The following is a 57671-nucleotide window of genomic DNA, read 5'->3' on the forward strand; positions in this document are numbered from 1 at the left end:
GGTACGAATCAAGGTTACTGGCTTGTCCCAGTCGGGTTCGCCACAAGCGCTCGGGCTACGTACCGGCGCCGCCGAACCGCTCACTGAGGCGGAATACGATGCCAGGCAGGTGCCGGTGATCATCCCGAGGGATTTCCTGGACAGTCTGCAAAGAAAGAGTCTGACCAACATCGTCACGGTCGAAGTCAGCTTTGATGACGGGGCGAATTACACACAGTTTCCGTCTATTAATTTCATCGTACTGGATGGTCTTTTTTTATAGGCCGGCAGGCTGGCGCAGGACGCAACAGCCACTGGCATGACCCCACACATACACGGACGTAACCCCATGGCCAATAACACGCTGAACCACCTGACTGAGTGGATGAAAGACCTCGACAATAATGTGATGTGGGGTTGGGACTCCATCGCTGCAATGGCCCGAGGCAAGGTGAATAACCTGTTGCTTCAGGAGTATGTCGCGCGTTTTTCGTCGGATACCTATCTAAAGCCTGTGAGCGGAGAGGTGAGACTGAGCGAAGGGTTTAAAGAATGCATTCACAATTTTATTCTGGATGCGCCCAGGCTGGCCTTCTCGAACGATAACCTCGGTCAGTCTCATGCGACATTGACCTGTTCGATCCTGGGCGGAACCCAATTGACGATGAAGAATAACGTCGATAATTGGGAAGCCTACAGGGTCATCCATATCGATGCGCTGCAAGGTCCGAAGCTGACACTGGATCTCGCGCTGGAAAGGGTCCCGGGCAATATCGAGAGCGATGGCCGGCTGCGGCTCGACCTCAAGGACAGTGACAATTTCATTCTTACCTTCGCGGCTGACAGGACTGACCGCGCACTCGGCGGAGCTTTTTTCAAAGCCTTGTTCAATGCGTTGCCGGACGAGGAGCGCATATGGACGCTTGGCGTGATCAAGCGTGGCACGAATAATCTGATGCACCCACAGTCTTTCAAACTGCGCACCCAGACCAATCCCGCTTCACCTCTCGACCCGCATGCCGCCAACTACGGCGACGGGGCCGTGTTGGTGTTCATTCGTCTGGAAGGCAGTCAGGAAGGCGGCGACATCCCGGTAGAGTACCAATACCTGATACCGGATGATGTCGGGAAAGATTACTCGGCCACCGTGTTGTTCAGTGCGGAGCGTACGTTCAAGGCGGCACTGTTCATAGGTGAAGTGACCAAGACCATTGCTTCGGTTATTGAAGGCGTGGTGTTCAAACCTGTTCATGATGGCTCCGGCCGACTGGTCAAGGCGACGGCCACGTCGGGGAGACTGAAGACGTCCGAGTCGAGCAGCCAGGATGTCCAGGTTCAAATCGATGGCGTGTCAGTCCTGGCAAATGTTTACAAAACCGAGACCTGGCTTGATGCGTTGGGGAGCACGCCTTTGTCTGTGGAGCTCATTGCCGATGGCACGGTGGCATTGACCTGGAAGTCCAAAGCAACCCCCGGCGTTGTGCTTACGTTGCCAGGCCATGGGGCGCTGCTGGTCATGAGCAAGGTCGTCACGGTCGATGTACGGTGCATTTATACCTTCGCCGAAGAAAACAACGACTTGGTTTTGATCCCCAGCCTCACGATAAACACCATCATCGATGGCCTGACTTTCGTGGAGATCCCTCCACCAGCAAACAGCTTTTCATTACTGTTTTTAATAGAGGCGGTAAAAAGCAATTTTGAGAAGTTGAACAAGGACCCGTTCGAGTCCGACATCAAAGCCGCACTGGCACGCAAACTCGCTACTCGTGTGCCGATCAGTTCGTTCATCCGGGACAGTATCGATCTCAATTTCAACGAAGCCATTGTGCCTGATGTACTGCGTGGGCCCAGAGACATAGCCGCCTTCGGCCGCATCAACAGCTCCGGGGCAGACTTTGTCGTCAGCCCGGCGGAGCATCTGATGGTGGTCGACAGTTCCACCACCTTCTCCATTCAACCGCCGGGTGCGAATGTGACCTGGAGTGTCGAACGTCTGCAGGGCGATGCGCAGAACTTCGGTGCCATCAATGGCACCGGCCGATATTACGCGCCAGAAGCCTCTTTGACCGAGCTTGCGTTCACGCGTGTTCGGGTGACGGCCACTGACATGAACTCCAACTATCAGAGTTCGGCGCTGGTCACGATCGTGACCAACCCGATCACCGTCAATCCGTTGATTCAGGTGTGTGACGCCGGGCAGATTGTGGAGCTTGAGGCAGGTTCGCTCGGCACAGAAGAAATGCACTGGTCGCTCAAGGATCCGGTTCCCGGCGAAAGCGGTGTTCTGGAGGGCAGTGCACTGGCTGATGGTGATCACCGTTACGTCGCGGCGCACAAGGTGCCCGGCAAAACCTATGTTCTGGATCAGATAGTCGTGACCGGCGGGCAGGCGAGTGTTTCGTCGTGGGTATTGGTAAAGCATCAGACCCCATTGATAACGGTGAAAGTCGTAAAAACCGTGGAGGTTTCTGAAGTTCTGGAGGTTGCGAAGGTCGACAAGCCCGTGGACGTTGTGACCATTCGTGCCGATCAGGTTCAACTGCAAGCGTTTGCCAATGCCGTTGCGCTGCCTGGCGTCAAATGGAGAGTAGGCGCCGGGAGCGGGAGCATCAGTGACGGCTTGTACACCCCCGACATATCGTCGACTGACCGGTTTGTGCTTATTTTTGCCGAGGCCGATCATCCAGTCTTTGACGTCATGGAGGGGCATATCATATTGCCGCTACCGGTGGGCGGGTTTGCCCCGGAGCTGGAATTGATGAAGGGCAAAGAAGTACCGGCGTCCTGACCGAATGCGCATCGGTCTTTGTATATCAACATCACAGGAGGTGATGTCATGGCTGGTTATTCAGCGGAAAGTCTGCTGGCATGGATGAAAAATACCACGCGTCTCAGAGGCTGGGACGCGATCATTGCTCTGGATGGCGACAAGGTCAACGAGCTCCTCGACCAGGTTTACCAACAGAGTCTGGCCCAGGGAATGTCGCGTCCGGTGCCGGACGGAAGTATCACGATTCCCGATACACATGATTGCCATATTTTCTCGGGCTGCGTTCTCGGGCCACCAGGCTTGTCGTTCAAGCACAGCGTTCTGGAGCATTCGCTGCTGGCCTGGCGCATTTCAGTTATCGCCGGTTTGCATACCGTGATAGAGAACGCTCAAGGGCAGCACAATATTCACAGAATCGCAGCCTACGACCCACTGAACGCGCCAGGCCTGGATTTCGATCTGGAACTGAGCAGTCAAAGCGCGGATCTGGTGGTGGACCTTGGTCTGGCTGAAAACCTTTCACTGGATTTTCCGGGCGGTTCTACCGAACGAGAGAAGATCGGCGACTTTTTTCAGGATTGGTTCAGCAACCCGGAAAATCATGAGCAGCAGTTCAGGCTGGGTATTTTCAACGAGCAGAGCAACGAATTGCTCAATGTACGTAGAATCGATGTGCGATCACAGCTTGAAAGCCCCGATGCTGTATCGGTCCATAAAAAAGGCGCGTTGCTGCTGTTTGCGACCATGGAATACGGCGTGACGGGCGGGATTCCGGGTGGCGACTCCGACTTCCGTTACCTGATTCCCAACGATGCTCAGCAGTCGTACTCGGCGACCGCTGTGTTTTCCTCTCACGCACTGCACCGTGCTGCCTTTGGCCATGCGGTGATACAAATGCTGCAAGCGCCTGACTTCAGTTTCAGCGTTCCGGACGATAAACCGCTGCAGCGGATGGTCGCTCAGGCCGGCACGTTTGCAGTTCCGGCTGGAGAATATCGCAGCGCGGAATTCGTCTTTGAATCGGAACCGTTCAGCGTTCAGGCCTTCAACGCCCAGCATCCCCTGACCATTGACTTCGAGTACGCCCAGACCACGCAGACCTGGGAATTTCCCTGCACGCTGGGCTTTCGCTACAGAGCGCTGGACAGCGATGAATGGCAATCGCACAACGCTACCTTCAACATCAGCCTCAGGCATGAGTTTCATCTGACCGAAGGTGGGTCGGATGGTCAGGCAGTGGAAGGGCATCTTTATACACCTTACCTGTTCGACCATGAAGTCAGCGCCGCTCCAGGAACACTGAACAACCTGAGTTCCGGGGAGCTGGAGCAGGTCAATGGTTTCGTGGCCTACACCGTCAAGCACGCGTTGCTGCAAGGGTTGAGCAAAACCCTGGATGCAACGGGCGCCGAGCGTTTTCTGGGCGGCTGGTTATTGCCTGACGAGCAAGTGTTGCAACCTGTACTCAAGCGCCTGCCTTATGACCAGGTCGTGTTCGGACGCATCGATCCCGGTGCGTCGACGTTCAGTATCGCCGGGCACCAGGCATTGATCGCTACGGGAGAAGCGCTGCAATTGACCACCCAGCCTGCGCGGTCGGGCATCGTCTGGACCCTGGAAGATCCATCGGATGACGGTACTGAAGGTTTGGGAGAAATCGATAAGCAGGGTCGGTATACGGCGCCCGCAGCGCTGCCCGCAAAGCAGGGTTTTCAGCGTGTACTGATCAAGGCGATGGACCCGGTGTCGGGGCATTACAGTACCGCTGTGGTGACGGTGCTCACCAGCAGCGTCAGCGTCAGCCCGTTGATTCAGGTGTGTAATCACGGTCAGCGGGTAGCGCTTACAGCACGCAGTTCGCGTGCAACCAGCCTGAAATGGACGGTGGTCGATCCGGTAGCCGGAGAAAGCGGGACGCTTGAGGACGGCGTTGATGCATCGCATGAGAAGTTTTACGTCGCCGGTGCAGGGGGGGCAGGGAATACCTATGTCCTTGACACAATAACGGTCAGCGACGATCAGCACACCCAATCGATTCAGGTACTGGTCGTTCGCCACCCTCCGATGCTGTTCATAACGCTTGCCAGCGTCAATGATCAGCGTGCCGAGCTGAAAGTCGTCGTCAATGGCCGTGACCTTCCAGTCACCTGGAGTATTGACGGGCCGGGCTCTATAGACGCCACGGGTGTGTACAGCAGTGATGCCAAAGCACCCGAACGCTACGTTGTCGTGTTTGCAGAATTTGAAGACGAGGTTTTTGGCACAATGGCCGGGCACTTGATTCTGCCGCTGCCATTGAGTGGTTCCTCCGGTGTGTTGCAGGCACTGACCGGGACAGCGGGGGGCACGGCGGCTAACGCAATGCCCCGTTCATTGAGCGGTATTGTGCAGCGAGCGGGTGCAGGTACCTTGACCCAAGGCTGGGGAGCCGTCGCGGCAGTCAGTCGCAGCGAGCTCAACCGGCATATAGAGCAACAATACATCGAGCGCTATCAGGATCTGGCCTTCTTGCCGTTGTTCACCGGCGACATCGTGGTGGATGAGCGACAAGGCGACACTGTTCGTCTGAAACAGGTCGAGCTGGGCGTGCCGGTCCTGTCGTTTCTGCCTGACTCGCCGGGCTCCAGCAGTGTCCTCGTCACGATGAACATCGTGTCTGGCCGTTACAGCGGCTTGCATCAGCCGGAGGGGAGTGTAACTACCGTGTCCGGCAGCTTCATCATCAGCGAGCCCATGGGCTTCAGGCTGGCGATGACTGTCGAGCTCTTCGTGGATGAGGAGGGGCATGTGCTGCTCGATCTGGCCGGCGGGGCTGGCGTTGCCTGTAGTCTGGGGGGCGTCAATGAGGCGATCAACCAGCGACTGGCGGATTTCTTTGCTGAGGCGTTCAAGGACATTGCGCTTCATCGCCGGGTTTTCTCAGTGCTGCAGGCACAGCTCAATCGCTACCATGTTCAGACTCCAGGCAGCTTGCGGCTTGTTACCCGCGCCGCGCCGCGTTCAAGCGATGCGCGCATGGACACGACCGGTGATGGCGCGCTTGTGCTGTTCATGCACGCGCAGGATAGCGACGCCGAAGGCGTGTTTCCGCCGACAGATGATTTCGTTTATCCGATACCTGATGATCGTGGGGCAGACGGTCAGTCAACCTACGGCACGGTGCTGATGCTCTCGCAGGAGACTCAGTCGATGATCGAGCGTGAAGGCCTGCAGGTGGCGGACAGCCTGAAGTTCACCGGTGGATGCGTATTCGAACCACTTGAGCAGCACCGCCCGGATGACCTGCTGTTGTTTGGCGGCCTTCGGTCGAAACAGGCCAGTATCACACCCCTGTTCTCGACCCTGACGGCCGGGCAGACCCAGCGTTTTGTCCTGTGCAACCCGCAAGGCGAAGAAATACCGGCCACCAGCTGGAGTGCATTAAGCATTCAAAGCCACCTGGCTGCCGGAAGCGGCAGCATCTCTTCCAGCGGCGTCTACACGGCGGCGGGTATTGAGGCGATCGGCCATGACGCGCTGCGCGTGGTAATCACAGCCACGTATGAAGAGTCAGGCGCTGTCGTCAAGGTCTCGGCGCTGGTGGGTGTGGTATCACGCAGCATGGAGTTGGCGCCACGTGTAACGGTAGTGCCAGGGGGGGCTGCGCTGCAAACGGTCTCGCTGGCGGCTTCGACGCTTGACGGCAGCCCGGTGAGCTGGGCGTTGCTGGGCTCCGAGCTTGGCAGGTTGAGTGAGGCCGGCAAGGGCGCGCTTTTCAGTCCGGATGCCAGGTCCGGGAAAAGAGCGCTGGCCGTGCAACAGATAGAAGCGTCGGGCAATGACCTTGGCATCGCAACGGTGCTTGTTGCCAACGGGCAGCAAATGCTGCGTGTCGAGCCGGCTTTCGTACCCAGAGCACGGCCAAAGGTAGCGGTGCAGCTACAGGATGACCGCGCACTGCTGCCCGGGCTTGAGCGACGCTGGAAGGTGGTGGGGGGGCCAGGCACTGTTGATCGGCAGGGGCTTTTCATGCCTCCCGATCAGACGCTTGTCGCCAGTAGCGTGGTGAGCTGTGAAGTGGTGAACAACGGGGTGGTTCTGGCGTGCGGCTATAGCGTCATCGAATTATCCGAGGTCATCGATGAAGGCAGTTGGACCGAAATGTCGATGTTTACCATCACGGTCCCTGGCTCGTCATCGCCTGACAATACCAAAGGTAATCTGTACCCCAACGGTTATCAGCAAATCAGGCTGCAGGTCAAGACCCAGGTGATGCCGGACAACGAAATCGAGTACGAGCTGAGTCCCACTGAAAGGGCCTCCATGCGTCTGGTAGACGATGAAACCGGCCAAAATATCGAGTCAGTACTCCCCCCTCTCGACGGCATGTCCGAGGGCGATAAGCAGGCGTGGCGCGTGCGCAGTCAACATAACCGTTTCGAGCTGTCCGGGACCGGCATCTCCGCTGCTGAATCGGGCCTGGATGCGCAACGGCCAGTCGTGCAGGACTTCTACCTGCACAGTCGGGCGGAAACGGGTTTTGTCGGCGTCTTCCACGCGACCTTCCGGGCCGACGCTACCGGCTTTTGGTGGACCTCTGTGCGGTATGAAGATGTGAACAGCACGGTTGAAATAACGCCGCGACGCTTGCCAACGTTCGATTCCCGCAATTACACCTTCCTTCCTCGGCGTGCTCATGGGGATGGCGGAGATCCTCCGGTTGAGCCGCCGGTGGAGGGGCCTCCGGACTTCGGTGAGGATGTGCATTTCGATTACCAGTTCGAGACTACTGATTACTGGACGCTGGCTGCCATTAACCCCGATACCCAGCAATGGGTGAGTTTCCAGACGCTGAAGTTTCTGCCCTCCGAGCCTGACAGTGATGTGATCAATACGTCGATCATTCTTTGGGAGAGCCAGCAGGAAAACGAAGTCATGTTCAGCTGGACGGGATTTATCTTCGACGACCCGGCGGTTCCCGGTGATGTAAGCAAAGTGCACTTCGACGACGCGCTTCAGGACGTGATGGGCGATATTAAGTCGTTGGACATTGACGTCAAGATGTCCGTATTCGAGGCCGGCAAACTGGTCATCAGCCTGCACCGCCTCCGGGGCCTTCAATACATCCCGGAAGGTGACCCCGCACGCGATAAATTGACGGGTGAACTGGTAGTTCTGTTGGTCGATAAGCAAGGCAATGCCCATAAACGGCGAATCGGTTTTCTGGCCGACGGCGCCGGTAGGCGCAACCGTCTCATGCATACCTTCTATTCGGAAACGCTGCCCGAATGAGGCATTGATGCAACACACTGACAGGGAGTCATTATCATGAATGCGTTAAGTAAAACCTTGGCCTGCATGGCGCTTACGGGTTTGACAGGCTGTACGCTCGTCCCGTCCCACAGCCCCGTGCCAAAGCCCCAGGCACAGGCGGTTCGACTGATCATGCTCGCAGCAAACGCTGATGGCGGAGGCAAGAACTGCACCTTTACCGCCCAGGACGACACGGTTTATCTCAACAAGGGCGATCATTCGTGCACGAACGATGAGATGAGTTTTATCAAGCTGGATAATGTGCGCTCAGCCATGAAGATTTACCTGGAATCCAGAGACTGTAATGATTCGGGAGGCTGGGTATTTGGGCTCGAGACGTATATCGACCCCTTGACAACAAAATGGATATCCATCGACCAGCTCAGAAGCAAACCGGTCGGCACCATCGTCAGTCGCGGCGTTGTTGTGATCAAAGCGTATGACGGTGATGAAAATATAAAAGGCAAGTTGTCCTGCGTCCGTGTCGATGTATCGAGTTAGTCGTTAGTACAACTGAACTTGTCAGGCCTGCTTAACCGTCGCCCCCGTGGGCGGCGGTTATCTTAATACATAACGTTCGAGGTTCATGGAACATGACAGCATCGACTTCCGTACACTCCAACGCGTTCAACTTTCTCAGTTATGTACAGAGCGGCGTTGACCCCCGCACCGGGCAATACACGGTGGCGATCACCTTGCCCGACGTCAAGACCAACGGATTGCGTGGCCCGGGCATGCCGCTGGCACTCAGTTATAACCCTCTCAACCGCCTGGACAGCGGCTTTGGTCTTGGCTGGAACCTGCCATTGTCGCAGTACGATCCTGGTAACCAGATCGTATCGCTGAGCAGCGGCGAGACATTCAAGGTCGATAGTACCGGCAACGGCCAGATGCTGATGTCGGAAAAGAAAATCGACAGCTTCCACTTGTACAAGGAGGACGATAACCACTACCGGGTGATGCACAAGTCCGGTCTGGTTGAGCAGCTTGAAATGCGCGGCAGCGGCACCAACAGAGTCGCGCTGCCGGTGCGCGTATTTGCCCCTGAAGGCCACAGTGTCACGCTGGGTTATGCCTCTTTCGGCGTGCATCAAATGCTCAGCGAAATCAAGGATGACTCGGGTCAGGTCCTGCTCGGCATCAGCCGCGACGCAACGTCGGTGAAGCTGCGCATGACCACTGGCGAGGGCCCGGATGCGACCTTCGTGATGGTGCTGGCCGGATCGAATCACCATGTCAACCGTATCGAATTGCCGACCGACAATGCTGCTTCCTGGCGTTTTGCATACAGCACGATCCGTGAGCATTTATGCATCACGTCGGTGGAAACACCCGTTGGCGGTCGGGAAGAGGTCTTTTATACCGACAGCGGCCATCAGTTTCCTGCGAGGGCGGCACGTCCCGCTCTGCCCAGAGTCACGCGCCATCGCACGACGCCCGGCCTGGGTCAGGCGCAAATGGATGTTTATTACACTTACCAGGACAGCGCCGGGCGCGAGCGCAACTTTCTGGGCGCAGGGCTGGATATCGCCTGGGAAGACAATGGTCTGGACAATCTGTATCGATACCTCGGGGCGGAGCCGTACGAGTATTCGTCGACCGAGACATGGCGTGTCCAGGTCGCGGGCAAGGCTGATGCCGAGCGCAGCATCGAACGGACCTTCAACCAGTTTCACCTGCTCACTCGAGAAACCACGCGCAAGAACCTCACCGTCAAGCAGGTGGACACTCGTTACTACATCGAGCCGGGACAACCCTTTTTGACTCAGCCAGCCTACTGCCAGTTACCCAAAGAGGTGCAGACCACTTGGCGGCTGTCGTCAGACGGCAGTGTGCCGCGCAGCGAGACTGTCAGCAGCACGTATGACAAGCACGGTAATCTGCTCACTCAGACTCAGGCCAACGGTGTGGTCGAGGTCAGTGAGTGGTATCCGGCCGCCGGTGAGGACGGATGCCCGCCAGACCCCGAAGGCTTCGTCCGCTGGATGAAAAGCAGCAAGGTCATCCCGGCCTTGTCCAGCTACGGCAAGGCACCGGTCCTTGTCACCCGCTATCGCTACCTGGCGTTGCCTGCGGTGGATGGCGGCCAGCGACAGGAATGGCTTGCACCGCAAAGCGAGACCTTATTGACGCAGGCCCCTGAGCAGGAACAGCAACGCACGACCTATGAATACTTCGATGAGCCGAGCAACGCAGCCCTGCACGGTCGGCTCAAACTGCAGCAAGTGATCATGGGCGGGAAGGTGACCAGCACAGCGTATGCCTACAGCATCTGCAAGCGCTCCTTCGAGACCCCGGCCCAAGGCTCGCCTGATGGCTTCGCTGAGCGCTTCGTTAAGGGTTCCCCTGAGAGCAACCGTTACGCCGCGATGGTGCTGCAAACCGTACAGACCGTGACCGGCTTCGATGGCGCGAAGAAGGTCATCACGCTGGAGGATTCTCTGCTCAACGGCGAACCCTTGCTCAATCGCGATGACAACAATGTGGAAATTCGCTACGTCTACGACAGCCTGCGTCGTGTACTGAGTGAAACCGTGGCACCAAATGATGAAACCTACAGGGCGACCAGAAGTTACGAGTATCAGCTATGTGCCAAGGCGACTGATCGGGCCATGCAGACGCTCATCGACGTCAAGGGGGTAAAAACCTGCAGTCATTTCGATGGCCTCAACCGAGTCGTCTATGAGGAGCGGGATGACGCAGATAACCCTGCGCGCGCCGGCAAGCCTCGCCAGACCTACGCGGCTGTTTACGATGCGTGGGGGCTCATGGTCAGTGAAACCGAGTTCGACTGGCTGGGCCAGCAGGATCTGGCGCTCAAGAGCGTCTTCGAATACGACGATTGGGGCGAACAGCGCTGCGTCACCGGCCCGGATAACGTCAAGACGTTCGAAGAGACCGACCCCATTGGTACGGCGCAATCGCAGGGCCCGATTCAGCGTAGCTGGATCGAAGGCAACGGTGGCGGGAAGAGCGAGTTCGCCGAGACCTGGATGAACCTGTTCGAACAGCCGACCCGCAGCGAGCGAAAGGATCAGGCTGAAAACTCGGTCAGCCTGAGCCAGTACCATTACGACGGCCTTGGCCGCCGTGTCGAGGAAATTGTCGGGGAGGCAAACGGCGGGCGGCGCACCACCTCTGTTTACGACGTCTTCGATCGGGTGATCGAGTCCACATTACCAAGCCGGGCCATCGTGCGTCGCAGCTATGCAAGCTACAGCAGCGAAGACTTGCCCGTCAGTATCGGCATCGAGCACAACGGCAAAAGCATTGTGCTGGGAGAGCAGGAGTTCGATGGGCTGGATCGTCTGGTCAGTTCTGTCACCGGTGGGCGTAAACGTACGCTTGTTTACGACCCCGGTCTGCTGCAACCCAAAACGGTAACCCTGCCCAGCAAGCGGAAAATCGACTATGAATACAAGCCCCAGGTCGGCGATGAGCCGTGGCGCAGGGTGCAGTCCGAAGCTGTGCCTGAACCTGAAACCACTCGCGAAGTCGATCCGCTGAAAGAGTCGGGGCCGGCCCGGATTGCGGAGCCGGGTGTGGCTGCCGATTACACTTACGATGAGCAGAATGCTCGTCTGATTCATTCCTCGGAGCAGGGCGAGACACTGGATCGCACGTATTACAGTACCGGATCGCTGAAAAGCGAGAAGCGTACCTCGGCAGGCAAAACCTACGACATGTTCTACAGCTACAGCCGACAGGGTCTGCTGCTGTCTTACACCGACGTACTGGGACAGGAGCAGGTCAATCGCTATGACAACTGCGGTCGTCTTTACGAAACCTCGCTGGGTGAGGTCTATTCAACGTTCGACTACGACACTGTCTTTGGTCGCCTCGCAAAAATCACCACCACCGACAAAGCCGACAGCAGCCGCGAAAGAACCGTCGCGATCAGCCTTGAATATGATGACCTGGGTCGGGAAGTAAAGCGTACGTTTGACCTCGACGGTGTCGAGCAACAGATGGTTCAGGTCTATGACGATGTGGATGACATGGTCCAGCGTACCCTGAGCCAGGGCACGGAAATACTCCGTGACGAAGCCTACCGCTACGATACATCCGGTCGCCTGATTCAATACCAATGCACGGGAACTCAACGGCCGGTGGACCCCTATGGCAGGACCCTGCTCGCGCAGAATTTCATTTTCGATGGCGCGAACAACCTGACGGTTGTCACGACCCGCTTCGATGGCGGTACCAACAATGCCCGGTATTTTTACGAAGGTGACGATCCCGTGCAGTTGAGCCGGGTAACGAACAGCAATGATCAATATTACCCGGCTGAAATCAAACTTCGCTATGACCTGGACGGCAATCTGGACATAGACGAAGCCGGGCGCACGCTCAAATACGATCCCCTCGGCCGCCTGATCGAAGTAGGCACGCCGTCAGCCGGCATTCACTACCAGTATGACCCCCAGGACCAACTGACCGGGGAGACCCGTGGCGGCGACAGGCACCTGCGCTTCTATCGCGACGGAGAGCTGGCCAATCAACTCGGTAGCCATGCCCAGAGCACCTTCATGCGTGGCGACGACTACCTGCTGGCCGAACAGCAGATCGATCGGACGGTGCTGCTTGCCACCAACGACAGTGACAGCGTGCTCGGTGAAGTCGATGCCAACGGGATCAATCGGAGGTGGTATACGGCTTACGGCCACGCTAGCGGCGAAGATCCACCGCACGGCAGACTGGGGTTCAACGGCGAACTGAGCGAGGCGGATACCGGCTGGCAAATGCTGGGTAATGGCTATCGGGCCTACAGCCCGGTGTTGATGCGCTTCAACAGTCCCGATAGCTGGAGTCCGTTTGGCGAGGGAGGGGTGAATGGGTATGCGTATGTTGAGGGCGATCCGGTGAACAGGGTGGATCCGTCGGGGCATAGTCCTTGGGGGGCGTTGATCAGGCTTCTTACGGCGCCTCTCAGTTCGACGGCCAAGAATATCCCCAAAAGCCTCCTCAAGACCAGATACAGTGAGTCAGCCCGATTAAGTAGAGTGACGGCTAAGGATGTCGTAAATATTGACAAGCACGTGGCGAGACAGGCGGTAAAATCGGATGTCGCGTTCAAGGAACTGAAAAGTGTTCAGACGAAACTTGATCTTGCAGTTTCCAAAGGGCTTGATACTTCAAGGCTCGCCAAAGAATACAAAAAAGCACAAGCAAACTATCAACCGTTTCAGGACCTGTACGAGGCTTCAACGTTTGCCAAAACTAATGTCGGGCAACGAGCGATCACTCCATATGCAAGAGATGTGTTCAAGCGCTCGGCGAAAGAGTTTGATATTGATGAGGCTGTCGCTGCTCAACAACAAAGGATAGCGCTGGGTAACAAACGGGCGAAGCCCAGTGACATAAGACTCCCCGAGGGTGAAAGACATTACTTGGGTTCGAATCCTGATTACTAACCTGGTGCTTTAGCATAACCGGTCAACGACCTACCTCCCGTTGCCCGGTTTAAACCAGACGCTTGAAGTACGTTTGTATATCACTCCACCAAAATAACCCCCTGCCTGATCGCCATCACCAATGCCGCCTTCAATGACGTCACCCCGAACTTGCGGCGGATATTGCTGGTATGAAAGTGCACGGTCGCTTCCGAGCAGCCTTGTATTCGGGATATCTCCCAGGCGGATTTGCCGAGCGCCACCCATTCCAGGACTTGTCGTTCCTTGACAGTCAACTGGACAGTGGCGGGTGTTGCTTGGGAAGGCGGCGTGGTGCCGGGTGGTTTTCCATTGTCGCGAAGCATGGTGAAGTCCTTTCCCTGAAGATCGCCGCACCACGATACCCCTGCATCCCCTAACGCGAACCTGACATAAATGACAGCGCCGCAGGGCCGTGAAGGCCTTGCGCCGTCAAGGCTGTAGCGCTTTTTTACAGCTTCTTTACGCCCCGGCCAGCCTGTCGATCTCGCGCCTTTACACCCTGCCTGCGGACAATCACCTCACGCGGCCTGCGCCGTACCGGTGTTGCCTGATGGGGGAAATTTCAATGAGCGTTATGGATGGTATCTCTCTGCTGATGGGAGTCGGGCTGTTCATCTATCTGCTGGTGGCGCTGTTGCGCGCCGACCAGAGTCAGGAGTGATCATGCACAGTTACGATTATCTGTTGATCCTGGCCTTTCTGGTCCTGCTGCTGGCCCCCGCGCCGTGGCTGGGACGTTTCTATTACCGGGTCATGGAAGGCGAGCGCACCTGGCTGAGCCCGGTGCTGGGGCCGGTCGAGCGCGCCTGCTACCGGATTTCCGGCGTCGACCCGAAAACCGAACAGTCCTGGAAGCAATACGCCTGGGCGTTGATGGCGTTCAACCTGGCGGGCTTTGTCGTGCTGTTCGCCATCCTCATGCTGCAAGGCATGCTGCCGCTCAACCCGCAGCAATTGCCGGGCATGGAGTGGTCGCTGGCCTTCAACACGGCGATGAGCTTTATCACCAACACCAACTGGCAGGCCTACAGCGGCGAAGCGTCGCTCAGCTACCTGAGCCAGATGGTCGGCCTGACCGTGCAGAACTTCGTCAGCGCCGCGACCGGCCTGGCAGTGCTGGTCGCGCTGTGTCGCGGTATCAGCCGTCGCTCGTCGCAGAGCCTGGGTAACTTCTGGGCCGACATGACCCGCGCCACGCTCTACGGCCTGTTGCCGATCAGTATCGTGCTGGCGGTGTTTCTGGTCTGGCAGGGCGTGCCACAGAACTTTGGCCACTACATCGACGCACTGACCCTGCAAGGCGCTGACCAGAGCCTGCCGATGGGCCCTGCGGCCAGTCAGATATCGATCAAGCAACTGGGCACCAATGGCGGCGGTTTCTTCGGCGTCAACTCGGCGCATCCGTTCGAGAACCCGACGGCGTGGAGCAACCTGTTCGAACTGGTGTCGATCCTGCTGATCCCGGCTGCGCTGGTGTTCACCTTTGGTCACTACGTCAAGGACATGCGCCAGAGCCGCGCGATTCTCGGCTGCATGCTGGCGCTGCTGTTGATCGGCGGCGCGGTCTCGCTGTGGGCCGAGTACCAGCCCAACCCGGCACTGAACATCGCCGGTGTCGAACAGACCGCACCGCTGGAAGGCAAGGAAACCCGATTCGGCACCACCGGTACGGTGCTGTGGTCAGTCGCTACCACTGCGGCCTCCAACGGCTCGGTCAATGGCATGCATGACAGTCTTAACCCGCTGACCGGCATGGTCGCGCTGGTCAACATGATGGTTGGCGAAGTGATCTTCGGCGGCGTCGGTGTCGGCCTCAACGGCATGCTGCTCAACGTACTGATCGCTGTGTTCCTCGCAGGTCTGATGATTGGCCGTACCCCGGAATACCTGGGCAAGAAGCTGCAAGCGCAGGAAGTCCGACTGCTGGTTGCCACCTTGCTGGTGATGCCGGTGGGCGTGCTGGTGCTGGGCGCGATTGCTGCCAGCCTGCCAGGCCCGGCCGGTGCGATCAGCAACCCTGGCGCACACGGCTTCAGTCAGTTGCTGTACGCCTATACCTCGGCCACGGCCAACAACGGCTCGGCGTTCGGCGGTTTCAGTGCCAACACCGTGTTCCACAACCTGATGCTCAGCCTGGCGATTTTCATCGGCCGCTTCGGTTACATCCTGCCGGTGCTGGCCCTGGCCGGTAGCCTGGCCATGAAGAAGACCGCGCCGCAGGGCCAGAACAGCTTCCCGACCCACGGCTTGCTGTTCGTCACCCTGCTGACCGTCACGATTCTGCTGGTGGGTGGCTTGACCTTCCTGCCGACCCTGGCACTGGGGCCGATTGCCGAACACCTGAGCCTGGGTTTCTGAGGAACCGATCATGAACTTACCTATTAATCCCGCAAAAAATGCTGCTGCGAAATCTACTGAATCGCAGGCCGCCGAATCGGCAAAAACCGGAATCGCGGCCCTGTGGCGTCCGGCGCTGGTGCAGGCGTTCGTCAAGCTCGACCCGCGTCAGCTCAAGCGTTCACCAGTCATGCTGGTGGTGGAACTGACCGCCATTCTGACCACCGTGCTGTGCGTGATCCCCAACCCGCAGGTGCCGACTTCGGTCTGCGTGCAGATCGCTCTGTGGCTGTGGTTCACCGTGTTGTTCGCCAACTTCGCCGAAGCGCTGGCCGAAGGCCGTGGCAAGGCGCGCGCCGACAGCCTCAAGGCGGGCAGCGAAGGGCTCAAGGCTCGTATCAGGGACGACAACGGCAGCCTGCGCATCATCAATGCCAGCGAGTTGCGCAAGGGCGACGTGGTGCGGGTCGAGATCGGCGAAATGATTCCCGGTGACGGCGAAGTCATCGAGGGCATCGCGGCCGTCAACGAGGCCGCGATTACCGGCGAATCTGCGCCAGTGATCCGCGAATCCGGTGGTGACCGCTCGGCCGTGACCGGCAATACCCGGCTGGTGTCCGACTGGCTGCTGATACGCATCAGCGCCAACCCCGGCGAATCGACGCTGGACCGCATGATCGCGCTGGTCGAAGGCGCCAAACGGCAGAAGACCCCCAACGAAGTCGCGTTGGATATTCTGCTGATCGGCCTGACCCTGATCTTCCTGTTGGTGGTCATCACCTTGCAGCCGTTCGCCCACTTCGCCGGTGGCAGCCTGCCGCTGGTATTTCTCGTGGCGCTGCTGGTCACGCTGATTCCCACCACCATTGGTGGTTTGCTGTCGGCCATCGGCATTGCCGGTATGGACCGCCTGGTGCGCCTCAATGTGATTGCCAAGTCCGGTCGCGCCGTGGAAGCCGCGGGCGATGTGCATGTGCTGCTGCTGGACAAGACCGGCACCATCACCTTCGGCAACCGTCGCTGCGCTGCTGTCTACGCTGCACCGGGTGTGACGCCCAAGGAGCTGGGCGAGGGTGCTTTGCTGGCCTCGCTGGCCGACGATACGGCAGAAGGCAAATCCATCGTCGAGTTTCTGCGCAACCTGCACCCGATGAACGAGCCGACCCTGAGCTCGGTGACGGCCGTGCCGTTCAGCGCTGACACACGTCTGTCCGGCGTTGATTATCAGGGCCACGTGTATCGCAAGGGCGCGGTGGATTCGCTGCTGGCTTTCATCAACATGCAGCGCAGCGAGCTGCCGCCTGTACTGGCCCGTGAGGTCGACAAGATTGCCAAGACCGGTGGCACACCGCTGCTGGTCTGCGCCAACGGTCGGTTGTTGGGCGCGATCCATCTCAAGGATGTGGTCAAGCCAGGTATTCGCGAACGCTTCGAAGAGCTGCGCAAACTGGGTATCCGTACCGTGATGGTCACCGGCGACAACCCGCTGACTGCCGCAGCGATTGCTGCCGAGGCCGGTGTCGACGACGTGCTGGCCGAAGCCACGCCGGAGAAAAAACTGGAGCGCATTCGCCAGGAGCAGGGCGAAGGGCGTCTGGTGGCGATGTGTGGCGACGGTGCCAACGATGCACCTGCACTGGCGCAGGCCGACGTCGGCATGGCGATGAATGACGGCACCCAGGCGGCGCGCGAAGCGGCCAACATGGTTGACCTCGACAGCGACCCGACCAAGTTGCTGGACGTGGTGCAGATCGGCAAGGAACTGCTGGTTACACGCGGTGCGCTGACCACCTTTTCGATTGCCAACGACGTGGCCAAGTACTTCGCGGTACTGCCCGCACTGTTTGCCTCGATCTACCCGCAACTGGGCGTGCTCAACGTCATGAAACTGGCCAGCCCGCAGAGCGCGATTGTCTCGGCCATCGTTTTCAACGCGCTGATCATCGTCGTACTGATTCCGCTGGCCCTGCGTGGCGTGCGTGTGCAGGCGGCCAGCGCCGCTCACTTGCTGCGTCGCAACCTGCTGATCTATGGCCTGGGCGGCATCGTTGTGCCGTTTCTCGGCATCAAGCTGATCGACATGCTGCTGGTCGCACTCGGCCTTGTTTGAAGCCTGTGCTGCATGCCGGTCGGCGTGCAGCCTCACCTGATTGAGGATGTGCAGATGTCCAATGTATTGCGTCCGGCCTTGAGCCTGATCGTGTTGATGAGCCTGATCACCGGCGTGGCCTATCCACTGGTGGTCACCGGGGTTGCGCAAGTGGCGTTTCCGGCGCAGGCCAACGGCAGCCTGGTGTATGACGCGTCGGGCAAGGTGCGCGGCTCGACGCTGATCGCCCAGTCGTTCACCGGCGATGAGTGGTTCCAGTCGCGTCCTTCGGCGGGCGCATTCGCGACCGTGGCCAGCGGCGCGAGTAACTTTGCCCCGAGCAATCCGGCGCTGGCGACTCGCGTGAAAGAGGACGCTGCGAAACTGGCCAACGCTTCTCAGGAACCGATACCAATGGCCTTGCTGACCACCTCCGGCAGCGGACTGGACCCGCACCTCTCGCCTGAAGCGGTTGCCTGGCAGGCCGGTCGTGTTGCAGCGGCGCGCCAGTTGCCGTTGGACAAGGTTCAGGCGCTGATCGACGCCAATACCCAGCGTCCGCTGATCGGCCCACCCGTGGTCAACGTATTGGCCTTGAATATGAGCCTGAATCAGTTACCGTCTGCACCGCGCAACGCGCAGTTGTAACAAAGTACGCCTTGTACGCAGCAGATTCACTAAGCTGTAGCTGATCAGAAAGAGGGTGGTAACCAACGTGAGTGATTCCGGTCGAGCTGACGCACTGCTGGCCCAGTTGCCCCGCGAGGGGCGCGGGCGGCTGAAGGTGTTTCTGGGTGCCGCGCCAGGCGTCGGCAAGACCTACGCGATGCTCCAGGCGGCTCACGCGCAGCTGCGCCAAGGCGTGAAGGTGCTGGCGGGTGTGGTCGAAACCCACGGCCGCGCAGAAACCGAGGCGCTGCTCAACGGTCTGCCGCAACAGCCCTTGCTGCGCACTGAGTATCGCGGCATGACCCTCGAAGAAATGGACCTCGACGCGCTGCTCAAGGCTGCGCCGAGCCTGGTACTGGTCGACGAACTGGCGCACACCAACGCGCCCGGCAGTCGCCACGCGAAACGCTGGCAGGATATTCAGGAACTGCTGGCGGCCGGCATCGATGTGTACACCACCGTCAACGTCCAGCACCTGGAAAGCCTGAATGACCAGGTGCGCGGCATCACCGGCGTGCAGGTGCGCGAAACGCTGCCGGACTGGGTGTTGCAGGAAGCCTTTGATCTGGTGCTGATCGACCTGCCGCCCCGCGAACTGCTGGAGCGCCTGCGCGACGGCAAGGTCTACGTGCCTGAGCAGGCACGCGCGGCCATCGACGCATTCTTCACCCAGACCAACCTCACTGCACTGCGTGAAATGGCCATGCAGACGGCGGCTGCCCAGGTCGATAACGATCTGGCGCAGGGCTACCGGCAATTGGGCCAGTCGGCCCCGGCAGTTCGTGGGCGGATGCTGGTGGGCATCGACGGTGATATCCATGCAGAGCGTCTGGTGCGTCACGCCAGTCGGGTTGCCCAGCGTCGCCATCTGCCGTGGAGCGCCGTGCATGTGGACGACGGGCAAACCCTCGACGAGCAGTCTCGCGCGCGTCTGCAAAGCGCCCAACAACTGGCCGAGCGGCTCGGTGGCGAGGCGGTTTCGCTGCGCGCCGGGGAGGTCGCCCGAACGCTGGTGCAGCATGCCATCGAACGGCGCGCCAGCGTGGTGCTGGTCGGCCAGTCGCGACGGCATTGGCGGCGTCGCGTGTTTGGTGGCGGCGTCGCGGCACGCTTATTGCGCGAAGGGCACGGGCTGGAAATCTCGGTGCTCGACGACAGCGAGGAACTGCCTGATCAGCCGCCGCGTGCCCGTCCGGCTCACGAAGTGGTGTGGTTCGATTACGGTCTGGCCTTCGTCGCCACGCTGATCGCCAGTCTGGTCGCCTGGGGCGTTGCAGGCGTGCTGGCGCTGCCCAACATATCCCTGATCTTTCTTGCTGCGGTATTGCTGGTCGCCGTGCGCAGCAGCATGGGCCCAGCGCTCGCCTGTGCCGGGTTATCGTTCCTGGCCTATGACTTTCTGTTCATTCCGCCGAGTTTTTCCCTGAACATCCAGCGCGAAGAAGACGTGCTGACGCTGTTGTTCTTCCTGTTGATGTCGGCCTTGACCGGCAAGCTCGCGGCGCGCCAGCGCAGGCAGTTGCAGGCGTTGCGCGATACCCAGGAACAGACCAGCGAGCTGCTCGACCTGTCGCGCAAGATGACCGCCGCCACGGATCGCAAGGCGGTGCTCGCCGCCGCCGAACAGCATTTTTCCGGCTGGAAGGAACTGCATCTGTGCCTGGTCGATCGCGACGGGCAGGGCGGTTGGGTGGTCGAAACCGGTGGGCCACTGACGTTTTCGGAGCCCGAGCGCGCTGCTGCCGATTGGGCCTGGCAGCACGATCAACCCGCGGGCAGCGGCACCGGCACCTTGCCATCCGGGCGCTGGTGGTGGTGGCCGATCACCGCAGAAGAAGGGCCGTTGGCTCTATTGGGAGTCTGCGCGCGAGAAGGCCAGTCGTTTACCGCGCAGCATCGACGTCTGCTGGCCGCGCTTACCCAGCCACTGGCGCAGGCACTGGCCCGTGCGCAATTGGCTCAGGAACTCGAGGCGGCGCGTCTGCACGGCGAAACCGAGCAATTGCGCAGCGCCTTGCTGGCTTCGGTGTCCCACGACCTGCGTACCCCGCTGACCTCGATGCGCGGCAGCATCGACAGCCTGCTGGCTCTGGGCGAAGCCATTCCACTGGAGGATCGCCGCGAGCTGCTGGAGGGTACCCGTGACGAAGCCGAGCGCCTGGACCGCTATATCCAGAACCTGCTCGACATGACGCGTCTGGGGCATGGCGCTCTCAAGCTCGCCCGCGACTGGGTGTCGCCCGCCGATATCGTCGGCAGCGCGCTCAACCGGCTGCGTGCCGTACTGGCGCCCTTGCAGGTCAGCACCCAGGTGACCGGCGAGCTGCCGCTGCTGTATGTGCACGCGGCGCTGATCGAGCAGGCGCTGGTCAATGTGCTTGAGAACGCTGCGCGCTTTTCACCCGTCGACGGGCGCTTGCAGGTAGCAGCCGGTGTGGTCGACAGTGAACTGTTTTTCTCGGTCAGTGACGAAGGCCCGGGCATTCCCGAGGATGAGCGAGCGAAGATTTTCGACATGTTCTACACCGCCGCGCGCGGCGATCGGGGCGGGCAGGGCACAGGGTTGGGACTGGCGATTTGTCAGGGCATGATCGGCGCACACGGTGGACGGCTCACGGTCGAGGACGGCATTGACGGGCTGGGCACGCGCATCACGCTGTTTCTGCCGCTGCAGGCGCAGCCGGACGTAGAACTGGAGGAATCCGCTTGAGCCAGGCGACCACCATTCTGGTCATCGATGATGAGCCGCAGATTCGCAAGTTCCTGCGCATCAGTCTGGTTTCGCAGGGCTACAAGGTGCTGGAAGCCGCCACTGGCGCTGAGGGCCTGACTCAAGCTGCCCTGAACAAACCGGATTTGCTGGTGCTCGACCTTGGGTTGCCGGATATGGACGGCCAGCAGGTGCTGAGTGAGTTTCGCGAGTGGTCGGGAGTGCCGGTGCTGGTGCTCTCGGTGCGCGCCAGCGAGGCTCAGAAAGTTCAGGCGCTGGACGCCGGCGCCAACGATTACGTGACCAAGCCGTTTGGCATTCAGGAGTTTCTGGCCCGAATCAGGGCGCTGCTCAGGCAGGCGTCGGGCAGCGAAAAGCCCGAGTCTGCGCTTGAGTTCGGGCCGCTTACCGTGGACCTGGCCTATCGGCGTGTGCTGCTCGACGGCCAGGAAGTGGCGCTGACCCGCAAGGAATACGCGGTGCTGGCGCAGTTGGCGCGGCATCCCGGGCGGGTCATTACCCAGCAGCAGTTGCTCAAGGATATCTGGGGGCCCACGCACACCGAAGACAGTCATTATCTGCGTATCGTGGTGGGGCATTTGCGGCAGAAGCTGGCGGACGATCCGACCGCTCCGCGGTTCATCCTCACCGAGCCTGGAATAGGGTATCGTCTGCTGGCTGATCACTAGATGAAAAAAGCGAGCATAGCCCCGTGCTGCGGCACTTTTACTGCCCCGCACCGTCAAAGCCGCACACTCCCTGTTCACTCTGAGGTAACACCCGCATGAAAGCCCTTATCTGTCTGCCATTGCTTGTTTTGGTTCTTGCAGGTTGTGCTGGCAAGACTGGATATCGCGACAGCTGTGCCACTCAGCTCGACGCTGCCTGGCATGAGCTTGATCTGGCCAAGGCTGAAGGCTTCGCCGGAACGGTCAGTTACTCCAAGGCCTTGTCGCTGCTGACGGGTGCCAAGACTCAGCAGCAGTTCGAGGCGTTTGAAGGCTGCACCGAGAAGTCCGAGAAAGCCCGCTTCTACATCCGCGAGTCCCGCGCTGGCCGTTGATACCTGACGATACACAGGTCTGCTCTTGATTCTGGCCGAAGGCCGTGGGAGCGAGCTTGCTCGCGAAGAGGCTATTAAAGCCCCTGAAAATGGGGCGTCTGGACAATGACTATCGTGCCAATGCGTTGGCATGCAGTTCGTGACGCTCTGCGTCACGCAGCTGTTCTGTGGTTTCAGTGACTTCTCCATCTGACTCAAGTCGCCTTTTCGCCCCTCGGCGACTCACTTAGTAAGCAAACCCCCAAGCTCCGTTTCCGGTCCGACTTCGTCGGGTTCCTTTGCCCTGTCACTGACGTCGTACTCTGCGTCGTCTGTGCCATCGCGCTCGAAAAGCATTTTAGGCCATTTGGCTAAAGGCACGGCCCGGGAGCTGATGGCTATCGTTCCTCACGCTCCGCGTGGAATGCCGTTGGTGACGCTCTGCGTCACAAATCTTTCAGTCTGGCGAGACGGTAAGCCTAACCAACTCTGGCGAAACGGCCTACGCTCACTTTAAAGTGTTCGGACACTGGCATCGCTTGCAGTCCCACAGTCATGAAGCAGTTGCCGGAAGGGGCTTTCGATGGGTAGAAAACTCGATGCGTGCCTGAGCGCGATCAATGAGGTGGTGCTGGGCAAGGAGGCGCAGGTACGGTTGGCGATGACGTGTCTGGTCGGCGGCGGGCATTTGTTGATCGAGGACTTGCCGGGGATGGGCAAGACGACCCTCAGTCATGCGCTGGCGAAAATTCTCGGCCTGAGTTATCAGCGTATTCAGTTCACTTCTGACCTGCTGCCAGGTGACATCCTGGGGACTTCGATATTTGATCGGGACAGTGGGCAGTTCACCTTTCATCCCGGTCCGATTTTCGCCGAGCTGGTGCTTGCCGACGAGATCAACCGCGCCACGCCCAAGAGCCAGAGCGCGTTGCTGGAAGCGATGGAAGAAGGGCAGGTGTCCATCGAAGGCGCGACGCGTCTGTTGCCCGATCCGTTCTTTGTGATCGCGACCCAGAACCCGTTCAGTTCCGGCGGCACTTTTGCGTTGCCCGAGTCGCAACTGGACAGGTTCATGATGCGCATTTCCATGGGCTACCCGGCCAGAGCCGCAGAGAAAGCCCTGCTGCTGGGCGAGTCGCGCCGCGAGCTGTTGCCGCGTCTGCAACCGATTCTGGATCACGCCCTGCTTGGCCAGCTCCAGGCGCAGGCGCGGCAGGTGCGTGCCAGTGACGCGCTGGTTGATTATGTCCTGCGACTGGTCGAGGCGACGCGCAGTCAGCCGCAGTTCGCGTACGGACTTTCACCCAGGGCGAGCCTGGCGATTCTGGCCGCAGCACGGGCCTGGGCGATGTTGCTGGGGCGGGAGTACGTGATTCCCGAAGACGTGCAGGCGGTGCTGCCATCGGTTATCGGACACCGTTTGCGTGAACGCAGCGATCCGACCGGGCATGGCGGCGGTGCGCTGGTTCAATGGCTGTTGCGCGAGGTGCCCGTGCTTTGATCGAACCGCTCAAACCGCTCTGGCAACGCTGGCTGTCGAGGCGAATTCCTCCAGCGTCACGCATTACCCTCGACCACCGGCGCATTTTCATCATGCCGACACGCACCGGCATGATTTACGCGCTAGTGCTGGTGCTTATGCTGCTGGTGGCGATCAATTATCAGAACAGCCTGGCCTACGGGTTGACCTTTCTATTGCTGTCGATAGGCGTGCTGGCCATCCTGCACACCTACCGCAACATCAGCGGTCTGGTTCTGAGTGCGGGCGTGGCGCGTTCGGTATTCGTCGGCGAGCCGGTGCAATTGCGCCTGCGCCTGGAAAGTGCCGGGCAGGCCCACCAGGCATTGGGATTGGGCTGGAGTGCGACAGCATTGCAGTCAGGCGACGTGCAGCCCCGTGGGCTGACCGACCTGGAACTGACTCTGCCCGCCGAAAAGCGCGGCTGGCTGCGTGCGCCAAGGCTGCGCATCGAGAGTGTGTTTCCGCTGGGTATCTTTCGCGCCTGGAGCTGGCTAGACCTGGAGCAGAGCGCCTTGATCTACCCTCGACCCTTGTCCGGGACCATGCCGCTGCTCAAGGGCGTGCAGCCGCATGCCGAGGACGATGGCCATGCCACCCAAGGGGCCGGTGTCGATGATTATCAGGGCTTGCGCAGTTACCAGCCGGGTGACAATCGCAGTCGCTTGCACTGGAAAGCCTATTCCCGCGGGCAGGGGCTGCTGATCAAGGATTTCACCGACCTCAGTGGCCATGACCTGTGCCTGGACTTCATGGCGCTGGGCGGCGATATCGAAGAGCGCCTGTCGCGCCTGTGTTACTGGGTGCTGGAGCTGTCGCAGCGGCAGCAGCCGTTTGCCCTGCGGTTACCGGGCTTTTTGTCGGCGGTGGACAGCGGCGATGCACACCGCGAAGTCTGTCTGCGCGCCCTTGCGCTGTACGGCCATCGATCATGAACGACAAGGTCAAGACAGTTCAATCCGCGCCCATTCCGCGCGTCAGCCTCACCTGGCTCTTGGTGGCGCAGGCACTGGTGGTGTTGCCGTTCGCGCTGCATGTGCCGGTGTCAATCACGATCCTCTGGCTCGGCTGTACGGTGTGGCGCGTGCAGGCGTTCCGGATGCGCGTGCGCTTGCCTGGCACCTGGGTCAAGTCCGGGCTGTTGGTGGGCACCGCAGGTGGCGTTTATCTGGCGCGCGGCAGCCTGGTCGGGCTGGATGCCGGGGCTGCGTTACTGGTGGCTGCATTCGTTCTGAAAATGCTGGAAATGAACAGTCGCCGTGACGCGCGCGTGCTGATTTTCCTCGGTTTCTTCTGCGTGGCGGTTGGCTATCTGTTCGAAGACAACCTGCTGTGGGCGCTCTTCAGTCTGCTGCCGGTCAGCGCGCTGCTGGCTGCGTTGATCGGCCTGCAACACACAGACCTGGCCGGCAGGTCGGCGGACACGCTCAAGCTGGCGTTCAAGCTGATGGCGCAGGCACTGCCATTGATGCTCCTGCTGTTTCTATTCTTTCCGCGCCTGGACCCGCTCTGGTCGCTGCCGCAGCCGAGTAACAAAGGCGTCACCGGCCTGTCGGACAACATGGCACCCGGCGACATGGCGGAACTGAGCAAATCGCCTGCGCTGGTGTTCCGCGCCAGTTTTGAAGGGCCTATCCCGGCGCGCAATCAGCTTTACTGGCGCGGTTTGACCCTTGAGCAGTTCGATGGACGTCGCTGGTCGCAGTCGGCACGTGCCCAGACCGTGCAGATTGCGCAGTGGGAGAAACGCGGTGAGCCGCTGGCCTACAGCGTTGTCATGGAAGCCAGCGGCCGGCCCTGGTTGCCGAGCCTCGACGTGGCAGAAACCACGTTGCCGGACGTGCGGCAGATGAGCGACTTCCGCCTGCAGCGCAGACGCCCCATCGAGCAGTCGTTGTTGTACGCCGTCAACTCATGGCCGCAGAGCGTCCGTGATCCGCTGTCCAGCGAGCAGATCCAGCGTCAGGACCTGCAACTGCCTGCCAAGGGCAATGATCAGGCGCGGCAATGGGCCGATGAACTGCGCCGGCGCTACACCACACCAGACGCTATGGTCGCCGCGCTGCTCGGCTACTTCAGCGATCAGCCGTTTCACTACACCCTCAAACCGGTGCCATTGGGCAATGACAGCATCGATGAATTCCTGTTTGCCAGTCGTCAGGGTTTTTGCGCCCACTACGCCGGAGCCATGACCTTTGTCCTGCGCGCGGCAGGCATTCCGGCGCGGGTGGTGGCCGGGTATCAGGGCGGTGAGCTGAACCCCGACGGGCAGTACCTGACTGTTCGCCAGTTCGATGCGCATGCCTGGGTGGAATACTGGCAGCCAGGCGTGGGCTGGCGCAGCGTCGACCCGACTGCCGCCGTGGCGCCGCAACGTATCGAGCAAGGTCTGGAGCAGGCGCTGGCGGCGGACGAAGCATTTCTGCAGGACTCTCCCTATTCAGCGTTGCGCTATCGTAACGTGGCTTGGGTCAACGCCCTGCGCCTCAGTTGGGATAACCTCAATTACGGCTGGCAGCGCTGGGTACTGGGCTATCAGGGACAACAGCAGTTACAAATTCTCGGTCGCTGGTTTTCAGGCTTCCAGGCGCCGGTTTTCGTCCTGGGAACCCTGTTTTCACTGGGGCTGGTGGCGTTATGGCTGTTCAAACCCTGGCAACGCGAAAGCGACTCGCAGCTGCGCGTGTTCAACGCATTTGAACGCTTGCTCGCCCGTCATGGTCTGCGTCGTATGCCGGGTGAAGGCGCTGACGCATTCTGCCGCAGGGCGGTACTCTACTTTCCGCAGCATGCCGAGGCCATTGAAGGTTTCATCCGCGAATTTCAGGCGCAGCGCTACGCTGGGCGGCTGGCTTCGGCGAGCCGCTTGAGGCAGGCGCTGAGCACGTTGCGTCGGGGTTTGCCATGGAGGTTGTCAGCCGTCAGGGACAGGCATTCATGAATCAGTTTGTCGAAGGGGAATTGCATGTCTTCAATGGTGGATCATCTGGTCGCCGAAGTGCTGGCGCTGGATGTCAAATTACTCGCGTGTCAGGCACGCCTTGCCGTTTCGACTGACAGCGAAGCGCTGCACGATTTACGTACCACGGTGCGCCGTCTGCGCAGCGTATTGCGGCCCCTGCGGGAAAACCCGAGTGCGGCAGAGCTGGAAGAGGCGGCCAAGGCGGTCGGCCAATTGACCACGCCGCTGCGTGACATGCAGGTGCTCGCCGGGTTTCTTGAAGAGCAGGGTTTGAACGAGGCCGCGTTCACACGCAACCGCTACCTGGAAACCGCCTGCCCCAAGGTCGCCAGCTCGTCCGAGCTGACCCGTCTGCTCAAGCTGATTGACCGGTTCCCGGAAATGCTGCGTCTGCAACAGCGCCAGGGCATGTTGCGGGGTCTGCGCAAGACCATTGAAAAACGCATGGACAAGCAATGGCACAAGCTGCGTGTTGCCATCGCTGAGCCGGGACACGATCGGCATGACCTGCGTTTGCTGATCAAGCGCGTGCGCTACGCTGCCGAAGCCTATCCGCAACTCAGTCATCAGCCGAAAAACATGCAAGCCCGGCTCAAATCCGCACAAGGCGAACTGGGCGACTGGCATGATCATCTGCAATGGCTGGCGCAGGCTGCGGAACAACCTGATCTGGCCCCCTGCGTGCCGGGCTGGCAAATCGGCATAGTAGGTGCCGAACGCAAGGCCGAAGCGTCGCTCAAACGCCTGGCCAAGGCCTGTTTCTGATCCGGTAATTTATCGTGAGGCATGTCATTCAGGCCGCAAAAATGGCCATTATGCGGCCTGTCGATAACTAAGAGGATGGTTATCATCCATCCACTTGTGTGTTGACGTGTGGAGTGAACATGACCTTTTCTGAACTGATCGATGCGCTGCGTCGTGATCCTGGCGCTGTCACGATCCCTGCCGAATGGTCTCAGGGGCGTGCCTGCTTTGGCGGGCTGATGGCTGCGCTGACCTACGAAGCGATGCGTGCACAGGTGCCTGAAGGGCGGCCGGTTCGTTCGCTGGCGATCACCTTTGTCGGGCCGGCGGCGCCCGGGGTGCCGATTGCTTTCGAGGTCGACATCCTGCGCCATGGCAAGGCAGTCAGTCAGGTGCTGGGGCGCGCAGTGCAGAATGGTCAGGTAATGACCCTGATACAAGGCAGCTTCGGTGCCCCTCGAGAATCAATGATCACCTTTGCCGCAGAGGCCGCGCCGGTCCTCAAACCGGTCGGACAATGCCCGGAGCTACCGTTCGCCAGCGGCGTGATGCCTGATTACCTGCGTTTCATGGACATCCGCTGGGCGTTGGGCGGCATGCCTTTCAGTAACACCCAATCGCCGGCGATAGGCGGCTACGTGCGCTTTCGCGATGAGCCGCACGCCACGCCCATGAGCGAAGCGCATATTCTGGCCCTGGTGGACACCTGGCCGCCTGCGGTGTTGCCGCACCTGGACAAGCCGGCACCCGGCAGTTCACTGACCTGGACCATTGAGTTCGTCCAGCCCCAGCCGTCGCTGGATACTCTGCAGTGGTGCAGCTATCGCGCAGTCATCGAGCATGCCCGCGATGGCTATGGTCACACCGCCGCGGCATTGTGGAGCCCCGACGGCGAGCTGATCGCGATCAGTCGCCAGACGGTCACCGTGTTTGGCTGACCGGCAACCGGATCAAGGTTTGCGAGCGGCCCGAGCGGCGTCCTGGCGCTGAAAACCCAGCGCCGCCACCAGGCCGATCACGCCGATGGCAACCGATGAAAGGCTTTCGGAAAACAGACCGTTGAGGATCAGCAGGGCCGCCAGAATGAACAGCGGTACGGCGATCAGGTACAGGGCCAGACTGGTCGAGTGCTCCTGACTGTCGTTGCTGTCACGCCATTGATTCAACTGCAGATCGGAAATTGGCTTGTTCATGATGCGGTCCTCTTCAGGTAACGCGTAAAGCGTCGTTCAATGCCTGAAGGATAGGCCCGCGCGCCGATGGCTGACGAGTCAAGCCTGTCTATCGTGGCGATAGCCTGTTACAGCTTGAGCTGGCCAATGGCGGCATTCAGTTCGCCTGCCAGCGTGGCCAGTTCGTCACTGGTGCTGGCCGAGTCAACCGTCTGGATCACCGTGCGTTCGGTGACATCGCGGATACTCACCACCGCACGGTTCATCTCCTCGGCGACCTGACTTTGTTGCTGAGCCGCGACGGCGATCTGCGTGTTGCTTTCGCGCATCTGTGCCACGGCACCGGCAATCGCCGCCAGCGCATCACCGGCTTCCCGCGCCTGCTGCACGCATTCGTCAGCCTTGTACGAGCTCTCCTGCATGAAATCCACGGCATCGCGGGTGCCGTTTTGCAGGGTCGAGACCATCGTGGTGATTTCATCGGTGGAGGTTTGCACCCGCTTGGCCAGATTGCGTACCTCGTCGGCGACCACGGCAAAACCCCGACCCATTTCCCCGGCGCGTGCGGCTTCGATGGCTGCGTTGAGGGCGAGCAGGTTGGTCTGCTCGGCGATGCTGTGGATCACGTTGACCACACCGTTGATCTTCTGGCTGTCTTCGGCCATGCGCTGGATCATTTCCGCCGTCTGCTGCACGCCGCTGGACAGCCCCGCGATGGACACCTGCACGCGGTCGACCACCACTTTGCCACTGCCCGCCAGCGCGTCGGCGGTCTGCGACTGATCACGGGTAGCCGTGGCGTGCTGGGCAATGTGATGAACCGTAGCGGTCATCTCGTTGATGGCTGTGGCCACCTGGTCGGTTTCGCTTTGCTGGCCGAGCATGCCCTGGCGCACTTCCTTCATGCCCGCCGCCAGGTGCGCGGCACCCTGATCGAGACGGCCAGCGGTTTGTGAAACGGTATTGACCACTCGCTGATAGCCGGCCTGCATGGCATTAAAGGCCTTGGCCATCTGTCCGACCTCATCGTCACTGCGATTGGGAACACGGGCCGCCAGGTCGCCGCTTTTTTCCACATGCAGCATCACATCCTTGAGCGCGTTGAGCTGGCTGAGTAGAAAGCGGATCAGCAGTTGCGAAGCGCAGAGCATCAATAACATCAGCACGAAAACCGCAATCGCGTAGTGCGTGAAGCGATCCAGCATGACGTGCATGAAGGTCGGGGTGAATGCCAGTAGCGCAATCCGTTGCTCGGCGCCCCGGGTGATGATCTGCGCACCGCTCAGCCATCGATCGCCAGCGGGCTTGTTCAGCGCAACCCAGTCGCTGGCGTCAGCCAGTTCCGGCAGCGCAAGGCCATCGACGACCGGTGTCTGACCCTGGCGGTAAGTCAGCAATGTATCGTTGGAGGGCAGCGCTGCGTCGACGGGCCATGCGGCCAGCAGGCGCGCCTGCGCTTGTGCTGCCTGACGCGACGCATCCGTGCGCGCGTGTTGTTCAGTTTGCATGGCGTACAGCACCAGCAACAGGGTTGTGACGAAAGCGACCGCGTTGACGGCCCAGAACTTATATTTCAGTGACAGGTTGCCAAGCCATGAGCCCATGAGTGGTCTTCTTCGGTGATCGGTTGAGATAGCAGCAAGATGCCATCACTGTGCCTCAGCCAACGAAGAGACTCTTGATGCGGGTCAAGAAAGCTGCAGATTTTCATCCTCCGGGCTTGTTTTCAGCACTGGCAAGGCAAAAAAATGCCGTGCGCAATCTGTGCTGTGGCGTGCGAGGTCTTCCTGCGTTTCGCCCCGGTGCAAGGCTACTTCGCGCAAGACTTCCGGCAGGTAAGCCGGCTCGTTGCGACCGTTTTTCGGCTTGGGACGCAGGCTGCGTGGCAGCAGGTAGGGCGCATCGCTTTCCAGCATCAATCGGCCGCGAGGGATGTTGCTCACCAGCGCGTGCAGGTGGGTGCCGCGTCGTTCGTCGCAGATCCAGCCAGTGATGCCAATATGCAGATCAAGGTCCAGGTAACTGAACAGCGCGGCGCGCTCACCGGTGAAACAATGCACGACTGCCGCGGGCAGGCGGTCGCGGTAGTCGCGCAGAATCTCCAGCAACCGCTGGTTGGCGTCGCGTTCGTGGAGAAACACCGGTAATTGCAGTTCCACGGCCATGGCCAGATGCGCCTCGAGGACCTTTTCCTGCTGAGGGCGAGGCGAGAAATCGCGATTGTAATCCAGGCCGCATTCACCCACGGCGCGAACGCGATTTTCCTTGAGCAGGGCATGCAACTGTTTCTCGGTGTCGCCGGTCCAATCGCTCGCCGAATGCGGATGGATACCTGCCGTGCAGAACAGGCGTTGCGCGCTCTCATCCAGCTCGTGACACAACTGCAGGGCCTGTTCGCTGCCCTCGACACTGGTGCCGGTCACCACCAGTTGCTGGACGCCTGTGGCATAGGCGCGGTCGAGTACCGCCTGTCGCTGCGAGGCGAAGCTTGCGTTGGTCAGATTGACGCCGATGTCGATGAGTTGCATGGTGCTACCTCCAGCTGAAGGCTGTCGAGCATACCAGAGCTCTGGCCACAACAAGAAAACGCTGGGTATTCAAGCGATTGAACCTGAGGGTTCAACGATTTCCTTCGCTGTTCGATGCTGCTGCGTGACCTCAAGATTTCCTTTTTCCTGATTTTTTCCGGCATTGCCCTGGGGAAGTGAATGATCCGATCCGCGCTTGTGTCTTTGATGTGCCTGTTACCGCTGCTGCCCCTGCAGGTTTCTGCTCGTCAGACCGGTCCCGAGGTGGTGCAGCACACTGTGCAGGTGCGCGATTTGCCGGCGATTCGCAGCAGCAAGGTGCTGCGCGTGCTGGTCAATCAGAGCCGTAACAGCTCCGGTGACGTCAAGGGCCAGGAAATCGGCATCGAATACCATCGCCTGCAAGCCTTTGAGCAGTACCTCAACAGCCATGCCCGAGCGGGGCAGAGGGTCACGATCAAGGTCATCCCCAAGGCCAAGAACCAGTTGCTCACCGCCTTGCAGCGCGGAGAAGGCGACATGATCGCGCCGGGGGAACTGCTCGATGTCAGCGACGCCAAGGGTATTCAGGCCAGCGCACCGATCGTGCATGACGTGCCTCTGGTGCTGGTCGGTATTAGTGGTCAGCGCAGTGTGCGCCGTGTGGAGCAATTGTCCGGAAAGACCCTGAGCCTGCCCACCGGCAGTGCGGCCGACGAAGCTCTGCATCAGGTCAATCGACAACTGGAGCTGCGCAAGCTGCCCCTGGCAAAAATCGAATGGGTCGACCCCAGTCTGGCCGTCGAGGATGTGCTGGAAATGGTCCAGGCCGGGATTTACCCGATGACGCTGGTCGAGCAGCCGATCGCCGAGCGCTGGGCGAAGATCATGCCCAAACTGCGCATCGACCGCGGCCTTACCTTGCAGACCCACGGGGATATCAGCTGGTTCGTGCGTGACAATGCCACCCAGCTGCGGGCCAGTGTCGATGATTTCCTCAAAGGCTATAAGCCCTCGGCCCAGCAGGATCAGGTGTTGGCCAAGGCGTACAAGAACACCTACAAGGTCAACAACCCGCTGGTGCGCAACAACCTGCAGCGCCTGGAACAACTGCGTCCGATGCTGCAGCGCCATGCCGATGCGCAGGGCATGGACTGGCTGGACCTGGCTGCCCTCGCGTTCAAGGAATCCAGACTCGACCCGACTGCCAAGGGCAGCGGCGGCGCGACAGGTCTGTTGCAGATCACTCCGTCGGCGGCAAAAAGCGTTGGCGTACCGAGTATCCAGAGCGCTGACGACAATATCCGTGCCGGCTCGCGCTATATGGCGCTGATCCAGCGCAAGTATTTCTCCAGTAACCGCGTCAACGAACGCGAGCGCATGGCATTCGTGATGGCCGCCTATAACCTGGGGCCCGAGCGCGTGCAGGGCATGCGCGAGGAAGCGCGGCGTCGCGGGCTGAACCCGAATCAGTGGTTCTTCCAGACCGAACGTGTGGCAATGGAGCAGGGCGGTACCAATGTCGTTGCGTTCGTGAACAGCGTGAACAAGTACTACCTGGCTTTCGACCGCGAGCGTGACTCGCTGGAAAAGAGCGGCACGAAACCTGCGGTAAAACGCTAAAGATCGATTTATTCGATTTGTATGCGCCGTTATTTGCGGTTTTTACATGAGTGAATTTGATTATCATGGCGCCACTCGTTGTTAATTACTCACCACTCACGGAAAGTCGCCCATGAACACATTGATCAAGTCGGTCCTCACCACTCGCGCCGGTTACGGCCTGACTGTCCTGCGCGTCATCGTCGGTATCGCGTTCATCGCGCACGGCAGCCAGAAATTGTTCGGCGCCTTCGGCGGTTATGGCCTGGAAGGCACTGCGCAGTACATGGAAAGCCTGGGCTTGACGCCGGGTTACCTGATGGCGCTGATGTCAGGCAGCGCCGAATTCTTTGGCGGTCTGGGTCTGTTGTTGGGGCTGCTGGCTCGTCCGGCTGCGGTCGTGGTGATCCTGCTGTTGCTGGTGGCGATCTTCACCGTTCACATCCACAACGGTTTCTTCATGGCCAAAAACGGCTACGAGTACGCGCTGGCACTGCTCGGCGGTGCCGTGGCGGTACTCATCGAAGGTGCAGGCAAGTTGTCGCTGGACCGTATCATCGCCCGATAACCGGCTACGCTTNTGGCGGGCCTTGCGCGTTTGCAGGCACCCGCCATGAATGGCAATTGACAATGAATGGGACGTTTCTCTAGGATGCGTGCTCAAGCGCCGATTTAACAACTACTTGCGGGGCGCCTGGCAAGGCTGAGGCCTTGTCGAAATACCGCTAAAACGTTGGTTCGGTGTTGCCTCTCACCGCTGCCCAGCGGATCTTGCGAGGCAGAGAAACAACCATGAACAACCTGCGCCCCCTCATTCGTCTTTCCCCGATCAGCACGGTCTTGTCACGCAAGAACCCGAAAATCCTTCTCAGCGGCTCCCATCAGCCCACGCTGTTGCGCTATCTCGACGGCTGGCCCCGTCGGCGTGGCGGTTCCTGTGCGTTTCTGATTCAGTTCGTCGAGACCCACCAGTCTCTGAGCCATTTTGCCGACGATCAATTCGACCTCGCCGTGGTGCAATCGCCGCAGGCAGATGATGTCGGGCAGGTGATTAGTGACCTGACCCGCATTGCCCGGCAGGGCTTGATTACGCTGGGTTGAATGGCCTGAGTCAGCCAATTGGCATAGAAGGCATATTGCTGGCCCCCGACGTGTGAACGGACAGGCAAAATCGCCGCCTTATCAAAGGATTAGGTGGTTTTCGCATGCGTTTGGTCTATTGTGCTCTGGCGTGCCTGACGCTTTCCGGGCTGGCTTTCTCCGTACAGGCCAGAAACGCGACGGAAAACGAGCGTTATCTGTGTCGTTGGGGCTCGGCCATTGCGGGCGGTGCGCAGGCCTCCAAGTTGTCAGGCGTTACCCGCTATGGGGCGCGGCAGAAGCTGCAGGCGCGCAAGTTTGCCAAACAATGGATGCGGCCCATGGCATTGCGCATCACGGAACAGACCTACGACAGCGAGTCGCGGCTGAAGCCTGATGCGGTGACCAAGGTCTATTACGACGGCTGCATCCAGCACGAGGTGGCGCGACGTTGAGTCTTTGTCGCCTGTCGAACTGATTTTCGCAGGGCCGGAGAAACCGCTTGAGTACAAAGATCATCACCCGTGACGGGCATGAAGCCCTGAAGAAAGAGCTCGACTACCTGTGGCGAGAGCACCGGCCTGACATTACGCAAAAGGTCGCCTGGGCGGCATCGCTCGGGGATCGCAGCGAAAACGCCGATTACCAGTACAACAAGAAGCTGCTGCGCGAGATCGACCGACGCGTGCGCTACCTGCGCAAGCGCCTCGAAGACATGCGTGTCGTGCAGTATTCGCCGGAGCAGGAAGGGCGGGTGTTCTTCGGTGCCTGGGTCGAGATCGAAAACGAAGCGGGCGATCTCAAGAAATTCCGCATTGTCGGCTATGACGAAATCTATGGGCGCAACGACTACATCTCCATCGACTCGCCCATGGCGCGCGCCTTGCTGAAGAAGGAAGTCGGCGACGAGGTGCTGGTCAATACGCCCGAAGGCGAGAAGCTGTGGTTCGTGAACTCGATTGATTACGAGAAGTGAGGCCGGACGCAGAGCGCCCGGACCTCCATTCTCATGCGCTCATCGCTATACACAACTCCTGATGAGCCCGGAGAGTGGTGCTAAAACCGTAGCGTCAGGCAGGGTGCAGATCTCTGTGCGAGTGACCGGGGCGGCGATCCGCATTGCTCACGAAGACGTTGGTCCAAACGCCCTATTTCCGAAGGCTGTACCGGCCTCTTCGCGAGCAAGCTCGCTCCCACTGGATTGGTGAGTAGCCTCAACCCTCGCGTAGCACGGTCAGCGGACTGACGTTCAATGCGCGGCGGGTGCCGAATACACCGGCACCGCCGACCAGCAGGGCACCGATCACCGGGAGCAGCAATAGCCACGGATGCGGTTGCCATTCCAGCGAAAAGGCGTAGCGGTACAGTACAAAGCTCACCAGCTCACAACCGAGTGCCGCCAATACACCGCTCGCGGCGCCCAGCAAACCGAATTCGATGCGTCGCGACTTGATCAGCAGTGCTCGCTCTGCGCCCAGTGCCCGCAGCAGTGCGCCTTGCCGAATGCGTTCATCCAGCGTGGCCTGCAATCCGGAAAACAGCACGGCGATACCCGCGGCCAGCACGAACAGCAGGACGAACTGCACGGCCAGGGTGACCTGATCGAGGATGCTGCGTACCTGTGCCAGCAAAGCCTCTACACCCAGAATGCTGATGGACGGGTAGGCGCGCGACAGCTCGACGATCTGCTTGTCCTGGCCGGGTGGCAGGTAGAAACTGGTCAGGTAGGTGGTCGGCAGGTCGGCGAGGGTGCCGGGCTGGAAAATCATGAAGAAGTTGGGCTGGAAGGTATCCCAGTTCACATTCCTGAGGCTGGTCACCACGGCTTCGCGGGTCAGTCCGCCGACAATGAAGCTCAGGCGGTCGCCCAGCTTGATTTTCAGGCTGTCGGCCAGTTTGGCCTCGATCGAGACACCGGGCGTTGCATCACGTTGCCCGGAGTCAGGCAACGCCTTCCACCAGCTGCCGGCAGTCAGGGTATTGCCCTCGGGAAGCTCGGCGGCCCAGGTCAGGCTCAGGTCGCGACGCGTGGCATTTTCACCGCGCGAATCCTTGGTCACGAAGTTACTGACCGGTTCACCATTGATGCTGGTCAGGCGTCCTGGCACCACCGGGTAAAGGGGCGCAGCGTGAGTGGACAGCTTGCTCAGGGTCTGGGCGAAGTTTTCTTTATCGGCTGGCAGTACGTTGAGCACGAAATAGTTCGGTGCATCCTTGGGCAGCTGATTTTGCCAGGTGTCGAGCAGCTCACCGCGCAGCAGGGCGATCAAGCCCATCGACAACAGGATCAGGCCGAAAGCCAGTGATTGTCCGGCAGCGGCCAGCGGGTAACGCAGCAGTTGCCCCAAGCCCAGTCGCCAGGGCAGCGAGGCGCCGGACAGCAGACGGCGCAGGCTGTTGAGCGCCAGTAACAGCAGACTGCCGAGCAGCAGCGCGGCGACGATACCGCCACCCAGCAGGGCGAAGGTCAGCACCAGATCCAGGCTCAGACGCCACATGATCAGGCCCAGCGCAAGCAGCGCCGCGCCATACACGAGCCAGGAGCTGGCGGGGATCGGCAGCATGTCGCGGCGCAGAACACGCAGCGGCGGCACGCGACCCAGTGCAGCCAGCGGCGGCAGGGCGAAACCGGCCAGTGCTACCAGCCCGGTGCCCATGCCGGCCAGCGCAGGCAGCACGCCGCCTGGCGGAACGGTTGCCGGAAGCAGATTTTGCAGCAGCGCGAACAGCCCGAGTTGTGCAAGCCAACCCAGCAAGGCACCACTCAGGCTGGCCAGCAAGCCGATGATCGCCAGTTGCAGGCTGAACAGGGTCATCGCCTCACCGCGCGACAGCCCCAGGCAGCGTAGCAGGGCGCTGGCATCAAAGCGTCGTGCAGCGAATCGGGATGCCGACAGCGCCACGGCAACGCCCGCCAGTAAGACGGCAACCAGACTGGCCATATTCAAATAACGTTCGGCCTTGCCCAGTGCGCCGCCAATCTGCTGGCTGCCATCGCGGGCGTCCTTGATTTCCTGATGCGGCTCAAGACCCGGCTCGATGGCTTTGCGATAGGCCGCCAGTGCTTCCGGCGGGCCGCTCCACATCTCCCGATAGGTGACCCGGCTGCCCGGTTGCACCACGCCAGTGGCGGCAAGGTCCTGCAGGTTGATCATCACGCGCGGGGTCAGGCTGTAGAAGTTGCCTGCCCGGTCTGGCTCATAAGTCAGTATGCGGGTCAGTTTCAAGGTTTTGGAGCCGACGTCGAGGTCGTCTCCCACCTTCAGGTCGACCGCAGGAAGCAGGCGTGCCTCGACCCAGGCTTCACCCGGTTGCGGGCCGCTGCCAGCCTGTTCCGGCTGGTACAGGTCTGCGGCGCTTTTCAGTTCGCCGCGCAATGGGTAAGCGTCGTCCACCGCCTTGATGCTCGACAGCTGGATGCCCGCGTCGGTCGCGATCACGCTGGAAAAGACCACGATCTGCGCATGCTTGAGTTGCAGGCGTTTGCCTTCTTCGACCTGCTCGGCACGCGCCGGGCTCGAGCCTTCAAGGATCAGATCTGCGCCCAGGAACTCGGTCGCCCGCAGCAACATCGCGCCGTTCAGACGGGCGCCGAAATAACCGATGGCGGTGCTCGCCGCCACAGCGACCAGAAGGGCAAAGAACAATACCCGCAACTCTCCGGCGCGGGCATCGCGCATCAGTTGGCGGACAGCGAGGCTCAGCAGGCGGGCAAAAGGCAAGCGTGCCATCAAGGCTCCAGCGGGGCGACCAGTCGGCCCCCTTCAAGACGGATCAGTCGACGGCAGCGATGCGCCAGACGCTCATCGTGAGTGACCAGCACCAGCGTGGTGTTGCGCTCCTTGTTCAGTTCGAAGAGCAGGTCGCTGATACGTTCGCCGGTGTGGCTGTCGAGGTTGCCGGTGGGTTCGTCGGCGAACAGCACGTCGGGGTCGGCAGCGAAGGCGCGGGCAATGGCGACCCGTTGCTGTTCACCACCGGACAACTGACGCGGGGTATGGGTCAGGCGCTGGCCAAGGCCCACCCGTTGCAGCAGATCGCGGGCTTTTTCGCGGGCGTCTTTGCGGCCTTCGAGCTCCATCGGCAGCATGACGTTTTCCAGCGCGTTCAGGCTGTCGAGCAACTGGAACGACTGAAACACGAACCCGACGTGCTCGGCCCGCACTCTGGCGCGCTGGTCTTCATCCAGCTCGCTGAGATTGCGGCCTGAAAGGATGACCGAACCGGCGCTCGGCAGGTCCAGTCCGGCGAGCAAACCGAGCAGGGTGGATTTGCCCGAACCGGAGGCGCCGACGATGGCCAGCGTGTCGCCCTTGTTTAGTTCCAGGGAGAGTTCGTGCAGGATGGTCAGGTCACCTTCGGTGCTGGGGACTACTTTGCTGAGGCTTTGGGCACTGAGAATACTTTCACTCATGGAGAATCCGATGCGTGCGTTGTTTTTAAGTGCTGGCCTGGGGTTACTGCTGCTGTCACAGGGCGCGTTGGCGGGCACGGTATTGATCGTTGGGGATAGTATCAGTGCGGCTTTCGGGCTGGATACCCGCGTGGGGTGGGTCAGCCTGCTGGAACAGCGTCTGGGCAAGGAGGGATTCGACGACAAGGTGGTCAATGCCTCGATCAGTGGCGACACCAGTGCAGGCGGCCAGGCGCGTTTGCCTGCGCTGCTTGCAGAGCATAAGCCGGAGCTGGTTATTCTGGAGTTGGGGGGCAACGATGGCCTGCGCGGTCAGCAGCCTGCTCAATTGCAACAAAACCTTTCATCGATGATCGACCGCTCGCAAGCGGCGGGTGCCAAAGTGCTGTTGTTGGGCATGCGTATCCCGCCCAACTACGGGCCACGCTACACCAAGGCCTTTGAAGAGGTTTACAGCAACCTGGCCAAGGAGAAAAAGGTCCCCTTCGTGCCATTCTTTCTCGAAGGTGTAGGCGGGGTGCCTGAACTGATGCAGGCCGATGGTCTGCATCCGGCCGCCGCTGCTCAGGGCAAGTTGCTGGAAAATGTCTGGCCGAGCCTGAAACCGCTGCTTTGAGGCTTTCCCGGGCGGGGGCTTTCGGCTAATGTGGCGCCCCCGATCTGGAGCCCCCCATGCCGCGTCCCGCCTGGTCCCTGTATGCCTATCAAATGCTTGAACCCGATGAGCAGCTGGATCTGTTCGCCTGTCAGGAAGTGCGCGTCCATTTGATCGCTCGCCAATTGGAGCTGGGCGGCTCGATCGACCGTACATTATGTGGCACGTTGTTGCCGGCCCAGCCGCAAATGCGCGCCGTCGAACTGCAGGCCATGCGCGATGAGCGTCTGTGTCCCCTGTGCAAGGCCATCATGGATGCGCAGCGCAGAGGGATGAATCCGATCTGGCCTGAACTCTAGCTGTCATGACTGCCCGAAGGGCAACCGCAGATATCCCCGATCCGGCAAGGGCCGGTGTACACTTCAGTTCTTGTTTCCATCTCTTTAGTCGTTACCCGAAGGATCTTCCCGGATGTTGTCGCGCATTCCAGCCGTTACCCGCTGTCTGTCGCTTGCTGCTCTGTGCGCGGCGAGCTCTGTCCATGCACTGGAGTTTCCGTTGCCGCCGCCCGGCGAAGACATCGTGGGGCAGGTGCAGGTCATCAAGGCCAAATACGAAGACACCTTCGCCGACCTTGGCACCCAATATGATCTGGGCTACCTGGAAATGATCGCCGCCAACCCTGGTGTCGATCCCTGGCTGCCGGGTGCAGGCAAGGACATCGTGCTGCCGACCCGTTTCATTCTGCCGCCGGGGCCGCGCGAAGGGATTGTCATCAACCTTGCCGAATACCGCATGTATTACTACCCCAAGGGTCAGAATGTCGTGCACACCTATCCGCTGGGTGTCGGTCGTGAAGGCTGGGGGTCGCCGATCGGCGTGACCAAGGTGACGGCCAAGACGCCGAACCCGACCTGGACGCCGCCAGCCTCGATCAAGGCCGAGCATGCGGCCGATGGTGATCCGCTGCCAGACGTGGTGCCGGCCGGTCCGGACAACCCGCTGGGGCCGTTCAAATTCGGCCTCGGGCTTTCCGGCTACCTGATCCACGGCTCGAACAAGAAGTTCGGCATCGGCATGCGCACCAGTCATGGTTGTTTCCGCATGTATAACAATAACGTGCTGGAACTGGCCGACATGGCCCCGGTCGGTACGACGGTGCGCATCATCAGCGAGCCTTACAAGTTCGGGATCAGCGGCGGCAAGGTTTACCTGGAAGCGCACACGCCGGTTGATGACCTGGGCAACCCGTCGGTGGTCGACAAGCACACTGCGGTGATCAATGCGCTGCTCAAGCGTGACGACCTGGCCAATAACCTGCGCATGAACTGGGACGTGGTGCGTGATGTAGTCGCGGCCGAAGACGGCATACCGGTGGAGATCGCAGAACCGGGCAAAGCGCCTGCGAGTGCTGAAGAACCGGTGATTTTTCAGTAAATCGTCGCCGGCAGTTGCTCTCGTGCCAATGCTCAGCGTTGGCATGATAGTCAAAAGAAAAGTCATCGGGTCTTAGCCCTGTCCCTGGAGTCATTCAGGCTTCTGCAGGCAATCACTCAGCCAGACNGCCGACCCGTTGCCGGGTCGGCTTTCAATAACCCCGGGGGATTATTACTTGCGGCTGGCTTTGTCCAACATGCGCAGAGCGCGCTCGTTGGCTTCGTCAGCAGTTTGCTGAGCTTTTTGAGCAGCAGCCAGAGCTTCGTCAGCCTTGCGGTAGGCTTCGTCGGCACGTGCTTGCGAACGAGCTGCTGCGTCTTCGGTAGCTGTCAGACGAGCTTCGGTTTCTTTGGATACGCTGCTGCAACCGGTAGCCAGAACTGCGGCCAGAGCCAGAGCAGAGAATTTCAGAACGTTGTTCATCGTGTTCACCTTCAAGGAATTTTTTTTCAAATTAGTCATCTCTCGAAAATGAGAAAACGACCGGCGTACATAGTACCCATTGTTTGTAGTAAGTAAACGGACCCGGCGCAAGAAGCTGCTAAAATTCCTCGCTTTGAAAGCGTTCCGCGTTACTTCTCAAGCGTTCTGTACAAAAACTATCCACTTTAACGGGACCCATGCCGTGCTGAAGCGTTCCCGACAGTTCTCATCAGCCCTGGCCTGATCGACTGTCGGTCGGCACGCGAACATTTAAAGGTGTTTTTACATCGACCGCGCTTGAGCATAGTCGCTAATGGCGCCTACTATCTCAATGTGATGTCCGTCGAGATCGGCAGTGCTCTACCGGTGTCGAAAACAGACACTGGGTGGCGTAGATGTTCCTTCGCCTGAAAAAGACCGGTAAGGTAGGGGTCAAATTCCAAGACCCGCGAGGAGTAGCGATGAGCGAGGCGTTGTCCATCCACCATGACGAAGTCGGCCACCATTTCGAAATCATTATCGACGGCCACCGTGCTTATCTGACCTACATGGATCTCGGCAAGCAGACCCTGGATTTCTATCGGACCTTTGTGCCGGACGCCTTGCGAGGTCGCGGAATTGCCGCGGCGCTGACCAAGGAGGCGCTCGATTATGCCGACAGCATGGGCTATTCCGTCATACCGTCCTGCTCTTATGTAGAGCGTTATATGGAGTTGCATGATCTGCAGTCGCAGGCGGCCAAACTCTGAGGACCTGTCACTACCGANCCGAGCATTTGCTCGGCGTTTTCGTTTATTGCGGTGCAGTCGGTCAGGCAATCACTTGCGCTTGCGAGCTGGCAGCACATCCCTGAGTTTCGCATGCATGCTGCGCAGGGTCTTTTCGGTGCTTTCCCAATCGATGCAGGCATCGGTAATGGACACGCCGTACTGCAATTCCGACAGGTCCTTGGGAATCGCCTGGCATCCCCAGTTCAAATGGCTCTCGACCATCAGGCCAATGATCGATTCGTTGCCTTCCAGGATCTGGTTGGCGACGTTTTCCATCACCAGCGGTTGCAGGGCCGGGTCCTTGTTGGAGTTGGCATGGCTGCAGTCGACCATGATGTTCGGACGAATGCCGGACTTGTTCAGGGCCTGTTCGCAGAGCGCGACGCTGACCGAGTCATAGTTGGGCTTGCCGTTGCCGCCGCGCAGCACCACATGACCGTAGGCATTGCCTTTGGTGGTCACGATCGACACGCCGCCTTCCTGGTTGATACCCAGGAAACGATGCGGGCTCGACACCGATTGCAAGGCGTTGATGGCAACGGTCAGGCCGCCGTCGGTCCCGTTCTTGAAGCCGACTGCCGAGGACAGGCCCGAAGCCATCTCACGGTGAGTCTGGGATTCTGTGGTGCGCGCGCCGATGGCCGACCAGCTGATCAGGTCCTGCAGATACTGCGGAGAGATCGGGTCCAGGGCTTCGGTGGCGGTGGGCAGCCCCATTTCGGCCAGATCCAGCAGTAGCTGGCGACCGATGTGCAGGCCGTCCTGGATCTTGAACGAGTCATCCAGGTACGGGTCGTTGATCAGACCTTTCCAGCCTACCGTGGTGCGTGGCTTCTCGAAGTAGACGCGCATCACCAGATACAGCGTGTCGGATACTTCCGCCGCCAGCGCCTTGAGACGCTCGGCGTACTCCTTGGCTGCCTTCAGGTCGTGGATCGAGCACGGGCCGATCACAATGAACAGGCGGTGATCATGGCCATCGAGAATGTTGCGAATCACTTCGCGACCCTGGCTGACGGTCTGCAGGGCAGCATCGGTCAGGGGGATGTCGCGCTTGAGCTGATCCGGAGTGATCAGAGTCTCGTTGGAGGCAACGTTGAGGTCGTCAATCGGTAAATCAGCCATCGTGTTACTCATCAGGTCGCGGGTACTGGCCGCCAACGGTCCCCCGTGCGGCGGTGCCCAGCAGGTTTGAGCGCAGCGGGGAGCCGAACCTTAGCGCGTTATCGCGTTGTTCGACAATAAGTAAACGAGGTATCGGCCAGGTCTTTGGCCGAGATGCGCTGCCTTATTGCAAGACAATCCGCTGCGACGGATAGTGTACGGCCGCAAATAGCGAGACAGTCAAGGGAGAGGTCATGAGTGTTGATTCTCGTCGTCCGCGCGTCGGCATCATAGGTACGGGTGCCATCGGTGGCTTTTACGGACTGATGCTGGCGCGTGCCGGATACGATGTGCATTTTCTGCTGCGCAGCGAGTTTGACACGGTGGCGCGCGAAGGTTTGCAGGTCAAAAGCGCCGTGCATGGCGAATTGTCCCTCAAGCCCGTTCAGGCGTATCGCTCGGCGGCTGAAATGCCGCCTTGTGACTGGCTGCTGGTCGGCACCAAGAGCACCGGCAATGCCGCGCTCGGTCCGATCATTCGCCAGGCGGCTGCGCCGAACGCCAGCGTGCTGCTGTTGCAGAACGGTCTGGCTGTCGAAGACCAACTGCGTAATGTCCTGCCCGACAGCCTGCATATGCTCGGCGGGCTGTGTTTCGTCTGCGTCAACCGGGTTGCGCCCGGCGTCGTTGCCCATGAAGCTTTCGGCGCGGTCAGCATTGGCTATCACAGCGGCCCGGCAGCCGATGAGGCGAGCCGCATGGCGGTCGTCGAAGCCTGTGCCGCTCTGTTCAGCACGGCCGGCATCGACGCCCCGGTCATGGCCAATCTGCAGCAGGCCCGCTGGCAGAAGCTGGTCTGGAATGTGCCCTACAACGGGCTGTCGGCCTTGTTGCAGACCAGTACCGGACGATTGATGGCCGATCCGGACAGTCAGGCCTTGATCCGGGCGCTGATGGACGAGGTCGTGCAGGGCGCCGAGGCCTGTGGGCATACTTTGCCGCCGGGTTTCGCGCAGCATCTGTTTACAGTGACCGAAAGCATGCCGGATTACAGGCCCAGCATGTACCACGACCTGGCCGAAAGACGCCCGCTGGAGCTGGACGCCATTTATGCCCGGCCCCTTGCAGCGGCGCTTGCCGCCGGGTTTGACATGCCTCGCGTGCGGGCGCTTTATCAGGCACTGGCGTTCATCGATCGGGGCAACCACCCGGCAAGCAAGGAGTGATTCATGACAGAAGCTGAAGACCACAAGCTGGTACTGGCGATTTCATCGCGCGCGCTGTTCGATCTGCGCGACAGTCATGAGGTGTACATGGCCGATGGGGTCGAGGCCTACCGCAAGTATCAGATCGAGCATGAGGATGAAATTCTCGCGCAGGGCGATGCGTTCCCGCTGGTCGAAAAACTCCTGAGCCTCAATGCCAGTCTGCAAAAGGCGCGCGTCGAAGTGGTGCTGGTGTCACGCAACAGTGCCGATACCGGCCTGCGGGTTTTCAACTCGATTCAGCATTATGGCCTCGACATCAGCCGCGCCGCCTTTGCTGGCGGACGCAGTCCTTACCCGTATCTCGCAGCGTTTGGCTGCCACCTGTTTCTCTCCACGCATGCCGAGGATGTGCGCAGCGCCCTGGATGCGGGGTTTGCGGCCGCGACCATCCTTTCGGGTGGCGCACGGCGTGCAGCCAGCGCCGAGCTGCGGATTGCCTTCGATGGCGACGCTGTGTTGTTTTCCGACGAATCAGAGCGGGTGTACCAGAGCGGCGGGCTGGCGGCCTTTCAGGCCAGCGAGCGTGAGTGGGCTCGCGAGCCGTTGCGCGGCGGTCCCTTCAAGCCGTTTCTCGCCGCACTCAATCAACTGCAGCGCGAGTTTCCCGACGTGAGCTGCCCGATTCGCACCGCGCTGGTCACGGCTCGCTCGGCACCTGCCCATGAGCGCGTGATCCGCACCTTGCGCGAATGGGACATTCGTCTGGACGAGTCGCTGTTTCTCGGTGGCTTGCAAAAGTCGGCCTTTCTTGAAGCGTTCGCCGCCGATGTGTTTTTCGACGATCAGCCCGGCCATTGCGAGAAGGCGCGTGATGTGGTGGCGACGGGGCACGTTCCGCACGGCATCAGCAACGAAATAGTGCCACTTGCCGACGGGGGCTGAGAAGTCCGCCGTCGCAGCCGAGGATGCGCTGCTACGCTGAGTCAATCTCCGCCATTCCGGTTGTATGGGAGGTTGTATGGTCCGTTCGATGCTGTATGCCGCAGACCTCGGTCTGTACGCGCCTTATGTAACGCAGCACGCGCTGGCGCTGGCTCGAACGTTCAACGCCGAGCTGTACGTTATCCATGTCGTCGAGCCTTTGGGCCTGTTCGCCGAGTCGGTGCTGCAGAGTTACCTGGGCGAGGAAGCGTTGAAAGAGCTTCGCGGCAAGGGTGTGAATGCGTTTCTGAGTGGAATAGAGCAACGAATGCTCGACGGGTTTCGTGAAGAACTGGGCGAAGGGCACTCGGACCTTTCCCTGATTCGTACGGTGCGTGTCGTTCAGGGCGAGCCTGCCAGCGTGATTCTCGAACAGGCGCACAGGCTGAATGTGGATTTGCTGGTGGTCGGCAGTCACAGCCGCAGGATGGAAGAGGGCACCTCTATAGGCCGCACGGCTGCCAGGGTCCTGCAGTTTTCCGACGTGCCGGTCTACATGGTTCCGATGATGTTGAAAAAGGGGCGGGGGTAGAGGGAAGGTCCAATTGGTGGTTTTAATGAAATCGAGCGTGCGATCACCTTACAAAGGTGATAAAAAGTTCTAGAATTATTCGTCTCACCATTAATCCAGTTATATACCGTCGCCGATACCCATAGGGTTTATCTGCTTTGAGGGATACATATGAAGCTCCAACAACTGCGCTACATTTGGGAAGTGGCGCACCACGACCTCAACGTTTCCGCGACGGCCCAGAGCCTTTACACCTCCCAGCCCGGTATCAGCAAGCAGATCCGCCTGCTTGAAGACGAGCTGGGCGTCGAGGTTTTCGCCCGCAGTGGCAAGCACCTGACGCGTGTGACACCGGCAGGCGAGCGCATCATCACCACAGCGGGCGAGATCCTGCGCAAGGTCGAGAGCATCAAGCAGATTGCCCAGGAGTTCTCCAACGAGAAGAAGGGCACGCTGTCGATCGCCACCACTCACACCCAGGCGCGTTATGCCTTGCCGCCGGTAATCAGCAACTTCATCAAGCAATACCCAGATGTCGCGCTGCACATGCATCAGGGCTCACCGATGCAGATCGCCGAAATGGCGGCTGACGGGACGGTTGATTTTGCCATCGCCACCGAGGCCCTCGAGCAGTTCAGCGATCTGGTGATGATGCCGTGCTATCGCTGGAACCGTTGCATTGTCGTGCCGCAGGGGCACCCGTTGACCAAGGCGCCGAAGCTGACGCTGGAATTGCTCGCCGAATACCCGATCGTGACTTACGTCTTCGGCTTTACCGGCCGTTCCAAGCTGGACGAGGCGTTCAGCCATCGCGGGCTGGTGCCCAAGGTCGTGTTTACGGCGGCGGATGCCGACGTGATCAAGACCTATGTCAGGCTGAATCTAGGCGTGGGCATCGTGGCAAGAATGGCGATAGACGAGGCGGTGGACAGCGACCTGGTGGTGCTCGATGCCAGTGACCTGTTCGAGTCCAGCGTGACAAAAATCGCTTTCCGTCGCGGCACCTTCCTGCGTGGTTTCATGTGCGATTTCATCGAGAAATTCGCACCGCACCTGACCCGCGAAGTCATGGCCAAGGCGATTCAGTGCCATAACAAGCAGGAAATGGAAGAGCTGTTTGCCAACGTCGAGTTGCCGGTGCACTAGGAGCAGCGGCAAGCTGCAAGTCAGCGCCGGACGCGCGTTGACTTGTAGCTTGCAGGTCGAGGCGTGCCTCTGGCTGCGTCAGTTGCGCGCTATCAGATTGCCCGCATGCAGCCCGCATTCCTTCTGCGTGGCTTCCTCCCACCACCAGCGACCTTCGCGCTCGTGCTGGTTCGGCAGTACCGGGCGGGTGCAGGGTTCGCAGCCGATGCTGATGAAGCCGCGCTCGTGCAGGCTGTTATAGGGCAGCTCCAGCATGCGGATGTAGCCCCAGATTTCCTCGCTGCTCATCTGTGCCAACGGGTTGAATTTGTACAGCGTGCGCTCGGGCGTCGAAAATGCGCTGTCGACTTCCACTGCAGCAACGGCACTGCGCGTGCCGGGGCTCTGATCACGGCGCTGGCCGGTTGCCCAGGCGCTGACGCCAGACAGTTTGCGTCGCAGCGGCTCGATCTTGCGGATGCCGCAGCATTCGCCGTGACCATCCCGGTAAAAGCTGAACAGGCCCTTTTCCTTGACGAAAGGTTCAAGTTTGCTGTGGTCGGGCGAAACGATCTCGATTTCGATCTTGTAGTGCTCGCGGACCTGTTCGATGAAACGATAGGTTTCCGCGTGCAGGCGCCCGGTGTCCAGGCTGAAGACCTTGACGTTCTTGTTCAGCTTCCAGGCCATGTCGACCAGAACCACGTCCTCGGCACCGCTGAACGAGATCCACAGGTCGTCGCCGAAGTGTTCGAAGGCCAGCTTCAGAATGTCTTGTGCAGACTTGTTCGCATAGGTCGTCGCCAGTTCAGCGACGTCGAAAGGTTGGCTCATCAGGCGGCTTCCTAAAATGCAAGAGTGGCGCTTAAGCGCTCGTGATGGCGGCAATGGTAACAAAATCCGCTGTTCAGTGGCCGTTGCCAGCGGCTAGAGTGCTGCTTGCGTCGAGCGTGAATGGTCTGAGGAGTGTGTTGTGGAAATTGCCTGTCTGGACCTCGAAGGGGTACTGGTCCCGGAAATCTGGATCGCCTTTGCCGAAAAAACCGGTATCGAATCGCTGCGTGCCACCACGCGGGACATTCCCGATTACGACGTGCTGATGACGCAGCGCCTGCGCATTCTTGATGAGCACGGTCTGAAACTGGCGGACATTCAGGCAGTGATCGGCACCCTCAAGCCGCTGGAGGGCGCCGTGGAGTTTGTCGACTGGCTGCGTGAGCGGTTTCAGGTGGTGATTCTCTCGGACACTTTCTATGAGTTCTCTCAGCCACTGATGCGTCAACTGGGTTTTCCGACCCTGCTGTGTCATCGTCTGATCACTGACGAGACCGATCGGGTGGTCAGTTACCAGTTACGCCAGAAAGACCCCAAGCGTCAGTCGGTGCTGGCCTTCAAGAGCCTGTATTACCGGGTCATTGCTGCCGGTGATTCGTACAACGACACGACCATGCTGGGCGAGGCCGACGCAGGTATCCTGTTCCACGCTCCCAATAACGTGATCCGCGAATTCCCGCAGTTTCCGGCGGTGCACACGTTCGATGACCTGAAAAAGGAATTCATCAAGGCCTCGAATCGGGATCTGATGCTTTAGGCGGGGCGAACTCCCGGCGCTTCGTTCCCACAGAAGCCGGATCTCAGAGCGCCTCAAGCGTCTCCAGTAGCACACGAACCTTGGTGAAAGTTTCCTGATACTCGGCGTCGCAGTCGGAATCGGCGACGATGCCGCCACCGCCCCAGCAGGAAATCTGTCCGTTCTTGACCAGCAGGCTGCGGATGGCGATCGAACTGTCCATCTCGCCGCGCACGTCCAGGTACATCAGCGAGCCGCAATACAGGCTGCGACGGGTCGGCTCCAGCTCGTCGATGATCTGCATGGCGCGGATCTTCGGCGCACCCGTGATCGAGCCGCCGGGAAAGCTGCCGCCGATCAGGTCCAGTGCATCGTTGCCAGCGGCCAGCTCGCCGGTCACGCTGCTCACCAGGTGGTGCACATTGGGGTAGCTTTCGAGGCTGAACAGCTCGGGGACTTTCACCGAGCCGATGCGGCAACTGCGGCCCAGGTCGTTACGCAGTAAATCGACGATCATCAGGTTTTCTGCGCGATCCTTCTCGCTGGCCAGCAGTTCGGCGGCGAAGGCGGCATCCTGCGCGGGGTCCGCGCTACGGGGGCGAGTGCCTTTGATCGGGCGGGTTTCGACCTGCCGGGCGCTGACCCGCACGAAGCGCTCCGGCGAAAGACTCAGAATCGCATCGGCTCCCGGCAGGCTCAGGTAGCCGGCGAACGGCGTCGGGCAAGCCGCTCGCAGTGCACAATAAGCGGCCCACGGGTCACCAGCGCACTGCGCCTGAAAGCGTTGTGCGAAGTTCACCTGATAGCAGTCACCAGCCTGAATGTAGGCCTGAATTCGTTGGAAAGCCTGGCGATAGTGATCCGCGCTGATGCTGGCTTGAAACGGCTGGCTGAGGCGGAACTCCGCGTGCGGCTCAGGGACATCGACAGAGAACAGCTCAATCAGCCGTTTGCGCTCGCGTGTGGCCAGGGACGGGTGAAAAATCAGCTGGCTGGTCTGCTCCTGATGATCACTGATCAGCGCCCAGGCGTAGAGCCCCAGACGGGCCTCGGGCAGTTGCAGGTCGTCAATGGCCTGATCCGGCAAAGGCTCCAGGCGTCGACCGAATTCATAGCTCAGATAACCGATCAGGCCGCCAGCGAAGGGCAGTTCGCATCCGTCAGGCAGCTGTGCTGTGCCGAGCGCCTCGAGACTGTCGCGCAAGCGCTGGAGATAGGCAGCCCCGTCCTCGTCATCGGTTACGCTCAGTTCCTGCAGCGGCCATGCGCTGAGCAGGTCATGTCGGCCCCGAACGGCTGCTGGTCTGCCGCTGTCGAGCAGCACCGCACCCGGCGCTTCGCGGATTCGCGCAAAGAACGCGATCGGGTCGGCGCTGTAGGGCAGGGGGTGTATCGAGCAGATCGGCATCGTCGAATATCGGTCTTGGAAACGCGGCTGGCGATTGTAGCCTTGCCGGTGCGGCAGTCCTAGCGGTATGTCGGTTCAGGCGCCGGGCACGTGGCCGAACAGGTCCTGGACAAAGCTGACCCGCTCCTGCGCCGATTCGTGGCGTCCTTCAAGAGCCAGTTGCTCCAGACGCGCCTCGACGGCCTGAGTGCGATGGGTCAGGCCACTGTCGTTGGCGATCTGAATATTCAGACCGGGACGGGCGTTGAGCTCCAGAATCAACGGGCCTTTGTCCTGGTCCAGCACCATGTCGACGCCGATGTAGCCCAGGCCGCACAACTCGTAGCACTCGGCGGCAAGCTTCATGAAGCCGTCCCAGTTGGGCAATTGCACGCCATCCACCGAGTGGGTGGTGTCCGGGTGCTTGCTGATGATGTTGTTCAGCCACGTTCCTTGCAGGGTGACACCGGTGGCCAGGTCCACACCTACGCCAATGGCGCCTTGGTGGAGGTTAGCCTTGCCGCCTGATTGACGGGTAGGCAAGCGCAGCATGGCCATCACCGGATAACCCATCAGCACGATGATGCGGATGTCCGGTACGCCTTCGTAACTGATGCTTTTGAAGATCGGGTCCGGTACGACCCGGTACTCGATCAGCGCCCGGTCGCGGTGACCGCCCAGGGAATACAGGCCAGTGAGAATGCTGGAAACCTGATGCTCGATTTCCGAGTGGCTGATGATGCGTCCCGAGACGGTGCGAAAGCGTTCCTCGAAACGGTCGGCGATCACCAGAATGCCATCGCCGCCTGCGCCCTGTGCAGGTTTGATCACGAAGTCGCGGTGCGCGCCGATGATCTCGTCGAGCCTGTCGATTTCCTTTTCCGTGGAAATCACGCCGTACATCTCCGGCACATGAATGCCTGCGGCGATGGCTCGCTCCTTGGTGATGATCTTGTCATCGACGATCGGATAGAGGCTGCGCTTGTTGTACTTGAGCACATAGTCGGCGTTACGTCGATTGATGCCCATGATGCCGCGCGCTTCGAGCGCCTTCCAGGTCTTCCACCAGCCGATCACTTGGCCTTTTCCTCTTTCAGGAATGCCTTGAAGCGCATCAGCTCGGTCAGCCGGTAGCCACGGTATCTGCCCATTGCCAGCATGAAGCCGACCAGTATCAGCAGCACTGCGGGGAAGGTGAAGACGAAATAGGTCAGTTCCGGCACGCTCATGATCAGGTGCGCCAGCGACGCGGCGAACAGCGTCCCGATGGCGACCTTCATGGCATGGCTGCCACCGCGCTCTTCCCAGGTGATCGACAGGCGCTCGATGGTCATGGTCAGAATCACCATCGGGAACAGCGCAACCGACAGGCCGCGCTCCAGCCCGAGCTTGTGGCTGAACAGGCTGATGGCCGCGATCAGCACCACGACGAAGGTCAGTACCACCGACAGGCGCGGCAGCATTTGCAGTTTCAGGTGCTCCAGATACGAGCGCAGGGACAAGCCCAGCGCCGTGATCACGGTAAACAGTGCAATGCCGAAGCCCAGTTGCGTTTCACGGAATGCCAGCGCAATCAGCACGGGGGTGAAGGTGCCCAGTGTCTGCAGGCCAATCAGGTTGCGCAGGATCAGGATGACCAGCACGCCAATCGGGATCATGACCATGATCATGAAGGTCTGCTGGGTTTGCAGCGGCAAGCCGTACAGCGAATAGGCCAGGAAGTCCGAATCGGTGCTGGCATCGGTCAGTTTGGCGAGCCGCATCGCGTTCATTTCACTGTTGTTGAGGCTGAACGTGACTTGCACCTTCTTGCCGCCTTCGACGCTGACCAGGCCTTCCTCGCCGGTCCACCAGAGCAGGCGGTCATCCGGCAGGCCGGCTTCACCGGTGTCGGGATTGAAGTACAGCCATTCCTTGCCGTTGAAGCTGCGCAGCCAGAGTTCCGGCGTCTGCTGCTCGGCATCCAGGCGAATGGTGTGGGCTTTTTCCAGCGGTACGTGGGCGATCGACAGCAGCAGTTCGGTGACCCGAGCCTTGTTGGACGCCGAGTTATCACCGGCCAGCAGCAGTTTGACGTTATCGTCATTCAGGTTGTTGACGCGCTTGATGGCCTCGGTAATGAAGGTCTCCACGTCCGCCGAATGCTGGCGAATGGGCGCCAGCAGTGCTTCGGCGGCGATCTTTTCCGGGCCTTCGACGGTCATGCTGTCGCGAAAGATAGGCCCTTTGACCTTGGGTTTTTCACCGCTGTAACGCTTGGTCAGCACCAGTCGGTAGTAGAGGGTCTGGTTGCCGGTGGCGCGACGGGCCGACCAGGTGACCTTGCGGTTGCCGTCGGCGCGGTTGACGCTGACGCCGTAATTGTTCGAGATGAAGCTTTCATTGAGGCTGATGTAGTCGTGGGCGAGCGGCGGCACGAACATCTGTACCTTCACCGAATCCTTGGGATTGGCGACGAATTCGACTTTGGCGTCGATATTCCACAGGTCATCGGTTTCGTCTTCGCTGACGGGTATGCCCAGCGCCAGAATCTGATAGGCCGTGATCGCGATGCCGAGGGTCACCAGGGCAGTGATCAGGATCTTCAGATGGAGTGTAAGAGAGCGCATGGATTTACTCTGCGTTTTGAGCGACGGAAGCGCAGCCGGGCTTCCCTGCCGCATATTTAAGACTTGGATCGACCAGCGCATCAAAGCGTTTCAAGGCTTCGGAGCCGATCAAAAGCGGGTATTGGAAAGCACTTCGGTCAGTCAAGTTCACTTCTATGGTGCGTAAAGATTCACCCATGCAGATATCGAGGCTGATCACCGGGCGTGACGAATAGCGATTGTCGTCATCCGGGTCGAGATCGTCGGCACGCCGCTTGATCTTGCTGACCCGCGCCAGGGGGCGTTCGATGGGGTGTACATGCTTGCTGTCGCTGGCCAGATAGAAACGCACCCAGCTTTCGCCATCGCGCTTGAAATGTTTGATGTCGCGGGCGCTCAGCGAGGCGGTCTTGGCACCGGTGTCGAGCTTGGCGGCGATCTCGATATCGATTTCGATCAGCCGGGCGTATTCGTTGAGGCCATAGACTGTCTTGTTGGCGGCCAGGGTCAGGCCGGGCAAAAACAGAAGGCTGAGCAGTGTGGGGAGGGTAGTCAGTCTCATAAATCCTGGCGCGATGAGCGAACAACTTCAGGGTCAGGGCGCAAATGGAATTGACCTGATGATAGTAGGGCAGGCGGTTCGCAGTCGCTGGCTCCGCTGCGGAGCGCGCTGTACGGACGCGACGCATTCTAGCATGAAGCCCTGCGGCTGCCAGTGATCAACCTGTGTAGCTGTTCAGGTTGCGTTGTCGAGCAGAGTTCACCCGCTTTGACTGATTGTCGACAATGCTGGGTTTGGCTTTGACGGATTGACTAAATATGACTAGATTTGAGCGCATATAGCCATGAGGTGTCGACAATGCTGAATGTGGTCGAAAAAACAATGACGGTTGCCGACGACTCGGAAACCCTCTCCGAGAACGTTTTCCGACGCATTCAATCGGCTATCGTGAAAGGCGAGATTGCCCCCGGCAGCAAGATTTCCGAGCCGGAACTGGCTCGCACCTATGGCATCAGTCGCGGGCCGCTGCGCGAAGCGATTCACCGGCTCGAAGGGCAGCGACTGGTGGTTCGTGTGCCGCATGTGGGCGCCCGGGTGGTGTCGCTCAGTCATGCCGAACTGATCGAACTCTATGAAATTCGCGAGTCACTGGAGGGTATGGCCTGTCGTCTGGCCGCCGAACGCATGACCCAGGCCGAAATCGACGAGCTGCGCGGCGTTCTGGATACCCATGAGCGCGATGCCGCCTTTCAGGCAGGTATCGGCTATTACCAGCAAGAGGGCGATTTCGACTTTCACTATCGCATCATCCAGGGCAGCGGCAATCGCACCCTCAGCCAGATGCTCTGTGGTGAGCTCTACCAGCTGGTGCGCATGTACCGCATTCAGTATTCCACCACGCCCAACCGGCCTCGCCAGGCTTTTGCCGAACATCACCGCATTCTCGACGCTATCGCCGACCGCGACGGTGAGCTGGCCGAATTGTTGATGCGCCGCCATATCGGCGCGTCCAGACGCAACATCGAGCGCCATTATCAGGCGGCTTCCCAGACGACTTCCGACCGAGGTACGCAATGAGTCATAACAACAGCACTCCCGGCCAGCGTTTCCGCGACGCAGTCGCCAGCGAACAGCCGCTGCAAGTGGTCGGCGCGATCAATGCCAACCACGCACTGCTCGCCAAACGTGCCGGGTTCAAGGCCATTTATCTATCTGGCGGCGGAGTCGCGGCGGGATCACTGGGCATTCCGGACCTGGGAATCACCGGTCTTGAAGACGTGCTGATCGATGTGCGGCGTATCACCGACGTTTGCGACCTGCCGTTGCTGGTGGATGTCGACACCGGTTTCGGTTCTTCGGCTTTCAATGTGGCGCGTACCGTGCGCTCGATGATCAAGGCCGGAGCGGCGGCGATTCACATTGAGGATCAGGTGGGTGCCAAGCGTTGCGGGCATCGTCCCAACAAGGAAATTGTCTCTCAGCAGGAAATGGTCGACCGGATCAAGGCTGCCGTGGATGCCCGGACTGACGACAGCTTCGTGATCATGGCGCGTACCGATGCGTTGGCGGTTGAAGGGCTGGAGTCGGCGCTGGAGCGTGCCGCTGCCTGTATTGAAGCCGGCGCGGATATGGTGTTCCCCGAGGCCATCACCGAACTGGCAATGTACAAGCAATTCGCCAACCGTGCAGGTGTGCCGATCCTCGCCAACATCACCGAGTTTGGCGCCACGCCGTTGTTTACGGTCGATGAGCTGCGCGAGGCGGACGTGTCGCTGGTGCTGTACCCGCTTTCCGCATTCCGTGCGATGAACAAGGCTGCGGAAAATGTCTACGGCGCGATCCGCCGTGACGGCAGCCAGAAAAACGTGATCGACAGTATGCAGACGCGCATGGAGCTGTATGACGCGATCGATTACCACACATTCGAGCAGAAGCTGGATGCGCTGTTCGCGCAGAAGAAGGGCTGAAAGGGGCAGGCTGACACTCGTCCCCGCGCTCCGCGTCCAGTCACACAAAAACAAAATTGGAGAAAACCATGGCTGAAGCAAAAGTATTGAGTGGTGCCGGACTACGCGGGCAGGTGGCCGGGCAGACGGCGTTGTCCACGGTGGGCATGGCCGGTGCCGGGCTGACCTATCGTGGCTATGATGTGCGCGATCTGGCCGCCGAAGCTCGCTTTGAAGAAGTTGCCTATCTGCTGCTGTACGGCGAACTGCCTGATAAAGCCGAATTGTCTGCCTATATGGACAAACTCAAGGGCCTGCGCGATCTGCCGCAGGCCTTGAAGGAAGTGCTGGAACGCATACCCGCCGACACTCACCCGATGGATGTCATGCGCACGGGTGCCTCCATGCTCGGCACCCTGGAGCCGGAGCGCAGCTTCGATCAGCAGCGCGACTCAACCGACCGTCTGCTCGCAGCGTTCCCGGCGATCATGTGCTACTGGTATCGCTTCAGTCATGACGGCAAGCGTATCGACTGCACCTCCGCAGAAGACTCCATCGGCGGGCATTTTCTGCACCTGTTGCTCGACAAGGCGCCCAGCGAACTGCACCGCAAGGTCATGGACGTCTCGCTGATTCTGTACGCCGAGCACGAATTCAATGCCTCGACCTTCACCGCCCGCGTCTGCGCGTCGACGCTGTCGGACCTGTATTCCTGCGTCACAGCCGCCATCGGCACCTTGCGCGGCCCGCTGCACGGTGGTGCCAACGAGGCTGCAATGGAAATGATTCAGCGCTTCGCCTCGGCTGAAGAGGCCACCAAAGGCACGCTGGGCATGCTGGAGCGCAAGGAAAAGATCATGGGCTTTGGCCATGCGATCTACAAGGAGTCCGACCCGCGCAACGAGGTGATCAAGGGCTGGTCGAAGAAACTCGCTGACGAAGTGGGCGATACGGTGCTGTTCCCGGTTTCCGAGGCCATCGACAAGGTCATGTGGGAGCAGAAGAAACTGTTCCCCAACGCCGACTTCTACCATGCGTCGGCGTATCACTTCATGGGCATCCCGACCAAGCTGTTCACCCCGATCTTCGTCTGCTCACGCCTGACCGGCTGGGCCGCTCACGTTTTCGAACAGCGTGCCAATAACCGCATCATTCGCCCGAGCGCCGAGTACATCGGCGTCGAACAGCGCGCGTTCGTACCCTTGGAACAGCGCTGAAAAGGGGGCAGGGGAGCCGCCGACGAGCTCCCCACCCGTATTCCGAACACTCCGTGATCGAGTCCCGCAATGAACAGTGAATTTCGCAAACCGCTCCCTGGCACCCGACTGGATTATTTCGACGCTCGGGCGGCCGTCGAGGCGCTCAAGCCCGGCGCCTATGCCACGCTGCCCTACACCTCGCGGGTGCTGGCCGAGAACCTGGTGCGCCGTTGTGATCCGGCGACCTTGAATGCCTCGTTGACCCAGCTCATCGAGCGCAAGCGTGATCTGGATTTTCCCTGGTTCCCGGCACGTGTGGTCTGCCACGACATTCTGGGTCAGACCGCGTTGGTCGACCTTGCCGGACTGCGCGACGCGATCGCTTCGCAGGGTGGCGATCCTGCGCTGGTCAACCCGGTGGTTCCGGTGCAATTGATCGTCGACCACTCGCTGGCAGTGGAGTCCGACGGTAACGACCCGCAGGCGTTCGCCAAGAACCGCGCCATTGAAGACCGTCGCAACGAAGACCGTTTTCATTTCATTGACTGGACCAAGCAGGCGTTCAAGAACGTCGAAGTGATCCCGCCGGGCAACGGCATCATGCACCAGATCAATCTGGAGAAAATGTCGCCGGTGGTGCAGGTGCTCGACGGCGTAGCCTTTCCCGACACGCTGGTGGGCACGGACAGCCACACGCCGCACGTCGACGCCCTCGGCGTGATTGCCATCGGCGTCGGCGGGCTCGAGGCCGAAAACGTCATGCTCGGGCGCGCCTCGTGGATGCGCCTGCCGGACATCATTGGTGTCGAACTGACCGGGCGCCGCCAGCCAGGCATCACCGCCACCGACGTAGTGCTCGCGCTGACCGAATACCTGCGCCAACAGAAGGTGGTTGGCGCTTACCTGGAGTTCTATGGCGCAGGCGCGTCGAGCCTGACCCTGGGCGACCGGGCGACGATCTCCAACATGGCGCCTGAATACGGCGCGACGGCGGCGATGTTCTCCATTGACTCGCAAACCATCGACTACCTGCGTTTGACAGGGCGCGAGGACGAGCAGGTCAAACTGGTCGAGCTGTATGCCCGGCACACTGGCCTTTGGTCGGACAGCCTCAGCGAGGTGCACTACGAGCGGGTGCTGAGTTTCGACCTGTCCAGTGTGGTGCGCAACATGGCCGGCCCCTCCAACCCTCATGCGCGGGTTGCCACCGCCGATCTGGCGGCCAGAGGTATTGCCGGGCAATGGGACGAGGTGCCGGGGCAGATGCCCGACGGCGCGGTGATCATCGCGGCGATCACCAGTTGCACCAACACCAGCAACCCGCGCAACGTCATTGCCGCCGGTCTGCTGGCACGCAACGCCAACCGCCTGGGGCTGCTGCGCAAGCCGTGGGTGAAATCATCGCTGGCACCCGGCTCGAAAACCGTGGCGCTATACCTGGACGCAGCAGGGCTGACCTCGGAGCTGGAGCAACTGGGTTTCGGCGTCGTGGCCTTTGCCTGCACCACCTGCAATGGCATGTCCGGCGCGCTCGATCCGCTGATCCAGCAGGAAATCATCGACCGCGACCTGTACGCCACGGCGGTCTTGTCCGGTAACCGTAATTTCGACGGGCGTATTCACCCCTATGCCAAACAGGCCTTTCTGGCTTCGCCGCCCCTGGTGGTGGCGTATGCCATTGCCGGGACCATCCGCTTCGATATAGAAAACGATGTGCTGGGCGTCGCCGAGGGCCGGGAAATCCGTCTCAAGGACATCTGGCCGAGCGATGAAGAGATTGATGCGGTCGTGCAGGCGTCGGTCAAGCCCGAGCAGTTCCGTCAGGTTTATATCCCGATGTTTGCCATCGAAGAGCACAGCGGGCCGAAGGTCGAGCCGCTGTACGACTGGCGTCCGATGAGCACCTACATCCGTCGCCCGCCCTACTGGGAAGGCGCATTGGCCGGAGAACGTACGCTCAAGGGCATGCGGGCTCTCGCCGTGCTGCCGGACAACATCA

48 protein-coding genes (2 of these 48 cut by a window edge) are annotated in these 57671 nt (G+C 60.2%); 35 read left to right on the forward strand and 13 right to left on the reverse strand.

Going from position 1 to position 57671, the window contains the following annotated elements:
* From AO388_RS01820 to AO388_RS01840, 5 genes are all read left to right on the forward strand, one after another.
* Nucleotides 1-262, forward strand: the 3' end of a protein-coding gene (locus tag AO388_RS01820) for a hypothetical protein (RefSeq protein WP_058415987.1). Its footprint begins 1526 nt before the window's first position; only the last 262 of its 1788 coding nucleotides appear in the window; the start codon falls outside the window, past its left edge; it ends in the stop codon at nucleotides 260-262.
* 66 nt (nucleotides 263-328) lie between these two features.
* Nucleotides 329-2770 carry a hypothetical protein gene (locus AO388_RS01825; RefSeq protein WP_058415988.1) on the forward strand — a complete coding sequence of 814 codons (2442 nt, stop codon included), beginning with the start codon at nucleotides 329-331 and terminating at the stop codon, nucleotides 2768-2770.
* A 48-nt stretch (nucleotides 2771-2818) separates the two neighbouring features.
* On the forward strand, nucleotides 2819-8023 hold the full coding sequence (locus tag AO388_RS01830; protein WP_058415989.1) for a hypothetical protein: 5205 nt from the start codon (nucleotides 2819-2821) through the stop codon (nucleotides 8021-8023).
* Between the two features lie 36 nt (nucleotides 8024-8059).
* On the forward strand, nucleotides 8060-8545 hold the full coding sequence (locus AO388_RS01835; protein WP_058396457.1) for a hypothetical protein: 486 nt from the start codon (nucleotides 8060-8062) through the stop codon (nucleotides 8543-8545).
* A gap of 92 nt (nucleotides 8546-8637) precedes the next feature.
* Nucleotides 8638-13458, forward strand: a complete 4821-nt coding sequence (locus tag AO388_RS01840; RefSeq protein WP_058415990.1) for an RHS repeat domain-containing protein — start codon at nucleotides 8638-8640, stop codon at nucleotides 13456-13458.
* A gap of 80 nt (nucleotides 13459-13538) precedes the next feature.
* Here AO388_RS01840 and AO388_RS01845 read toward each other — a convergent pair whose 3' ends face one another.
* Nucleotides 13539-13802 carry a helix-turn-helix domain-containing protein gene (locus AO388_RS01845; protein WP_003433074.1) on the reverse strand — a complete coding sequence of 88 codons (264 nt, stop codon included), beginning with the start codon at nucleotides 13800-13802 and terminating at the stop codon, nucleotides 13539-13541.
* A 242-nt stretch (nucleotides 13803-14044) separates the two neighbouring features.
* On the opposite strand from AO388_RS01845, the gene kdpF reads away from it, so the two are divergent.
* The 12 genes from kdpF to AO388_RS01905 all read left to right on the forward strand — a co-directional run bounded on the left by kdpF (nucleotide 14045) and on the right by AO388_RS01905 (nucleotide 28489).
* Entirely contained in the window at nucleotides 14045-14140 is a 96-nt protein-coding gene (gene kdpF, locus AO388_RS01850; RefSeq protein ID WP_003406089.1) for a K(+)-transporting ATPase subunit F, read from the forward strand.
* A gap of 2 nt (nucleotides 14141-14142) precedes the next feature.
* A complete protein-coding gene (gene kdpA / locus AO388_RS01855) occupies nucleotides 14143-15837 on the forward strand; it encodes a potassium-transporting ATPase subunit KdpA (protein ID WP_003433073.1) in 1695 nt (564 codons plus the stop codon).
* 10 nt (nucleotides 15838-15847) lie between these two features.
* Nucleotides 15848-17926: a potassium-transporting ATPase subunit KdpB gene (kdpB, locus tag AO388_RS01860; protein WP_003433072.1), complete on the forward strand. Its 2079-nt coding sequence runs from the start codon at nucleotides 15848-15850 to the stop codon at nucleotides 17924-17926.
* A gap of 54 nt (nucleotides 17927-17980) precedes the next feature.
* Nucleotides 17981-18553 (forward strand): potassium-transporting ATPase subunit KdpC, encoded by a 573-nt coding sequence (gene kdpC, locus AO388_RS01865; protein ID WP_032609430.1) that lies wholly within the window; start codon nucleotides 17981-17983, stop codon nucleotides 18551-18553.
* Nucleotides 18554-18620: 67 nt separating this feature from the next.
* Nucleotides 18621-21284, forward strand: coding sequence for a sensor histidine kinase (locus AO388_RS01870; RefSeq protein WP_044308249.1), 2664 nt, complete (start codon nucleotides 18621-18623; stop codon nucleotides 21282-21284).
* Nucleotides 21281-21973 (forward strand): response regulator, encoded by a 693-nt coding sequence (locus AO388_RS01875; protein WP_003366785.1) that lies wholly within the window; start codon nucleotides 21281-21283, stop codon nucleotides 21971-21973. The genes AO388_RS01870 and AO388_RS01875 overlap by 4 nt, the downstream gene beginning before the upstream one ends.
* A 95-nt stretch (nucleotides 21974-22068) precedes the next feature.
* Nucleotides 22069-22347 (forward strand): lipoprotein, encoded by a 279-nt coding sequence (locus AO388_RS01880; protein ID WP_003316607.1) that lies wholly within the window; start codon nucleotides 22069-22071, stop codon nucleotides 22345-22347.
* 562 nt (nucleotides 22348-22909) lie between these two features.
* Complete coding sequence (locus tag AO388_RS01885) at nucleotides 22910-23827, forward strand: AAA family ATPase (RefSeq protein ID WP_003433070.1); 918 nt, start codon at nucleotides 22910-22912, stop codon at nucleotides 23825-23827.
* Complete coding sequence (locus AO388_RS01890) at nucleotides 23797-24780, forward strand: DUF58 domain-containing protein (protein WP_032609408.1); 984 nt, start codon at nucleotides 23797-23799, stop codon at nucleotides 24778-24780. Before AO388_RS01885 ends, AO388_RS01890 begins: the two co-directional genes overlap by 31 nt.
* Nucleotides 24777-26786, forward strand: coding sequence for a transglutaminase TgpA family protein (locus AO388_RS01895; RefSeq protein WP_003433068.1), 2010 nt, complete (start codon nucleotides 24777-24779; stop codon nucleotides 26784-26786). Before AO388_RS01890 ends, AO388_RS01895 begins: the two co-directional genes overlap by 4 nt.
* A gap of 24 nt (nucleotides 26787-26810) precedes the next feature.
* Nucleotides 26811-27572 carry a CHAD domain-containing protein gene (locus tag AO388_RS01900; RefSeq protein ID WP_063613797.1) on the forward strand — a complete coding sequence of 254 codons (762 nt, stop codon included), beginning with the start codon at nucleotides 26811-26813 and terminating at the stop codon, nucleotides 27570-27572.
* A gap of 119 nt (nucleotides 27573-27691) precedes the next feature.
* Nucleotides 27692-28489: an acyl-CoA thioesterase gene (locus tag AO388_RS01905; protein ID WP_003433066.1), complete on the forward strand. Its 798-nt coding sequence runs from the start codon at nucleotides 27692-27694 to the stop codon at nucleotides 28487-28489.
* A gap of 12 nt (nucleotides 28490-28501) precedes the next feature.
* Here the strand turns inward: AO388_RS01905 and AO388_RS01910 are convergent, their stop codons facing one another.
* From AO388_RS01910 to AO388_RS01920, 3 genes are all read right to left on the reverse strand, one after another.
* Entirely contained in the window at nucleotides 28502-28744 is a 243-nt protein-coding gene (locus AO388_RS01910) for a hypothetical protein (protein WP_003433065.1), read from the reverse strand.
* Nucleotides 28745-28851: 107 nt separating this feature from the next.
* Nucleotides 28852-30327 (reverse strand): methyl-accepting chemotaxis protein, encoded by a 1476-nt coding sequence (locus AO388_RS01915; protein WP_003433064.1) that lies wholly within the window; start codon nucleotides 30325-30327, stop codon nucleotides 28852-28854.
* A gap of 84 nt (nucleotides 30328-30411) precedes the next feature.
* Nucleotides 30412-31251: a TatD family hydrolase gene (locus tag AO388_RS01920; RefSeq protein ID WP_003433063.1), complete on the reverse strand. Its 840-nt coding sequence runs from the start codon at nucleotides 31249-31251 to the stop codon at nucleotides 30412-30414.
* Between the two features lie 180 nt (nucleotides 31252-31431).
* Here AO388_RS01920 and AO388_RS01925 point away from each other — a divergent pair, with 180 nt between their 5' ends.
* From AO388_RS01925 to greB, 5 genes are all read left to right on the forward strand, one after another.
* Nucleotides 31432-32853 (forward strand): transglycosylase SLT domain-containing protein, encoded by a 1422-nt coding sequence (locus AO388_RS01925; protein ID WP_058415991.1) that lies wholly within the window; start codon nucleotides 31432-31434, stop codon nucleotides 32851-32853.
* Nucleotides 32854-32965: 112 nt separating this feature from the next.
* Nucleotides 32966-33400 carry a DoxX family protein gene (locus AO388_RS01930; RefSeq protein WP_003366798.1) on the forward strand — a complete coding sequence of 145 codons (435 nt, stop codon included), beginning with the start codon at nucleotides 32966-32968 and terminating at the stop codon, nucleotides 33398-33400.
* A gap of 224 nt (nucleotides 33401-33624) precedes the next feature.
* Complete coding sequence (locus AO388_RS01935) at nucleotides 33625-33933, forward strand: hypothetical protein (protein WP_003366800.1); 309 nt, start codon at nucleotides 33625-33627, stop codon at nucleotides 33931-33933.
* Between the two features lie 104 nt (nucleotides 33934-34037).
* Nucleotides 34038-34367: a hypothetical protein gene (locus AO388_RS01940; protein ID WP_003316621.1), complete on the forward strand. Its 330-nt coding sequence runs from the start codon at nucleotides 34038-34040 to the stop codon at nucleotides 34365-34367.
* Between the two features lie 47 nt (nucleotides 34368-34414).
* On the forward strand, nucleotides 34415-34888 hold the full coding sequence (gene greB / locus AO388_RS01945; RefSeq protein WP_003316622.1) for a transcription elongation factor GreB: 474 nt from the start codon (nucleotides 34415-34417) through the stop codon (nucleotides 34886-34888).
* Between the two features lie 238 nt (nucleotides 34889-35126).
* Here greB and AO388_RS01950 read toward each other — a convergent pair whose 3' ends face one another.
* Together AO388_RS01950 and AO388_RS01955 are read right to left on the reverse strand one after the other, a co-directional pair.
* The gene (locus AO388_RS01950) at nucleotides 35127-37643 is read right to left on the reverse strand and encodes an ABC transporter permease (RefSeq protein WP_003433061.1); all 2517 of its coding nucleotides are present in this window, start codon (nucleotides 37641-37643) and stop codon (nucleotides 35127-35129) included.
* A complete protein-coding gene (locus tag AO388_RS01955) occupies nucleotides 37643-38326 on the reverse strand; it encodes an ABC transporter ATP-binding protein (protein WP_003366807.1) in 684 nt (227 codons plus the stop codon). Before AO388_RS01955 ends, AO388_RS01950 begins: the two co-directional genes overlap by 1 nt.
* A 10-nt stretch (nucleotides 38327-38336) precedes the next feature.
* Here AO388_RS01955 and AO388_RS01960 point away from each other — a divergent pair, with 10 nt between their 5' ends.
* From AO388_RS01960 to AO388_RS01970, 3 genes are all read left to right on the forward strand, one after another.
* Nucleotides 38337-38942, forward strand: coding sequence for an arylesterase (locus AO388_RS01960; protein ID WP_003366808.1), 606 nt, complete (start codon nucleotides 38337-38339; stop codon nucleotides 38940-38942).
* Between the two features lie 56 nt (nucleotides 38943-38998).
* Nucleotides 38999-39280 carry a hypothetical protein gene (locus AO388_RS01965; protein WP_003315714.1) on the forward strand — a complete coding sequence of 94 codons (282 nt, stop codon included), beginning with the start codon at nucleotides 38999-39001 and terminating at the stop codon, nucleotides 39278-39280.
* A 112-nt stretch (nucleotides 39281-39392) separates the two neighbouring features.
* Nucleotides 39393-40358 carry a L,D-transpeptidase family protein gene (locus AO388_RS01970; RefSeq protein WP_003433060.1) on the forward strand — a complete coding sequence of 322 codons (966 nt, stop codon included), beginning with the start codon at nucleotides 39393-39395 and terminating at the stop codon, nucleotides 40356-40358.
* 171 nt (nucleotides 40359-40529) lie between these two features.
* On the opposite strand, the gene oprI is transcribed toward AO388_RS01970, so the two are convergent.
* The gene (gene oprI / locus AO388_RS01975) at nucleotides 40530-40781 is read right to left on the reverse strand and encodes an outer membrane lipoprotei OprI (protein ID WP_002553018.1); all 252 of its coding nucleotides are present in this window, start codon (nucleotides 40779-40781) and stop codon (nucleotides 40530-40532) included.
* A gap of 461 nt (nucleotides 40782-41242) precedes the next feature.
* Between oprI and AO388_RS01980 the strand changes: the two genes are divergently transcribed.
* Complete coding sequence (locus AO388_RS01980; protein WP_003315710.1) at nucleotides 41243-41530, forward strand: GNAT family N-acetyltransferase; 288 nt, start codon at nucleotides 41243-41245, stop codon at nucleotides 41528-41530.
* Nucleotides 41531-41599: 69 nt separating this feature from the next.
* Here AO388_RS01980 and AO388_RS01985 read toward each other — a convergent pair whose 3' ends face one another.
* Nucleotides 41600-42676, reverse strand: coding sequence for a 3-deoxy-7-phosphoheptulonate synthase (locus tag AO388_RS01985; RefSeq protein ID WP_003366814.1), 1077 nt, complete (start codon nucleotides 42674-42676; stop codon nucleotides 41600-41602).
* 233 nt (nucleotides 42677-42909) lie between these two features.
* On the opposite strand from AO388_RS01985, the gene AO388_RS01990 reads away from it, so the two are divergent.
* The 4 genes from AO388_RS01990 to cysB all read left to right on the forward strand — a co-directional run bounded on the left by AO388_RS01990 (nucleotide 42910) and on the right by cysB (nucleotide 46501).
* Entirely contained in the window at nucleotides 42910-43881 is a 972-nt protein-coding gene (locus AO388_RS01990; protein ID WP_003433058.1) for a putative 2-dehydropantoate 2-reductase, read from the forward strand.
* Nucleotides 43882-43884: 3 nt separating this feature from the next.
* Nucleotides 43885-44805 carry a 5'-nucleotidase gene (locus tag AO388_RS01995; protein ID WP_058415992.1) on the forward strand — a complete coding sequence of 307 codons (921 nt, stop codon included), beginning with the start codon at nucleotides 43885-43887 and terminating at the stop codon, nucleotides 44803-44805.
* Between the two features lie 76 nt (nucleotides 44806-44881).
* Nucleotides 44882-45376: a universal stress protein gene (locus tag AO388_RS02000; RefSeq protein WP_003433056.1), complete on the forward strand. Its 495-nt coding sequence runs from the start codon at nucleotides 44882-44884 to the stop codon at nucleotides 45374-45376.
* 150 nt (nucleotides 45377-45526) lie between these two features.
* Nucleotides 45527-46501, forward strand: a complete 975-nt coding sequence (gene cysB, locus AO388_RS02005; protein WP_003315705.1) for an HTH-type transcriptional regulator CysB — start codon at nucleotides 45527-45529, stop codon at nucleotides 46499-46501.
* A gap of 78 nt (nucleotides 46502-46579) precedes the next feature.
* Here cysB and AO388_RS02010 read toward each other — a convergent pair whose 3' ends face one another.
* Nucleotides 46580-47314 (reverse strand): phosphoadenylyl-sulfate reductase, encoded by a 735-nt coding sequence (locus tag AO388_RS02010; protein ID WP_003366821.1) that lies wholly within the window; start codon nucleotides 47312-47314, stop codon nucleotides 46580-46582.
* Nucleotides 47315-47453: 139 nt separating this feature from the next.
* Between AO388_RS02010 and thrH the strand changes: the two genes are divergently transcribed.
* Nucleotides 47454-48071: a bifunctional phosphoserine phosphatase/homoserine phosphotransferase ThrH gene (gene thrH, locus AO388_RS02015; protein WP_003366824.1), complete on the forward strand. Its 618-nt coding sequence runs from the start codon at nucleotides 47454-47456 to the stop codon at nucleotides 48069-48071.
* 43 nt (nucleotides 48072-48114) lie between these two features.
* Here the strand turns inward: thrH and pabB are convergent, their stop codons facing one another.
* From pabB to rloA, 4 genes are all read right to left on the reverse strand, one after another.
* Nucleotides 48115-49458 carry an aminodeoxychorismate synthase component I gene (gene pabB / locus AO388_RS02020; protein WP_003433055.1) on the reverse strand — a complete coding sequence of 448 codons (1344 nt, stop codon included), beginning with the start codon at nucleotides 49456-49458 and terminating at the stop codon, nucleotides 48115-48117.
* 75 nt (nucleotides 49459-49533) lie between these two features.
* Nucleotides 49534-50511, reverse strand: coding sequence for an alpha-L-glutamate ligase-like protein (locus AO388_RS02025; protein ID WP_161428781.1), 978 nt, complete (start codon nucleotides 50509-50511; stop codon nucleotides 49534-49536).
* Nucleotides 50511-52046, reverse strand: coding sequence for an osmotic stress tolerance membrane protein RloB (gene rloB, locus AO388_RS02030; RefSeq protein WP_003433053.1), 1536 nt, complete (start codon nucleotides 52044-52046; stop codon nucleotides 50511-50513). The genes AO388_RS02025 and rloB overlap by 1 nt, the downstream gene beginning before the upstream one ends.
* A 4-nt stretch (nucleotides 52047-52050) precedes the next feature.
* On the reverse strand, nucleotides 52051-52587 hold the full coding sequence (rloA, locus tag AO388_RS02035; RefSeq protein ID WP_003366834.1) for a retropepsin-like aspartic peptidase RloA: 537 nt from the start codon (nucleotides 52585-52587) through the stop codon (nucleotides 52051-52053).
* 297 nt (nucleotides 52588-52884) lie between these two features.
* Between rloA and AO388_RS02040 the strand changes: the two genes are divergently transcribed.
* The 4 genes from AO388_RS02040 to acnD all read left to right on the forward strand — a co-directional run.
* Entirely contained in the window at nucleotides 52885-53604 is a 720-nt protein-coding gene (locus tag AO388_RS02040; RefSeq protein WP_003433052.1) for a GntR family transcriptional regulator, read from the forward strand.
* The gene (prpB, locus tag AO388_RS02045; RefSeq protein WP_003433051.1) at nucleotides 53601-54494 is read left to right on the forward strand and encodes a methylisocitrate lyase; all 894 of its coding nucleotides are present in this window, start codon (nucleotides 53601-53603) and stop codon (nucleotides 54492-54494) included. The genes AO388_RS02040 and prpB overlap by 4 nt, the downstream gene beginning before the upstream one ends.
* A gap of 68 nt (nucleotides 54495-54562) precedes the next feature.
* Nucleotides 54563-55690 (forward strand): bifunctional 2-methylcitrate synthase/citrate synthase, encoded by a 1128-nt coding sequence (gene prpC, locus AO388_RS02050; protein ID WP_003433049.1) that lies wholly within the window; start codon nucleotides 54563-54565, stop codon nucleotides 55688-55690.
* Between the two features lie 69 nt (nucleotides 55691-55759).
* On the forward strand, nucleotides 55760-57671 hold the 5' portion of the coding sequence (gene acnD, locus AO388_RS02055; protein WP_003433048.1) for a Fe/S-dependent 2-methylisocitrate dehydratase AcnD. Its footprint extends 677 nt past the window's final position; only the first 1912 of its 2589 coding nucleotides appear in the window; the start codon lies at nucleotides 55760-55762; the stop codon falls past the right edge of the window.

Origin of the sequence: Pseudomonas sp. ICMP 10191, assembly GCF_001467335.1 — a bacterium.
In the GTDB taxonomy this organism is placed as follows: Bacteria; Pseudomonadota; Gammaproteobacteria; order Pseudomonadales; family Pseudomonadaceae; genus Aquipseudomonas; species Aquipseudomonas cerasi.

What these genes read in the sequence shown, in the direction of transcription:
- AO388_RS01825 (WP_058415988.1), top strand. Translation starts at nt 329, where the DNA reads ATGGCCAATAACACGCTGAACCACCTGACTGAGTGGATGAAAGACCTC.
- AO388_RS01830 (WP_058415989.1), top strand. Translation starts at nt 2,819, where the DNA reads ATGGCTGGTTATTCAGCGGAAAGTCTGCTGGCATGGATGAAAAATACC.
- AO388_RS01835 (WP_058396457.1), top strand. Translation starts at nt 8,060, where the DNA reads ATGAATGCGTTAAGTAAAACCTTGGCCTGCATGGCGCTTACGGGTTTG.
- AO388_RS01840 (WP_058415990.1), top strand. Translation starts at nt 8,638, where the DNA reads ATGACAGCATCGACTTCCGTACACTCCAACGCGTTCAACTTTCTCAGT.
- AO388_RS01845 (WP_003433074.1), bottom strand. Translation starts at nt 13,802, where the DNA reads ATGCTTCGCGACAATGGAAAACCACCCGGCACCACGCCGCCTTCCCAA.
- kdpF (WP_003406089.1), top strand. Translation starts at nt 14,045, where the DNA reads ATGAGCGTTATGGATGGTATCTCTCTGCTGATGGGAGTCGGGCTGTTC.
- kdpA (WP_003433073.1), top strand. Translation starts at nt 14,143, where the DNA reads ATGCACAGTTACGATTATCTGTTGATCCTGGCCTTTCTGGTCCTGCTG.
- kdpB (WP_003433072.1), top strand. Translation starts at nt 15,848, where the DNA reads ATGAACTTACCTATTAATCCCGCAAAAAATGCTGCTGCGAAATCTACT.
- kdpC (WP_032609430.1), top strand. Translation starts at nt 17,981, where the DNA reads ATGTCCAATGTATTGCGTCCGGCCTTGAGCCTGATCGTGTTGATGAGC.
- AO388_RS01880 (WP_003316607.1), top strand. Translation starts at nt 22,069, where the DNA reads ATGAAAGCCCTTATCTGTCTGCCATTGCTTGTTTTGGTTCTTGCAGGT.
- AO388_RS01885 (WP_003433070.1), top strand. Translation starts at nt 22,910, where the DNA reads ATGGGTAGAAAACTCGATGCGTGCCTGAGCGCGATCAATGAGGTGGTG.
- AO388_RS01890 (WP_032609408.1), top strand. Translation starts at nt 23,797, where the DNA reads ATGGCTGTTGCGCGAGGTGCCCGTGCTTTGATCGAACCGCTCAAACCG.
- AO388_RS01895 (WP_003433068.1), top strand. Translation starts at nt 24,777, where the DNA reads ATGAACGACAAGGTCAAGACAGTTCAATCCGCGCCCATTCCGCGCGTC.
- AO388_RS01900 (WP_063613797.1), top strand. Translation starts at nt 26,811, where the DNA reads ATGTCTTCAATGGTGGATCATCTGGTCGCCGAAGTGCTGGCGCTGGAT.
- AO388_RS01905 (WP_003433066.1), top strand. Translation starts at nt 27,692, where the DNA reads ATGACCTTTTCTGAACTGATCGATGCGCTGCGTCGTGATCCTGGCGCT.
- AO388_RS01910 (WP_003433065.1), bottom strand. Translation starts at nt 28,744, where the DNA reads ATGAACAAGCCAATTTCCGATCTGCAGTTGAATCAATGGCGTGACAGC.
- AO388_RS01915 (WP_003433064.1), bottom strand. Translation starts at nt 30,327, where the DNA reads ATGGGCTCATGGCTTGGCAACCTGTCACTGAAATATAAGTTCTGGGCC.
- AO388_RS01920 (WP_003433063.1), bottom strand. Translation starts at nt 31,251, where the DNA reads ATGCAACTCATCGACATCGGCGTCAATCTGACCAACGCAAGCTTCGCC.
- AO388_RS01925 (WP_058415991.1), top strand. Translation starts at nt 31,432, where the DNA reads ATGATCCGATCCGCGCTTGTGTCTTTGATGTGCCTGTTACCGCTGCTG.
- AO388_RS01930 (WP_003366798.1), top strand. Translation starts at nt 32,966, where the DNA reads ATGAACACATTGATCAAGTCGGTCCTCACCACTCGCGCCGGTTACGGC.
- AO388_RS01935 (WP_003366800.1), top strand. Translation starts at nt 33,625, where the DNA reads ATGAACAACCTGCGCCCCCTCATTCGTCTTTCCCCGATCAGCACGGTC.
- AO388_RS01940 (WP_003316621.1), top strand. Translation starts at nt 34,038, where the DNA reads ATGCGTTTGGTCTATTGTGCTCTGGCGTGCCTGACGCTTTCCGGGCTG.
- AO388_RS01950 (WP_003433061.1), bottom strand. Translation starts at nt 37,643, where the DNA reads ATGGCACGCTTGCCTTTTGCCCGCCTGCTGAGCCTCGCTGTCCGCCAA.
- AO388_RS01955 (WP_003366807.1), bottom strand. Translation starts at nt 38,326, where the DNA reads ATGAGTGAAAGTATTCTCAGTGCCCAAAGCCTCAGCAAAGTAGTCCCC.
- AO388_RS01960 (WP_003366808.1), top strand. Translation starts at nt 38,337, where the DNA reads ATGCGTGCGTTGTTTTTAAGTGCTGGCCTGGGGTTACTGCTGCTGTCA.
- AO388_RS01965 (WP_003315714.1), top strand. Translation starts at nt 38,999, where the DNA reads ATGCCGCGTCCCGCCTGGTCCCTGTATGCCTATCAAATGCTTGAACCC.
- AO388_RS01970 (WP_003433060.1), top strand. Translation starts at nt 39,393, where the DNA reads ATGTTGTCGCGCATTCCAGCCGTTACCCGCTGTCTGTCGCTTGCTGCT.
- oprI (WP_002553018.1), bottom strand. Translation starts at nt 40,781, where the DNA reads ATGAACAACGTTCTGAAATTCTCTGCTCTGGCTCTGGCCGCAGTTCTG.
- AO388_RS01980 (WP_003315710.1), top strand. Translation starts at nt 41,243, where the DNA reads ATGAGCGAGGCGTTGTCCATCCACCATGACGAAGTCGGCCACCATTTC.
- AO388_RS01985 (WP_003366814.1), bottom strand. Translation starts at nt 42,676, where the DNA reads ATGGCTGATTTACCGATTGACGACCTCAACGTTGCCTCCAACGAGACT.
- AO388_RS01990 (WP_003433058.1), top strand. Translation starts at nt 42,910, where the DNA reads ATGAGTGTTGATTCTCGTCGTCCGCGCGTCGGCATCATAGGTACGGGT.
- AO388_RS01995 (WP_058415992.1), top strand. Translation starts at nt 43,885, where the DNA reads ATGACAGAAGCTGAAGACCACAAGCTGGTACTGGCGATTTCATCGCGC.
- AO388_RS02000 (WP_003433056.1), top strand. Translation starts at nt 44,882, where the DNA reads ATGGTCCGTTCGATGCTGTATGCCGCAGACCTCGGTCTGTACGCGCCT.
- cysB (WP_003315705.1), top strand. Translation starts at nt 45,527, where the DNA reads ATGAAGCTCCAACAACTGCGCTACATTTGGGAAGTGGCGCACCACGAC.
- AO388_RS02010 (WP_003366821.1), bottom strand. Translation starts at nt 47,314, where the DNA reads ATGAGCCAACCTTTCGACGTCGCTGAACTGGCGACGACCTATGCGAAC.
- pabB (WP_003433055.1), bottom strand. Translation starts at nt 49,458, where the DNA reads ATGCCGATCTGCTCGATACACCCCCTGCCCTACAGCGCCGACCCGATC.
- rloB (WP_003433053.1), bottom strand. Translation starts at nt 52,046, where the DNA reads ATGCGCTCTCTTACACTCCATCTGAAGATCCTGATCACTGCCCTGGTG.
- rloA (WP_003366834.1), bottom strand. Translation starts at nt 52,587, where the DNA reads ATGAGACTGACTACCCTCCCCACACTGCTCAGCCTTCTGTTTTTGCCC.
- AO388_RS02040 (WP_003433052.1), top strand. Translation starts at nt 52,885, where the DNA reads ATGCTGAATGTGGTCGAAAAAACAATGACGGTTGCCGACGACTCGGAA.
- prpB (WP_003433051.1), top strand. Translation starts at nt 53,601, where the DNA reads ATGAGTCATAACAACAGCACTCCCGGCCAGCGTTTCCGCGACGCAGTC.
- prpC (WP_003433049.1), top strand. Translation starts at nt 54,563, where the DNA reads ATGGCTGAAGCAAAAGTATTGAGTGGTGCCGGACTACGCGGGCAGGTG.